Source organism: Streptomyces sp. NPDC091280 (assembly GCF_044768565.1).
GTDB lineage: Bacteria > Actinomycetota > Actinomycetes > Streptomycetales > Streptomycetaceae > Streptomyces.
The window spans coordinates 1-57113 of the sequence record NZ_JBIVUZ010000021.1; the positions used below are offsets into that span (position 1 = coordinate 1).

Annotated in this window: 52 protein-coding genes and 1 pseudogene (1 of these 53 running past the window's edge); 31 read left to right on the top strand and 22 right to left on the bottom strand. The window is 69.0% G+C overall.

The window, feature by feature from the left end; genetic code table 11:
* Positions 1 to 1201 (top strand): pentapeptide repeat-containing protein (locus tag ACIQPR_RS44070; protein WP_403661629.1); only part of this gene is annotated, 1201 nt, incomplete at its 5' end.
* A gap of 73 nt (positions 1202 to 1274) precedes the next feature.
* On the opposite strand, the gene ACIQPR_RS44075 is transcribed toward ACIQPR_RS44070, so the two are convergent.
* The 4 genes from ACIQPR_RS44075 to ACIQPR_RS44090 all read right to left on the bottom strand — a co-directional run bounded on the left by ACIQPR_RS44075 (position 1275) and on the right by ACIQPR_RS44090 (position 4960).
* Entirely contained in the window at positions 1275 to 2804 is a 1530-nt protein-coding gene (locus tag ACIQPR_RS44075; protein ID WP_403661632.1) for a hypothetical protein, read from the bottom strand.
* Positions 2805 to 2934: 130 nt separating this feature from the next.
* Entirely contained in the window at positions 2935 to 4059 is a 1125-nt protein-coding gene (locus ACIQPR_RS44080; RefSeq protein WP_403661635.1) for a hypothetical protein, read from the bottom strand.
* A complete protein-coding gene (locus ACIQPR_RS44085; protein WP_403661638.1) occupies positions 4056 to 4412 on the bottom strand; it encodes a hypothetical protein in 357 nt (118 codons plus the stop codon). Before ACIQPR_RS44085 ends, ACIQPR_RS44080 begins: the two co-directional genes overlap by 4 nt.
* Positions 4409 to 4960 carry a hypothetical protein gene (locus tag ACIQPR_RS44090; protein WP_403661641.1) on the bottom strand — a complete coding sequence of 184 codons (552 nt, stop codon included), beginning with the start codon at positions 4958 to 4960 and terminating at the stop codon, positions 4409 to 4411. Before ACIQPR_RS44090 ends, ACIQPR_RS44085 begins: the two co-directional genes overlap by 4 nt.
* A gap of 929 nt (positions 4961 to 5889) precedes the next feature.
* On the opposite strand from ACIQPR_RS44090, the gene ACIQPR_RS44095 reads away from it, so the two are divergent.
* The 3 genes from ACIQPR_RS44095 (at position 5890) to ACIQPR_RS44105 (ending at position 8388) form a co-directional block, all read left to right on the top strand.
* A complete protein-coding gene (locus ACIQPR_RS44095; RefSeq protein WP_403661644.1) occupies positions 5890 to 6579 on the top strand; it encodes an HNH endonuclease family protein in 690 nt (229 codons plus the stop codon).
* A 308-nt stretch (positions 6580 to 6887) separates the two neighbouring features.
* Positions 6888 to 7802: a DUF4231 domain-containing protein gene (locus ACIQPR_RS44100; protein WP_403661647.1), complete on the top strand. Its 915-nt coding sequence runs from the start codon at positions 6888 to 6890 to the stop codon at positions 7800 to 7802.
* Positions 7803 to 8187: 385 nt separating this feature from the next.
* The gene (locus ACIQPR_RS44105) at positions 8188 to 8388 is read left to right on the top strand and encodes a hypothetical protein (protein ID WP_403661650.1); all 201 of its coding nucleotides are present in this window, start codon (positions 8188 to 8190) and stop codon (positions 8386 to 8388) included.
* A 231-nt stretch (positions 8389 to 8619) separates the two neighbouring features.
* Here ACIQPR_RS44105 and ACIQPR_RS44110 read toward each other — a convergent pair whose 3' ends face one another.
* From ACIQPR_RS44110 to ACIQPR_RS44150, 9 genes are all read right to left on the bottom strand, one after another.
* A complete protein-coding gene (locus ACIQPR_RS44110) occupies positions 8620 to 9090 on the bottom strand; it encodes an SLATT domain-containing protein (protein WP_403661653.1) in 471 nt (156 codons plus the stop codon).
* A complete protein-coding gene (locus ACIQPR_RS44115; RefSeq protein WP_403661656.1) occupies positions 9083 to 9772 on the bottom strand; it encodes a hypothetical protein in 690 nt (229 codons plus the stop codon). The genes ACIQPR_RS44110 and ACIQPR_RS44115 overlap by 8 nt, the downstream gene beginning before the upstream one ends.
* Positions 9769 to 10209 (bottom strand): hypothetical protein, encoded by a 441-nt coding sequence (locus tag ACIQPR_RS44120; protein ID WP_403661659.1) that lies wholly within the window; start codon positions 10207 to 10209, stop codon positions 9769 to 9771. Before ACIQPR_RS44120 ends, ACIQPR_RS44115 begins: the two co-directional genes overlap by 4 nt.
* Before the next feature lie 150 nt (positions 10210 to 10359).
* Entirely contained in the window at positions 10360 to 10608 is a 249-nt protein-coding gene (locus ACIQPR_RS44125; protein WP_403661662.1) for a hypothetical protein, read from the bottom strand.
* A 288-nt stretch (positions 10609 to 10896) separates the two neighbouring features.
* The gene (locus tag ACIQPR_RS44130; RefSeq protein ID WP_403661665.1) at positions 10897 to 11142 is read right to left on the bottom strand and encodes a DUF3761 domain-containing protein; all 246 of its coding nucleotides are present in this window, start codon (positions 11140 to 11142) and stop codon (positions 10897 to 10899) included.
* A gap of 190 nt (positions 11143 to 11332) precedes the next feature.
* Positions 11333 to 11617 carry a hypothetical protein gene (locus ACIQPR_RS44135; RefSeq protein WP_403661668.1) on the bottom strand — a complete coding sequence of 95 codons (285 nt, stop codon included), beginning with the start codon at positions 11615 to 11617 and terminating at the stop codon, positions 11333 to 11335.
* A gap of 107 nt (positions 11618 to 11724) precedes the next feature.
* On the bottom strand, positions 11725 to 12189 hold the full coding sequence (locus ACIQPR_RS44140; RefSeq protein ID WP_403661671.1) for a hypothetical protein: 465 nt from the start codon (positions 12187 to 12189) through the stop codon (positions 11725 to 11727).
* A 131-nt stretch (positions 12190 to 12320) separates the two neighbouring features.
* Positions 12321 to 13100: a hypothetical protein gene (locus ACIQPR_RS44145; protein WP_403661674.1), complete on the bottom strand. Its 780-nt coding sequence runs from the start codon at positions 13098 to 13100 to the stop codon at positions 12321 to 12323.
* A 107-nt stretch (positions 13101 to 13207) separates the two neighbouring features.
* Positions 13208 to 13873 (bottom strand): hypothetical protein, encoded by a 666-nt coding sequence (locus tag ACIQPR_RS44150; protein WP_403661677.1) that lies wholly within the window; start codon positions 13871 to 13873, stop codon positions 13208 to 13210.
* Between the two features lie 249 nt (positions 13874 to 14122).
* Between ACIQPR_RS44150 and ACIQPR_RS44155 the strand changes: the two genes are divergently transcribed.
* A complete protein-coding gene (locus tag ACIQPR_RS44155) occupies positions 14123 to 14284 on the top strand; it encodes a hypothetical protein (RefSeq protein ID WP_403661680.1) in 162 nt (53 codons plus the stop codon).
* Positions 14285 to 14724: 440 nt separating this feature from the next.
* On the opposite strand, the gene ACIQPR_RS44160 is transcribed toward ACIQPR_RS44155, so the two are convergent.
* On the bottom strand, positions 14725 to 15381 hold the full coding sequence (locus ACIQPR_RS44160) for a hypothetical protein (protein ID WP_403661683.1): 657 nt from the start codon (positions 15379 to 15381) through the stop codon (positions 14725 to 14727).
* 544 nt (positions 15382 to 15925) lie between these two features.
* Between ACIQPR_RS44160 and ACIQPR_RS44165 the strand changes: the two genes are divergently transcribed.
* The 6 genes from ACIQPR_RS44165 (at position 15926) to ACIQPR_RS44190 (ending at position 21528) form a co-directional block, all read left to right on the top strand.
* Positions 15926 to 16189 (top strand): helix-turn-helix transcriptional regulator, encoded by a 264-nt coding sequence (locus ACIQPR_RS44165; RefSeq protein WP_403661686.1) that lies wholly within the window; start codon positions 15926 to 15928, stop codon positions 16187 to 16189.
* Positions 16190 to 16348: 159 nt separating this feature from the next.
* Positions 16349 to 17233 (top strand): DUF6083 domain-containing protein, encoded by an 885-nt coding sequence (locus tag ACIQPR_RS44170; RefSeq protein ID WP_403661689.1) that lies wholly within the window; start codon positions 16349 to 16351, stop codon positions 17231 to 17233.
* Positions 17230 to 17709: a hypothetical protein gene (locus ACIQPR_RS44175; RefSeq protein WP_403661692.1), complete on the top strand. Its 480-nt coding sequence runs from the start codon at positions 17230 to 17232 to the stop codon at positions 17707 to 17709. Before ACIQPR_RS44170 ends, ACIQPR_RS44175 begins: the two co-directional genes overlap by 4 nt.
* 82 nt (positions 17710 to 17791) lie before the next feature.
* The gene (locus ACIQPR_RS44180; protein ID WP_403661694.1) at positions 17792 to 19252 is read left to right on the top strand and encodes a UvrD-helicase domain-containing protein; all 1461 of its coding nucleotides are present in this window, start codon (positions 17792 to 17794) and stop codon (positions 19250 to 19252) included.
* A 249-nt stretch (positions 19253 to 19501) separates the two neighbouring features.
* Complete coding sequence (locus ACIQPR_RS44185; RefSeq protein WP_403661697.1) at positions 19502 to 20470, top strand: hypothetical protein; 969 nt, start codon at positions 19502 to 19504, stop codon at positions 20468 to 20470.
* Positions 20467 to 21528, top strand: a complete 1062-nt coding sequence (locus ACIQPR_RS44190) for a hypothetical protein (RefSeq protein ID WP_403661700.1) — start codon at positions 20467 to 20469, stop codon at positions 21526 to 21528. The genes ACIQPR_RS44185 and ACIQPR_RS44190 overlap by 4 nt, the downstream gene beginning before the upstream one ends.
* Positions 21529 to 21628: 100 nt before the next feature.
* Here the strand turns inward: ACIQPR_RS44190 and ACIQPR_RS44195 are convergent, their stop codons facing one another.
* The 4 genes from ACIQPR_RS44195 to ACIQPR_RS44210 form a co-directional block, all read right to left on the bottom strand.
* Positions 21629 to 22813: a TniQ family protein gene (locus tag ACIQPR_RS44195; protein ID WP_403661703.1), complete on the bottom strand. Its 1185-nt coding sequence runs from the start codon at positions 22811 to 22813 to the stop codon at positions 21629 to 21631.
* 101 nt (positions 22814 to 22914) lie between these two features.
* Positions 22915 to 24057, bottom strand: a complete 1143-nt coding sequence (locus ACIQPR_RS44200) for a TniQ family protein (protein ID WP_403661706.1) — start codon at positions 24055 to 24057, stop codon at positions 22915 to 22917.
* Between the two features lie 272 nt (positions 24058 to 24329).
* Positions 24330 to 25727, bottom strand: a complete 1398-nt coding sequence (locus ACIQPR_RS44205; RefSeq protein WP_403661709.1) for a TniQ family protein — start codon at positions 25725 to 25727, stop codon at positions 24330 to 24332.
* A gap of 6 nt (positions 25728 to 25733) precedes the next feature.
* On the bottom strand, positions 25734 to 25988 hold the full coding sequence (locus ACIQPR_RS44210; protein ID WP_403661712.1) for a helix-turn-helix domain-containing protein: 255 nt from the start codon (positions 25986 to 25988) through the stop codon (positions 25734 to 25736).
* 63 nt (positions 25989 to 26051) lie between these two features.
* Between ACIQPR_RS44210 and ACIQPR_RS44215 the strand changes: the two genes are divergently transcribed.
* The 5 genes from ACIQPR_RS44215 to ACIQPR_RS44235 all read left to right on the top strand — a co-directional run bounded on the left by ACIQPR_RS44215 (position 26052) and on the right by ACIQPR_RS44235 (position 32970).
* Positions 26052 to 27848 (top strand): TniQ family protein, encoded by a 1797-nt coding sequence (locus ACIQPR_RS44215; RefSeq protein ID WP_403661715.1) that lies wholly within the window; start codon positions 26052 to 26054, stop codon positions 27846 to 27848.
* Entirely contained in the window at positions 27845 to 28615 is a 771-nt protein-coding gene (locus ACIQPR_RS44220) for a TnsA-like heteromeric transposase endonuclease subunit (protein WP_403661718.1), read from the top strand. Before ACIQPR_RS44215 ends, ACIQPR_RS44220 begins: the two co-directional genes overlap by 4 nt.
* Entirely contained in the window at positions 28615 to 30753 is a 2139-nt protein-coding gene (locus tag ACIQPR_RS44225) for a transposase (RefSeq protein WP_403661721.1), read from the top strand. Before ACIQPR_RS44220 ends, ACIQPR_RS44225 begins: the two co-directional genes overlap by 1 nt.
* A gap of 5 nt (positions 30754 to 30758) precedes the next feature.
* Positions 30759 to 31946 carry a TniB family NTP-binding protein gene (locus ACIQPR_RS44230; protein WP_403661724.1) on the top strand — a complete coding sequence of 396 codons (1188 nt, stop codon included), beginning with the start codon at positions 30759 to 30761 and terminating at the stop codon, positions 31944 to 31946.
* Between the two features lie 298 nt (positions 31947 to 32244).
* Positions 32245 to 32970, top strand: coding sequence for a hypothetical protein (locus ACIQPR_RS44235; RefSeq protein WP_403661727.1), 726 nt, complete (start codon positions 32245 to 32247; stop codon positions 32968 to 32970).
* 539 nt (positions 32971 to 33509) lie between these two features.
* On the opposite strand, the gene ACIQPR_RS44240 is transcribed toward ACIQPR_RS44235, so the two are convergent.
* The 3 genes from ACIQPR_RS44240 to ACIQPR_RS44250 all read right to left on the bottom strand — a co-directional run bounded on the left by ACIQPR_RS44240 (position 33510) and on the right by ACIQPR_RS44250 (position 35069).
* Positions 33510 to 34130, bottom strand: a complete 621-nt coding sequence (locus tag ACIQPR_RS44240) for an RES family NAD+ phosphorylase (RefSeq protein WP_403661729.1) — start codon at positions 34128 to 34130, stop codon at positions 33510 to 33512.
* Entirely contained in the window at positions 34127 to 34636 is a 510-nt protein-coding gene (locus ACIQPR_RS44245; RefSeq protein ID WP_403661731.1) for a hypothetical protein, read from the bottom strand. The genes ACIQPR_RS44240 and ACIQPR_RS44245 overlap by 4 nt, the downstream gene beginning before the upstream one ends.
* Positions 34637 to 34700: 64 nt before the next feature.
* On the bottom strand, positions 34701 to 35069 hold the full coding sequence (locus tag ACIQPR_RS44250; RefSeq protein WP_403661734.1) for a hypothetical protein: 369 nt from the start codon (positions 35067 to 35069) through the stop codon (positions 34701 to 34703).
* Between the two features lie 611 nt (positions 35070 to 35680).
* On the opposite strand from ACIQPR_RS44250, the pseudogene ACIQPR_RS44255 reads away from it, so the two are divergent.
* From ACIQPR_RS44255 to ACIQPR_RS44280, 6 genes and pseudogenes are all read left to right on the top strand, one after another.
* Positions 35681 to 35995 (top strand): annotated as a pseudogene (locus ACIQPR_RS44255) (ATPase, T2SS/T4P/T4SS family); the annotation flags it as partial.
* 28 nt (positions 35996 to 36023) lie between these two features.
* Positions 36024 to 36902: a type II secretion system F family protein gene (locus tag ACIQPR_RS44260; RefSeq protein WP_403661737.1), complete on the top strand. Its 879-nt coding sequence runs from the start codon at positions 36024 to 36026 to the stop codon at positions 36900 to 36902.
* Complete coding sequence (locus tag ACIQPR_RS44265) at positions 36899 to 37756, top strand: type II secretion system F family protein (RefSeq protein ID WP_403661740.1); 858 nt, start codon at positions 36899 to 36901, stop codon at positions 37754 to 37756. The genes ACIQPR_RS44260 and ACIQPR_RS44265 overlap by 4 nt, the downstream gene beginning before the upstream one ends.
* A 111-nt stretch (positions 37757 to 37867) precedes the next feature.
* Positions 37868 to 38098, top strand: coding sequence for a DUF4244 domain-containing protein (locus tag ACIQPR_RS44270; protein ID WP_403661743.1), 231 nt, complete (start codon positions 37868 to 37870; stop codon positions 38096 to 38098).
* The gene (locus ACIQPR_RS44275; RefSeq protein ID WP_403661746.1) at positions 38085 to 38483 is read left to right on the top strand and encodes a TadE family type IV pilus minor pilin; all 399 of its coding nucleotides are present in this window, start codon (positions 38085 to 38087) and stop codon (positions 38481 to 38483) included. Before ACIQPR_RS44270 ends, ACIQPR_RS44275 begins: the two co-directional genes overlap by 14 nt.
* 101 nt (positions 38484 to 38584) lie before the next feature.
* The gene (locus tag ACIQPR_RS44280; protein WP_403662033.1) at positions 38585 to 38935 is read left to right on the top strand and encodes an Rv3654c family TadE-like protein; all 351 of its coding nucleotides are present in this window, start codon (positions 38585 to 38587) and stop codon (positions 38933 to 38935) included.
* Here ACIQPR_RS44280 and ACIQPR_RS44285 read toward each other — a convergent pair.
* Entirely contained in the window at positions 38832 to 41354 is a 2523-nt protein-coding gene (locus tag ACIQPR_RS44285; RefSeq protein WP_403661749.1) for a DEAD/DEAH box helicase, read from the bottom strand. The genes ACIQPR_RS44280 and ACIQPR_RS44285 overlap by 104 nt on opposite strands.
* An 80-nt stretch (positions 41355 to 41434) precedes the next feature.
* Between ACIQPR_RS44285 and bldG the strand changes: the two genes are divergently transcribed.
* The 9 genes from bldG to tmk form a co-directional block, all read left to right on the top strand.
* The gene (gene bldG, locus ACIQPR_RS44290) at positions 41435 to 41776 is read left to right on the top strand and encodes an anti-sigma factor antagonist BldG (RefSeq protein ID WP_003975386.1); all 342 of its coding nucleotides are present in this window, start codon (positions 41435 to 41437) and stop codon (positions 41774 to 41776) included.
* 118 nt (positions 41777 to 41894) lie between these two features.
* Positions 41895 to 42332: an ATP-binding protein gene (locus ACIQPR_RS44295; protein ID WP_403661752.1), complete on the top strand. Its 438-nt coding sequence runs from the start codon at positions 41895 to 41897 to the stop codon at positions 42330 to 42332.
* A gap of 286 nt (positions 42333 to 42618) precedes the next feature.
* Positions 42619 to 45024: a sodium-translocating pyrophosphatase gene (locus ACIQPR_RS44300; protein WP_403661755.1), complete on the top strand. Its 2406-nt coding sequence runs from the start codon at positions 42619 to 42621 to the stop codon at positions 45022 to 45024.
* 218 nt (positions 45025 to 45242) lie between these two features.
* Positions 45243 to 45839, top strand: a complete 597-nt coding sequence (locus ACIQPR_RS44305) for a small secreted protein (RefSeq protein ID WP_403661758.1) — start codon at positions 45243 to 45245, stop codon at positions 45837 to 45839.
* Between the two features lie 131 nt (positions 45840 to 45970).
* Positions 45971 to 47491, top strand: a complete 1521-nt coding sequence (locus ACIQPR_RS44310; protein WP_403661761.1) for a methyltransferase — start codon at positions 45971 to 45973, stop codon at positions 47489 to 47491.
* 304 nt (positions 47492 to 47795) lie between these two features.
* Entirely contained in the window at positions 47796 to 50330 is a 2535-nt protein-coding gene (locus ACIQPR_RS44315) for a protein kinase (RefSeq protein ID WP_403661764.1), read from the top strand.
* A gap of 96 nt (positions 50331 to 50426) precedes the next feature.
* Positions 50427 to 50624, top strand: coding sequence for a hypothetical protein (locus tag ACIQPR_RS44320; protein ID WP_403661767.1), 198 nt, complete (start codon positions 50427 to 50429; stop codon positions 50622 to 50624).
* Between the two features lie 409 nt (positions 50625 to 51033).
* Positions 51034 to 53871, top strand: coding sequence for a type I DNA topoisomerase (topA, locus tag ACIQPR_RS44325; RefSeq protein WP_403661770.1), 2838 nt, complete (start codon positions 51034 to 51036; stop codon positions 53869 to 53871).
* Positions 53872 to 54017: 146 nt separating this feature from the next.
* On the top strand, positions 54018 to 57113 hold the 5' portion of the coding sequence (gene tmk / locus ACIQPR_RS44330) for a dTMP kinase (RefSeq protein WP_403661773.1). 252 nt of this gene lie beyond the right edge of the window; the window shows 3096 of its 3348 coding nt (coding positions 1-3096); its start codon is at positions 54018 to 54020; its stop codon lies beyond the right edge, outside the window.

Below are 57113 nucleotides of genomic sequence, written 5' to 3' on the forward strand. Positions count from 1 at the left end.
CAACGGCAACGGCCTCACCGGTCGCGAGACCGAACAGTTCGCCTGGTGGCTGCGGGCGGCACATCCCTGCCGCTTCTTTGTGTTAGCCGTTGTTAGCCTCGGGGCCCTGGCCGTCGCCACCGCCATCATCATTCTGTTCTGGCGGGGGCCGGAAATATTCGACGGGATCAACCCCACGCACCTGGGCAAGGACGATGGGCCGAAGGCCACCGTCGTCTCTGGGCTCCGCACCGCGCTTGCTGCTGCCCTCGTCGGCCTCGTCGGCCTCGGGACGCTGGTCCTCACTGCGGTCAACTACTTCACGAACCGTACGAAGGATCGAGAGCAGTTCGCCTTGGCGCAAGAGCAGTTCGCGCATGCACAGGAGATCCAGCGCTCGAACCGGGTGAAGGACCTGGAGCAGGCCGTGTTGGCCAAGGAGGGGCAGATCACCGACCGCTACGTGAAGGCGGTGGCGTTGCTGGACGCTGAAGGGGTGACGGCGCGTATGGCCGGCATCTATGCGTTGGAACGGATCATGCGGGACTCGGAGAAGGACCACGAGACGATCGTGCAGTTGCTGGCCGCTTTCATCCGCGAGAAAGCGCCGAAGATCGTATACCCCGATGATGTGCCGTGGGGCCGGACCACCGTGAAGAATGATGTCCAGGCTGCGTTGACGGTTCTGGGTTACCGCCCAGAACGGACGGAAGACTTCTCGATCGACCTGAGAAACACCAGCCTGCGCGGTGCCAACCTGGCCGGGGTACGAATGGAGGGGGTGGTCTTCGCCCTAGCCGACCTGATGGGCGCGAGGCTCACAGAAGCTCACCTCGGCGGGGCAAACTTCTTCAAGGCAACTCTGGGACCGGTGGCAGCGGAAGGCGTCGACCTGCGCCGAGCACACATGGACGAAGCGTTCATGGAGGGGGGCCATTTCCACAAGGCGAAGATGGGAGACGCGAGCATGCGTGAGGTCTCTCTGGCCGGGGCGGACCTTCAGGATGCAGAGTTGGGCGGCGTGAATCTGGCGTACGCGAAGCTGATCAGGGACGATGGAACCTTCTTTGCGCTGGTCGAGGCTTCGCAGCTTCTTGAGACCACGGTCATCTCGGGCACGAGGCTGCCAGACCACCTACTGGCTGATAGTGCGTTGGTCCAGCACATCGCCGACTGCGACGAGAAGTGGCCAGCTGAAGCGCCGAAGCGCCCAGAAGACTGACCGCCGCAACAGCGAGCTCCGTCCGGTTGAGTGCGTTGCTGGGGAGGCCCCGGGCTACCTGTGGCCAGCAGCTTTACGTGCACCCGGACGCGGGGGCATCGGCATCACGTATCCGCACCTTGGCCAGCGGAACCTGCAAAGTCTCTGCCCCCTCCGTCCCGGCCGCCGACGGCGCCCAGAGCACAGCCGTGCCCGCAGAGTCGCCGAGCATGAGGTAGGCGCGGCCGGGAGAGAAGATCCCGCCCACGACGGGTATGCGGGCGGGATCGTCACCGGCCAGAGGAGCGGCGCACACCCAGCTCGGGGTGATCCCGTAGAACGGAGGCGGTGTACGCCAATCCGCCGCCGCTTTCTCGGCCTGCCGGCCGTCCCTGCGGGCCGAATCCAGCAGGGAGCCGCTGAGAGTGACGTAGCCCATGAGGAGCGCGACGATGCAGGAGACCGTCATCACTCCCCGGCTCCGGAGCGGCACGTGCAGGAGTCTGAGATAGCCGAGGAAGATCGCCGGCATCAGCAGCCAGGGCGTGAGCCCTAGCAGCATGGGTGCGGAGGCCCTGAACTGCCAGTACAACGGCACTCCTACGTCGTCGGGCTCCGTCCCGAAGGCGTCCAGGTACTGGCGAACCACCGCCTCGCCCGCTCCCGGTACCAGGCCGATGATGACCGGGATTGCGAAGGGAATCAGCCAAGGGGCCAGGGTTCTCCAGCCCGATGAGTACCCGAGGAGGAATAGTCCGCCCAGCACCAGCGCGATCCGGAGGAGAAGCCAGGCGATGGCTACCAAGGTGCGGGCTTGTTCGCCGACGGGACCTGCCTCCCAGCCGCCTGGCCCCGTTCTCACCCCAAGGGCGGCCGCGAGGAGACATAGGGCGAGGGTGAGGAAGGCGCCGCCGAGTGGCTTCAGTTCGCCTGCGAACGCCCATGGTCTGCGCACGGAGAATTGCGTGAGCCAGCACCCCGCGACCACCGAGCCTATGCTGACGGCCGCTCTGGGCGCCGACACGACGCGGAGCGCGGACAGGGCAGTACTGTTCCCGTAGGCCACCAGGTTCAACGCGAACCAGATGATCGCGCCCAGCTTCACGTTCCGGCGGTTGGCCAGCGAATGGGCGTCAGCCAGCGATTCGCTGCTCACCCGCACCCCGGACGGCGTCGGCGCAGCTCCCGGCAAGGCCCGACGTGCCAGCCGCAGGGCCTCCTGCTCGTCGGCCGCCCACATCCGTCGGCCTGCCATGGGAGGTCGTGACGTACCCCCGAGCCGCCAGGAGCGGGCGGTGACCGGGCGCCACTCAAAAACCTGGGCAGGGCCATCCGTGACCATCCGGTCCGCCGTGAGCACCCGCGCGGCCAGATCGAGACGGCGTGCCGCCTCCTTCACCTGCTCGTTGGCCCCTGCTGCCGCACGCCAAGCGATTCCGAGCTGCCTCAGCTCCACCACGTACCGGACGTCCGCAGAGACGTTCCGCTGCGCTCCTGCATTCTCCTCAGGCCGTTCTAGGACGGCCCAGCCCCGGCGGTCGCACTCGTCCTCGAAACGCCGCTGGTCGGCCTGGCCGCCGGTCAACTCCACCAGCGCGACAACGCGTTGAGTGAACACAGCCACGAACGCCCCCGCTGTCACCTCGGTTGCCGCATGGCTGCGGCAACGTCTCCCCCGCCCTCAACTCCGGCCCCGTACAGCTCCCTTGTCCATCCGCCGGAAGCCAGCCGCAGAGTGGCGCTCCGTAGTCCGGTCAGGCTCCCACTGCGGCGCAGTCGGGGCAAACGCTCTCGCCTTCCCGCGGGCGGCACGGAACGAAGCAGCGGCTGCACTGCATCATCCCCGGTACGGCCCGCGCGCATGTGAAACAGAAGTACACCGGATCGTCGGGGGCTGCTGCTGTCTTGACCCCGGGGACGAGGCATTCGTCGTTGCAGTCCGGGCACACCTCGACGGCCATCATCCCGAACACGTCCGGCGACATCGGGTCGCGGCCCAGGACGAACGCGGCGTAGGCGATGGCCCCGTCGTCGGCCGGCCGTACTCCACCGCAGAACCGGCAGTGGACGCGGTTCCGCTCGCGGTCGGGGACAAGGGACCACTGGTCGCAGTCTGGGCACTGCAGGGTGCGTTCCCGAATCGGCTCCAGTTCGGCGCGGATGCGCTGCATGCGCTTGGTGACGAAGCCGCGGATCTGTGAGAGGCCGCCGCGGATGCGTTCTATGTCGGTGGTCGACTGCTCGGCCTCGTGTGGCGGCAGGGCGGGCAGCAGTTCCTCGTCGAGGAAGCGGATGAGGAAGTCCAGCACCTCCGCAGCCTGGCTCTCTACCGCACGGGCGTTGCCACTCTGTCCGAACAGCCCGTAGTGCTGAAGGGAGTTGCGGTGCTTCGCCAGCTTCCACAGGGCGCTCGTGTCCTTGTCACTGATGACGATGCCGGCGATGTCCTTCAGCCTCTGCACGGTCTCGTCCGGGCCGCAGCTCTTCAGTGTGCCGCTCTCCAGCTCCGACCGTTTGGCCTGACCCGGGTCCTTGAAGACCAACGACCAGTGCTCCAGCTGGAGCCGAGCCTTGAGGAGCACCTCGGCGCCAGCGGCCAGGTGCAGCACGGCGTACTTCAGGTCCCGGGCGCTGACCCGCTCGTCTCCGGACTCCAGGTGCTCGACCACGCTGAGCAGGTAGTCCAGGCCGTTGGGGACCGGAGGGAAGACCACCTCACTGCCCGGGTGCTCCACCTCCCGACCCGGATCGTAGATCCGGCCGTCGGCGATCCCCGGCCTGCGCCAACTGCCCGGCCGTGCCACGTGCGCCCCGTCGGCGTCTACAGACACCTCCGTGTTGACCGCCGTGGTTGCGCCGTCCGCGTTCGCCTCGGTCATGACGTTCTCGCTCGCCGGGGGGCCAGCTTGGGCTGAGCAAAGAGCGCGTCCAACTGCCGTGTCGGCCAGGTGGATTGGAAATGCGTATAGGTCTTCCCCTGCTCGGCCATCTCGTGCAGGGGCGCGACGATCGCGCGGATCCGGTTGTCCCCGTAGTCCGTGTCGGCGAGCATCTCCGCCAGCATCGCCCGGCTGCTGACCAGCGCGACGGCGACGGCGACCAGCTCGGGCGCCGCAGTCCTGGTGGGCCAGCGGCCGGCCACGGCGGTCTGCGCCTCGTCGAGCATCCGGGCCTTGACGAACGCGCCGATCACCCGCAGCTCCTCGCGGGGCGGATCGGGAATGCGGCTCATGCGTCCAGCTCCGTCCGCAGTGCGGCGGCCACGTCGGACGTCAACTTCGCGCCCTGGAAGACGAGTTCAGTGGCAGGCCCGGTGAGCTGCTCGGCTGGCCAGTCGGCCAGAGTGGCGGCGACCAGCTCACTGAACGGACGTGCTCGCTTCCGCCCGAGGAGCGCCTCGTCGACGCACACATCGAAGTCGGGGTAGCCGACGGTGCGCAAGTCGACGGTGGCCAGCAGTATGTACGCCCGCGAGTGCAGCTCCCAGTCGATCTCCTGGCGGTGCGCGGTGACGTCCTCCCGTAGTGCGAGGGCCTCGCGCAATGGCTCGGTGTCCAGGTCCAGTTGGACCATGCCGTCGGTGGTCGGCGCCTGATCGGGTGCGACGTGTTTGTCGATACCCTTCAGCAGGCGGCGGGCGAAGATGTGCGGACCGTGGTCGTGCTCGAAATCACCGGCGGCGGTGGGCTGCTCGCGGGTGTCGAGCGCGCTACGCAGGGCGGCGGCCTGGTGGGTGATCCGCACGGCGAGACCTGCGGCGTCGCGACGGGGCTCGGGCATGGCGAGGAGCCTAGCCGGGATCACCTTCTAAACGGCGGGTGATTCGCCCGGACTGGCCATCACATGGGGCCTTATTGGAGACGTCCAGGACCTGAAGCGTGCGCTGGCACTATGGCTGTTGGAGTTGGAGAGCCTGCGCATGGGCGATCTGGAGCGGGCGCGGAGGTCGGGGTATCGACGTCGGGCCGGAGGGGAGCCCGCGGCGCTCACCTTCGCGAGCAGCCGGGATCTCTCGGCCGCTCCGATCGTGGCGCCGAGGCCCCATGGGCTCACACCCGGTGCGCCGACGTATTACTCGCTATCCGGTTCCCTCTCCCGCAAGGCCCGTCGAGCCCGGTGCCAGGCATGGAAAAGATCGGGAAGCTGTTCCAAAAAGCTGCGCACGGTAACTACGACCGCGGTTGCGGCGCCTGACGCCGCCAGGATCCACAAAGTGAGCGCATCCACCGATTCGACACTTTCATAACAGCGGTCGAACCAGCGCCGGGATGTTTGCTCAGCTCGACCGGAAACGGTCAGAACTGAGTTCCACGCCGACAGTAAAGCTCAGGTACAGCAGGCGAAAGGGTCGGGCGGCAAGCCGAAGCTCCCACAAACGAGCGGTGGAGGGCAGGAGTCCGGGTCGTGGTTCACGGATCACGCAGAGACTGACGACATGTCGGCTCGCCGGACTCCGCGCCTGCAGGGTTGACCTTAGTGCCCCCGCTTCGGCGAGCGTCCAATTGCGAGATTCCACTCACCATTCGGCACGAGATCCGATAAGGGCACGATGCACATGGGGAGCCCTGTTCATCCTTGAGGTGCTGTGGCCACCTCTGGTGTGACTTACCGTCCGCTCGGGTGACGCGGCGAAGGATCGGCGGGCGTGGCGGATGCAGCCCCAGTACGAAGATCACGACTGTCTGCGATCTTCGAAGGGGAATCCCACCGTGCGCTTCACCCCCGCCGCCCGTAAAGCCGCCGCCGCGCTGTCCGTGCTCACCGCTCTGCTCACCCCGACCACCGCCCAAGCGGCCACACTTGAGCATTCCGCCGCCCCCGGCGACACCTTGGCCCTGCCCGTCCGTGACGCCCTGGCCGCGCTCTTCGTCCAGAGCGAGAACCGCACCGGCTACGAACGCTCGAAGTTCCGCCACTGGATCGACGCGGACCGGGACGGTTGCAACACGAGGGCGGAGGTCCTCAAGGCCGAGGCCGTCACCGCCCCGACCCAGGGGCCCAACTGCGTTCTGACCGGAGGTAGTTGGTACTCCCCCTACGGCGACCGCTATCTCGACAGCGCGAGCAAGCTCGATGTTGACCACCTCGTCCCTCTCGCCGAGGCCTGGGACTCCGGTGCCTCCGCCTGGACGGCGAAGGAGCGTGAGGACTACGCCAACGACCTCGGTGATGCGCGTGACCTGATCGCGGTGTCCGCGGCGAGCAACCGGTCCAAGGCGGACAAGGACCCCAGTGAATGGTTGCCCCCGTACGCGGGCTACCAGTGCCAGTACGACACCGACTGGATCGCCGACAAGACCCGGTGGGGCCTCAGCATCGACGCCACCGAGCGCAACGCTCTCACCCAGCAGCTCGCCGACTGCCCCGACCGGCCGATCACCGTCACCCTCGCCCGCTGAACGCGGCTCCGGCCCGCCACTACGGGGGAAGCGGAACTCCTGGTGCCCCAGATAGAAGCCCTCGAAGTCGAGCGGCGGGTCGGGAGGTGCCTGGATGGGCTGGCCGTGGCCGCCGTCCTGGGGCGATACACCGGTGTCGACGTCGCCGTTCCCGCCGGGACGTGGCCGAGCCCGTGTCCTCGTGCCGTCTCGTCGGTACCGAGTCGTTCATGGCAAGGTCATCGTAATCGCCAACAGGCAGGCAAAGACGGGGAGTTCACTGAGCGCCTCGCCTCTGACGGAATTTCGGAGAAGGAGGGGCACACCAGGTGACCCGCCATATCGACGACGATTACCCACGCCGGATAGCGAGCGCGCAGGCCGCGCTCGCGGACGACGGGGCCGAAGACGAGCCGCCGCAGGAACGGGACGTGCTGTACCTGACGGCGGCACTGCTCGACATGGAACGCGCCACCGCGAAGGTGCGCTTCAGCGCCCGGACTCAACGCGCGTGTGTCGTCGTCGGCGCGATGGCATTCCTGGCCGGGACAGTAGGCACCATCCTGGCCTGGGGGACCTCCTTTCCGTACGTGAAGCCTGCCGTCGGATGCGGGCTGGTCCTGCTGTTGTCCGCCGCGCTGTGGTTCGGTGTGTGGGACAGGCCCCGGGACCTCGGCGACGGTGTGCGCACTGTGTTCAAACCCCTGCCAGAGCTGGAAGCGCTGGCGGAGGCGCTCCGTACCGAACTGGCGATGGCCCGGGCTGATCAGTACCCAGAACTCGGCGACCGGCGCCGCCGCTACCGCGACGACGTCCACGGGATCATCCAGCAGTACCAGCGGGAAAGCCGCCGCTACCGACGCGTCCACAACTCGCTGCAGACCCTCATCATGGTGGGCTCCGCCCTGGTCACCACCGTGTCCTCCCTGGACACCGAGCCGATGACCTGGCAGCGGATCCTCACGATTGCCGTCAGCTTCACCATCACCGTGTCCGCAGCCATCACCGGCTACTACAAGTACCGGGAGCGGGCCTACTTCCTCCAGCAGACCGCGGACGCCATCGAGGAACAGCTCAATGGCTACGAGTACGGCGTCGCCGTCTACAAGGACGAGGACCCGGATAGCGCCCTCGCTCTGCTCACGAAGAACGTGGAAGACCTGCGCAACGAGCAGCGGCGCCGACAGCAGCAGCTGGACCAGCCCACCGAGCAGTCCTCGCCCGGCAGCGCGCAGTCGGCCTGAACACGTGTGCGTGTCGCGGGCGTTGACACCTGCCCCTTCGGTTACAGCGCGGGCACGACCGACGTGTGCAAGCCCGGGAACTCCGACATGTCCTGGGTCGGCCGACACCAAGGCGCCCCGAAGCGGGCTTGAGCCTCATCGTGCCCGTCCTGGAGCGTGTGGGTATAGGCAATTCCGGCGGCTGAGCCTCTGGGCCTTTGGTGAGACCACGACCAAGCGGACACCGAGCAGACCGGGACGGACAGCCACAGGACGGCTTTGGCACGGCAGCGAGACCAGTGAACGTCGGCACGGCCTCAGCAAGATCCCACGTACACAAAACGTGGTGGTCGGGCTAAGTGCCGCTGCACCCCAGGTCCGGCCACCGGAAAGGTCAACCGGACCGATGCCCGACCCGACGTTCCGCGACAAGGCGCTGCTGGTGGTGATCTGCGCCCTGGTCTCCATGATCGTGGCCACCGACGCTGCCATCCTCACCCGCACCACCGGTGCCTCCACAGCCGAGGCCATCCTCTCCGCTGGAGGTGCCTTCGCCGTCTCCATGGGACTCTCCCTGACCACGCTGGATGCACTCGGCCTCGTCTGACGCCCGGCCCGAGCGGCGCGCCCCAACCGGTGCTCCGTGGCATGGTAGTTGGGGCGCCACCAAGGATCGGTGACGCCCCAACTACCCACCACTTGCCGTGTGTTCATCTCGGCAGCGGTTTGTGGAGGAAGCGTGCTGCGGGGTTGCGCGGGCATGCTGCTTGGCCTGGACGGCCGTCGGCGGGAGAGCCTTTCGGACTGTCTGACAGGTGAGCCTCGTCGGGTCCAACGATCACTGGGTTTGGCTGAGCCGGTTTTGTTCCCATTGGCTGTTGGCGTCATTCAGGATGCGTTGGTACTCGGCGTAGTACTGGGCCGCTCTGTCTGTCTCGGAAGCACGGTCCCGGAGTGTTGACTCGAACGCGATGCGGGACCGGAGTTCATACAGCCGGTTCAGGGCCCTCTGGTTGGTCACCCACCCCTCTCGTGCGCCGTACCAGCCGGTCCATGCGGCGGAGACTGTTGCCAGTGAGGAGGATGCGAGCGACAGCGCGTTCAGCCAGGCGTGCTCGTACACCTGAGCCAGGCCGATGAGCAAGGTTGTCGTCGCGGCGAGCGTGGCGGTGCTCACTGTCTGGATGAGGGACATACGACGGAAGAACCGCTTCGCTGAGGAAAACGCGCGGATGTGTCGGGCGAGCTGATTCTCGACAAGTTCCAGCGTCTGGCCGGCGTCGGTCCGCGCTGATGGCTCATCACTCACCTCGGCCTCCTCTTCTCCACCGTCGGCGCCCGCGACGAGCCACGAGATAGGTGTCCACCGTCTCCTGCAGGTCGGTGTCGCGGCGAACGGAGACGTCGCCTTCTTGGATGGCGCGAACCCAGTCGAGCACCAAGGCCCTGCTCGGTGGGCTGTCATCACTTCCACCGACGTTGGCTTCAGTCATGATCTTGAGGAAGCGGGCGATGGTGAACTGCCTGTCGAGCGGGCCACGCAGTATGAGGACACCGAGCCAGGGAAGGCTGGTGGTGTTGCTCAGGAATGGCATCAGGAAACAGTTGAGCATGAGCCTGTAGGCGGCGGCATCTCCGCGGGCATCCAACAGCGCGGCGTCGGCACCGAAGTAGCGTTGAGGATCACTCAAGTACCTGCTGGGACTGCCGATTACGTCGGCGTATCGCAGAGGGGTGCGGAAACCAAAGGGGTAGTCCGCTGAGCCGCCCAAGGACCAGTACGTCTGCGCGTCCCCAAAGTCTTGATCACTTGTGGTCTCCAGATGGAAGGCGTTCTTGGCGGCAACGCGGACCCGATCAGCAAACCCGCTGGAAGGAGCCGCCGACCGCCTCGTCACGGCATCTGAAATGTCCGCCAAGGCCGGAAGGTTCTCGAAGGCCCAGGCGAAGTAGCCGATGCGTTCATCCAGCCCTGCCGTAGAAGCCCTCACGGGAACACCACCTCCGAGGGCTGGCCGTGGGACTGCACGCGGTGCACCGTGACCACCTGGAAGTTCTCTCCCAGTGCTTCGGGGATCCCGAACTCGGCGAGGTGGTCTACAGCGTCACCGAACATCTGATGCCTCGCGCGGACGGCAGAAATGTCAAGGCCCGGCCCTTCTCCCTCGATCGTGAGTACGTATCCAGGTGTGTCCCCGTACGTCGCGAAGCCCTGTGCAACCGACCAGTAGCGGCTGCAGGAGACGAAGGGGTTGGTATACCGGGTGCTCTGGAGGTGTAGGAGCTCTGACTCCAGATCATCGCGTGCCTGCAGATCGCCCTTGTCTGCTTTCGACAACATCCGCATCAGGCGGGCGACTTGCTGCTTGGCAAACTGTTCCGCATCCGGATCGTATCCCGACCGCACCGAAGGCGCAGTGACTGACATGCCCGCCCACCAGTCCTTTTGACCTCGATATAGCCGCACAACGCTCGTTATACCTGGCTTCGGAACACGGTGTCTCCAGATCTACGTGGATCAGCCCGTTGCTAGCGCGGGCGGGTTCACATCGTGGTCCACAGCCCAGACTGCTGCACGTCAGGGTCCGGCTCCTCCCGCCCGGGCCCAGCGCAGCGCGCGGGTACCGGAGGCGTCGGCCTCACGACGGCGCTGAGTGCGGGCCGCATCGATCGACTCTGATTCCCACTCCGGCTCGGGGAAAGCACGTTGGCTGAGCTCGCGCATCGCGACGGTCTGCCGTTCGACCGCCTCCGAGATGTCCGGGTCGACTGGGCGGGCCGGTGCGGCCTGCCCAGTGGGCGGCGAGAGCACGGTGGTAGCCGGCACTGGCCAACTCCCGTGTCCTCACTGGACCCTTGGGCGCCTCCGGCGCCTGGATGCGCAGTTGTCAGGCCCTGGTGCGGGCACGGAGCCGGGCGCGAGGTTCCGCAGCCGGGTGCCGTGCCTGGCTCCGTCCGCTTCGTCGCGCATGTCCTGGGCTCCGCGATCTTTCCCGTCGCTGTCAGCCACGGCATGATCGTCCGCGCCGCCAGCGGGGGCTGGCGAAGCCTGGGCTGGGCGGACACCTTGGCAGCCGCTGCCCGGAGTGCCCCGGACAGCGGTGCCGTTTGTCGGCTACCGGTACCAGTACTTGACGCCTCGGTGGTGCGAGCACGTCCCGCGGGCGTGGGCACTGTAGGAGTACGAGTCGTCCTTGCACTTCGCGGTTGCGCCGCGCGGATGCGGCGAGTTCGCCTTGCAGACGCCCGTCGTGTGCCGCGCGCAGGACGCGGCGGCCGCATCGGTCGCCACGGCTACGGGCACCAGGAGCGCCCCCGCCATCATTGCTGCCGCGATTGCGCCCCGGACTTTCGTAAGCATGGTCTGCCCCTTCTGGTCGTTCGGAGAGGCGAGCATGCATCCGTGGGCTGCGGCACCCGGGCAGATCCGACGGACCGTCACGCAGCAGTGACGCTCGTAGCAGGGCCGTCGCACCGGGTTCGAAGTGTGCGAACAAGCGGGCGGGTCAGGTCGCTTCCAACTCTTCTCGAGTGCGCGCACCCGTTCCCCTTCACCGTTCATTGCCACGACAACGCTGAGCACGGGCTGCGTCGATCGAGTCCGTTTCCGGCTCGGCTTCGGGGAATGCGCGGGCGCTTAGCGCGCGCATCGCCCGGGCCTGCCGCTCCACCGCCTCAGTGATGTCCGCGTCGATGTGCCATTCGGGCCGTGCCGCTTGGTGCGCGGCGAGTTCCTGACAGAGGCCCACGGACGCCGGCTCACGGGTCTTCACCGGTGTCCCGGTGGCCGCCTGCGACAGCGGGACCGGCTGCGTCGTACGGAGCTCGAGTGCCACGCCGGGGGCAGGGCTCTGGCACCGGGTAAGTGCCATGGCCCAGCACCCGAGGAGCAGCACTCATCCCAACTCGTCCTGCCATTACCAGAGTTGGCCCCCCGGTCAGCTCACGTCACCGTTTCCGCCCCGCGGCGCTGGGGCTGCGGAGGAGTCACAGCACGGGGATGGAAAGCCGTGCAACGTCTGCCGCCGATCCGTGCGCCGGAGCGAGTCAGAGGACCGGAAGCTCCCAACCGCCGACCCTGGCCGGCCTGCGCCGCTGTGAGCGCCGCGAGTTCGCCGACGGCTGTGAAGCAGGGACCACTCCAGGCGTCCGGGGCGGCGACCGCCTGAACGCGCACCTCGGTCCCGAACCGCCGCGCGGCCTCGTACAGGCGCTGAAGGATCTCCAGCGCACGGATATCGAGCACGCCGATGTACGTCCACCACGTCCGTGAGGCGGAGTCGAACTGGGCGACGGAGCGCAGGAGTTGCCGCTGTTCTTCGAAGGTGGTCGGGTCGGCGGGAGCTGCGGCTGCGGTGACCTCCAGCAGCCACCGCGCCGTGTCGGAGTGAGTCGCCGTCGACGTCATGGTGCGGACCGTATCCGTTCCCACTGACAACGCCCCTGTGTCGTGGTCGGCACCTGGTGCCGACCACACGTACCGCTGCGGCCCATGGGATGTGCGGTGGCCGAAGAAGATTTCTGGATGTCGCTCGTCGGCTACTTCAGGTTGAGGGTGTCTCCGGCCGATGCCTTCAGCGAGGTGGTCGTGGTGCCGGGGAAGTACCAGCGCCAGCTGCCCGCCGAGGTGACGGTCACCTTGGTGCTCAGTTGCCCGATGTTGCCCGTCGTGACGGTCTTGACCGTGGCGTAGTGGGCGGCGCCCTTCTTCCTGAACTGGAGCCTGACCTGCTGCCCAGGGAAGCCGTGGTACTTGCGGTCCTCCCAGTTGGCCCGCGACAGCTTGCCGGTGACGGTCACCTTGGCGTTCTTGGCGACCTTCGTGGGCGTGATCACGGTGGTGAGCTGGGCTGCCCGCTTGACCTTGTACTCGGCGATGTGGTCCGAGATCCAGTAGTCGCCGTCGTTCGCCTTGACCGTGGCGTTGATCTGCCAGACACCAGCGACCTTGTTGGTGTCGATGTCGTCGCTGTCTGCGATCCAGGCGGGGTCGATGGTCAGCGTGGCCCGGCACACCGAGGTGGTCGCGCTCTTCTTCGTGCAGGAGGAGTCGTCGTTCCAGGTCGCGAAGGTGTAGGCGCTCGACTTGTTGAAGGTGCTGACGTGCGTGAGCCCCTTCACCCCCGAGTTGTCCTTCACGGTGATGTCGACCGGGTAGCGGATCGTCTTCGCCGTACCCACGATGACGTTGCCACCGCCGTTGACGACGGTCTTCACCACTCGGACATCGCCCCGCCCCTCCGCGTGCGCCCCGGTCGCCGCCGTCAGCACCAGGACCGCCGCCCCACCGGCTGCGGCCCAGGCCGTTCTGCCTCTCATGACTCTCCCCTTGTCGTGTGTATGCCAGGAGAGGCTATGTGATCAGAGACCATCCACCGACTTCGGTTTCCGACCGCTGGCTGAAGCGCTCCCTCCTTCTGTCGTCTTTATCCGCCGAGGTGAAGGTTGCTGAGGGCGGTGGTCCAGTCGGTGACGATGGCCTTCTGGGCGGCGGCGAGGGTGACGGTGCCCTTGCAGACCGCGGTGTGCAGCTTCGTTTCCACCGGGTCCTTCTTGTTGTTGACCCCGGAGCCCTTCTTGTGGCCGGGGTCGGCCGGTTCCACCCACAGGTTGCGGTAGTCGTTGGGGTCCCCGCCGAGCTGCAGGCTGATGAGGTGGTCGTATTCGGCGTCGCTCATGCGGCCGGTGAAGCCGTAGGAGGCGGCGTTGAGCTTCTTCTCCTTGCCGGTGACCGAGGTGGAGGGGCGGATGCCGGAGGTGTAGCCGCCCTTGCGGCAGATCGTCGACTTCAGGTTCGACTGGGTGACCGCCGGGGAGATGGCACCGGGCGTGCACTTGGGGTCCTCCAGCGGCTCGCCCTTGAGGTACCGGTAGTGGCAGGTGCCTGCGGCCGGCTGCTGTTGGACCGTGTATGTCTTCTGCGGGCCCGCCCCCACCGCGATCGCCCGCCCCGGCCCGCCAGCGCCCGACGGCTCCCTCGCACCGCTCGCGCTTCCGGATGGGGCGGAGCCGCCCAGCGCAGTGGGGGAACAGCCCGAGAGCATCAGGCAGGCGAGCAGGACGGATGAAGCGGCACGGTGGATGGAAGGCATGACGACCCCTCACGGACAGGCGATGGCTGAGCAGATGCTGCCCCACCCGACTGCCGCCCTACCGCGCAGGGTGCCGCGCGAAGACGTACGCCCGTCGCGCGACGCAGCACTGGCGGCGTGCAACCCGCAATCCCCGCCCCGCATAAGGAGGGGACAGGGTCGGACGCAGGCCGGTTTACCAGCCTGGTGTGCAGGTTGTCTCCGATGCGTACACCCTGTTCGCTCCAAGGCCGACACGGACCTCAGCGAGTGGAGCCCCCGCACACGGGCTACTGGCGCCAGTACGCCACCGATTGGGTCGCCGACAAGACCTGGTGGAGCTTGAGCATCGACGCCACCGAGCGTGACGCGCTCACCCAGCAGTTCGTCGACTGCCCCGACGAGCCGATCACCGTCATCCTCGCCGGCTGAACGGGCGGCCGGGGCCGTCGCTACGGGGGAAAGTGGCGGCCTCGGCCAGTTCCCACCGTTGCACACCCGCCCTCCCGTCCGCAGGAAGTCACAATGCCGCTCTGTGAGGACTCCGGCTCCGCGGGCGTTGGCCGGTTGGCACGGGTTAAAGGGGAGCGCATCAGCAAAGGCAAGGAACACTCTTCCTTGCCGTGCGCCGCAGTCCGGCCGTGAGGGCGATCAAGGTGGCGACCGCGTTCGTCGCGGCGGCTGTGCTGCCGAACTGGCTCACCGCGAGACCGCGCCGAAATCTCCGCGCGGGTATCACGGCCCGTGCGATGGGCTGTGCGCCTGATCCGGTACGGATCTGCCGTGCCGGTCGGTGCGCGCTCTACTGTTGCTCGCACCTGACCTGGACGAGCCCGCGCAAGGTGAGCGGCGAGTGGACGTGCGGCCGGTTGCTACGGCTCACGCTGATGTTCCGGACGGGGCTTCCAGTGGACTTCACCGGCGTCGCCGTCGCAGTTCCACGCTTCCAGGACGTTCGCACGCAGCAACTGGTCGAAGAGGTCGTCCAGTTGGGCCTGCGACAGTCCGCACAGGCGGGTGAGGTTCTCGGCGTCGGCCCGTCCGGTGTCAGCCGCCGTGTGCGCGGCCAGCACGAGAGCGGTCAGCTGTATCGCGGGCGGTGCGGCTCGGGCCACGGTCAGCGGGGCCGGGTGCAGTGCCCAGTGCGCGGCTCGTGCCCGGCCTGTCCGCCCGGGCGACGGCGTGAGGGCATCGGCACCGAGCAGTTGTGCTTCCACACCGCCCTGCCGCTTGTTCGCGTCCGTCGGCAGGTAGCGCAGCCAGCCAGCGTGTTCCAGCTCCTGCCAGGGCATGGCGTGACCGCCCAGGCGCATGGCGCGCAGGAGCCCGCCCGGCAGGTGCACCTGGCCGTGGCCGTCCGCGCGCAGCGCGCACTGCAGCGCGAGCAGCCGGGCGATCGGAGAAGAGAAGCGGGGCAGGACCGTCGCGAGATGGGTGAGCGTCTCCCGGACGCGCCGTCGTTCGTCGTGCCCGTGCGGCCGGCTCCCCCGACGTCGGGCACGGGCCGGGCCGGATCTGCAGGACGTCATAGTGTCAGGAACGGCTGCGGCATGCGGAACCGCTCCCGCGCACGCGGCACACATGTCGGCCAGGCGCCAGATCCGGCCGCCGTGCTCGCGCATGAGCACCAGCAGTACGGCGCCGGCGCACCCGTGATGACGCGGATGCCACCGACAACCGCGTTCCCGGCACTGACAGGTGCGGAAATGGGGAGCGAGCACGTCACGGCGGGCATGCACGGCGAGATGGGCAAGAACCGCCGACCGCGCGGAGGATGCCTCCAGAGGCTGGACCGCAGGGGTGCACAGAGGACAGACGAGCACCGGTCCGCCGTGCTGTGGCCGCAGTTCGACGGCCCAGACGCGCCGCACTGCCGCATGTGTTGTACAGAGCCTCATCGGGCACGTGCTCCTCCCGCCCATCCGCGCCGTTGCCGGCCTCATGCGGGCGGCCGGACGCGGCTGACGGCCGCACGATAGTGCAGACCTCTGCCCGCCCGTCCGGGCGCCCGACCGGAAAGTAGGGCAGAGGTCTGCACTGACAGGGCAGGGTGCTGCACCGTCGGATTGACGAGTGACGATCTTCCCGCCCGATCCGAATCTCGACGCGCTGCGCATGGAGCTCGCGCGTCTGCGGGCGGCGCGGGGTTGGAGCTATGACGAGCTCGCCGCCCGCAGTGGCCTGGCCAGGCGCACTCTCATCGAGATCGAGCAGGGCCGCACCATCGGCACGCTGAAGACCTGGCACGCCCTCGCCCATGCGTTGAGCACGCCGGTCGAGGACCTCTTCGGCCTTCTGTGTCAGGGGCACGATTCGGCGGGAGCGGACGACGCCTGACAGCCCCGCAGGGCCCGCCATTGATCACCTGAACCGGTGACCCGGGAGCGAACGCGTGAACGTGCGCTCGCACACCTGTTGTCATGGATGCGGCCGGACGGGGGACTGCTACGGCGCCGATGAGATCTTCCCGGCGTGTCGTCCGCCATTTTTGCGCCCATGCGCTCCACACCCCCACCTTCACGTCAGCACTGGGACGGCAGCCCCGTCACCGTTCATGCACGGCGTTTCCTTCGCGTGGCTCCCGACGGTCCCAGCCGGCTCCTGCGCTGCGGCCAGAGCGATCGTTGCCGTGACTGCGGCAACCGGATCGAGTGGTATCAGGGCGTCGATCAGCGGCCCGTGCGCCTGCATCCCCCTGAACTGCCGGTCGCCGAGGTGCCCGACTCCTGCCGGTGGCACGTCAGTTCCGGCGTCGCCCACCCCGCGGGCGACGGCAGCAGCTGGTGCCGGGTGGCGCACGCCGTGCTCTGCCCCGCGCGGGACACGCCGCCGGCTCCGCCCGAACTGGCGGGGCTGCGCCGCCGTCTGGCGGTCAACACCCGCCGCCTGATCGATGCCGGGGCCTTCGCACCCTGTGCACCGCCGGAGGCTGAGGCGGCGACGCTTGCCGTATGTCGTCCGGCCCGGCCCGTGGTGCGGCTCCTGTACGTCCACTACCTCGCTCTCCGTCCCGTGGACGAGATCCGGTGCGTCGCGCAGACTCGACTCCGCCACCGCTGCACCAGCGCGCTGCTCACCCCCGACGCCCCAGCGGGTACCTGGCGCCTGATGCCGGCCACTACCGCGACCGGTCAACTGGCCCTGCCCGCCTCGGTGATGGCCGTCTACGATCTCACCCGCCTGCCCTACGCCGAGCAGCTGCGCTGGCGCGCTCAGCGCTGCCCGCAGCACGCCGCCGCTCCCTCGGCCCCGGACCTGGCGGTCGCCGACTGGGAACTCTTCGACCCGCTCCTCCATCACAAGCACGTCCACACCCGGCTGCCCAACCTCACCCGGCGCCCCAACCCGTCGGAGCGCGGACGGGGGGCGGGCTGCCGGTGACACCGCACCACGCCATCGAGGTCACCCTGACCCGGCCCGCCACCGCCGCCGAACTCCACCGCGCCCGCCGCGCCGTGCCGCTGGCCGCCAACGCGGAGCTCACCCGGCTGATGGCCGTGCAGCAGGCCAGGAGTCCCGGCCGCGCACTGCATCGGCTGCGACGCCAGCTCGGCGCGCTGTTGCCCATCGATGTCCTGACCACCCACTACCCCGACCATCGAGGCCAGGTCCGGCTCAATGTGGCGCTCAGCCGCACCGCCCTCACGGCCGTCCGCCGGGCCGCGGACGCCGAGGGACAGCGGCCCCAGGACTTCCTCAGCCGGAGCGTGACCGCAGCCGTCGCCCGGCACGAACGAGCGCGTGCCCGGCGCCTGACGGCACAACTCGAAAGGCTGCTCGCCCACCACACCGCCGAGGAAGTGCTGGTCTGCGCGGCCAGCACCCTTCTCGCCCGTCGCGTACCAGCGGACCAGTAGGGCCTCGGCGGCCCTCCACGGAGCCGGCCACCGACACGATCCTCTTCCTCCCCGCCACCCTGCCTCTTCAGCGGAGCCCGTCTTGCCCACCCCGACCGACGAACAGACCGAAGCAGCCGACACCTTCCGCGCCGGCCACCACCTCGTCCTGCAAGCAGGCGCCGGCACCGGAAAGACCAGCACCCTGATCCAACTCGCTGCCGACACCACGCGCCGCGGCCGCTACCTCGCCTTCAACAAGGCCATCGCCCACGACGCCTCATCGCGTTTCCCCCGCACGGTGCTCTGCAAGACCGCCCACGCCACGGCCTACGCCGCCCTCGGCCACCGCTACACCCACCGTCTCAACAGCCCCCGCCGGCCCGCCTGGAAGACTGGCCAGGCCCTCGGCCTTACCCGCGCCATCCGTATCGGCGACCACGACATCAGCCACCGGACCCTGTCCCACACCGTGCTGCGCACCGTGACCCGCTACTGCCACTCCGCCGACCGCACCCTGGACCGCCGCCACGTACCGCACCTGAGGGGCCTGGGAACCCCGGCCGAACAAGCACAACTCGCCACCGAGGTCCTGCCATTCGCCGTCAAAGCCTGGGCCGACCTTCAAAATCCTGAGCAGGGGGCCGTCCGCTTCGAACACGACCACTACCTGAAAATGTGGGCCCTGACCGAACCGAAGATCAACGCGGACTTCCTCTTCCTCGACGAGGCCCAGGACACCAACCCGGTGCTGGAGCAGGTCTTCGCGGCCCAGCGCGACCACGCCCAGCTGGTCATGGTCGGCGACTCCGCTCAGGCCATCTACGGCTGGCGCGGCGCCCGCGACGTGATGACCGGCTTCGACGCCACTCACCTCACCCTGACCCGCTCCTTCCGCTTCGGCCCCCGACTGGCCAAGCAGGCCAACCGCTGGCTGCAACTGGCCGACGCGCCCATCCGCCTGACCGGCACCGACACCATCCCCACCGAAGTCGGCATCCTCGCCCGCCCCGACGCGGTGCTGTGCCGCACCAACATCGGCGCCATGACCGAAGTCCTGCGCCTGCTCGCCGACGGCCACCGCGTCGCCCTGGCCCGTGGCGGAAACACGTTGACCGCACTGGCGCTCGCGGCCCAGGACCTCAAGCAAGGCAGCCGCACGAACCATCCGGAACTGGTCCTGTTCGCCTCCTGGAGCGAACTCCAGGACTACGCCGCCTACGATCCCGCCGGCGGCGATCTCCAGCCCTTCGTGGATCTCGTCGACACGCACGGACCCGACGCCATCCTCGCCGCCGTCGACGCACTCACCGACGAGCAGCACGCCGACGTCACTGTCTCCACCGCGCACAAGGCCAAGGGACGCGAATGGGCCGCCGTCAAAATCGCCGACGACTTCCCCCCGCCCAAAGACACCGACCAGCACGACGCCCACGGCCGCCCGATCCCGGAGCCGGTTAGCGAGACCGACGCGCGCCTCGCCTACGTCGCGGTCACTCGCGCCCGCCGCCACCTCGATCTCGGCGGTCTGTCATGGATCGACAGCCACCCCGACGTTGTCTAGTCCACCCCATGTCATTGCCCGGTTGTGTGCCGCTCCTGCGAACCACGATCTTCGGTCAGTGCGGTGAGGCCCGCCCGATTAGGCCAGCGGATCGCACAGCCGGCGACTTTTGCCGCAGACGGCCACCATGGGCACGCACGTTCTAGTTAGGAACATCGGATCATATTAGATCTTCCGGACTTCCGGGAGTAGCCGCTAGCATCACCCACAAACACATTCGCCAGGGGGGCGTCGTTGGAAGAGCGCTTGATGCCGGTCAACGCCCTCTTGGGCCTATGTGCGCCGAACGACATCAACCCCGCCGTGCTGAATCGTGCCGGATTCAGGATCGTGGGCCTTGAGATCACCGTGGCCTGCTCCGCGGGCGGCAAAGTGACAATTGATGTCGTCCTGCTCAATGAGGCCGAGTCTCATCTCGTTTTCTGTGAGTGCAAGTCAGGAAACAACATTGAGAACGAGCAGGCCGAACGCTATGGAATGATCGACCCGAAATCCGTCGTCACTGCTGCGGCTATTACACTCAGCAACAGGAAGCCTTTGACATCGGAGGTGCTGTATGTCTGCCTCGCCGATAAGTCTGAGCGAGTCATTCAGGGGCTCGACAGCGTTTTAGCCGACTATGCACTGCTGACCGTCAGCGATTCCGAGGTCAGCTTAAGACGGGCGGACAAGGCCTCGAAGATTCTCCGGGATGCTTTCCCCGGAGGTTCGGTCAAGCTGCCTGCACCGCCGACGCGAATTATTGACTTTGATCACGACTCGCCCGTTTCGGTCTTCGTTGACAAGCTGCGTCCATACCTCATTAAGGCTGCGGCCCGAAGGATCGAAGAAGTCTCGGTACCCCGGATAGCTGAAGATCTGTGCGTTCACTATCGAAGATACCAACAGGCGATCAGGCAGCAGATCGCCAAGCGATTCCAAGCGGCTCTGCGTCAACTGAGCACCGAAGAACCCGACACGTATCGTTACGAGCGAGTGCCCGGCGGTGGGCCTGAAGGTGTGGTAAGGCTACTTCGTACCCCTGAGGAGTTTGACCACCGAGGCCGCACCATCGCGTATCAGTCACTGGCGCGGGTATCTAGACGACGCAGGGGAAGGCCGGTCGATCCTAACCAGCTCGATCTGCTCGCCGATGTCGAAGGATCTTCCGAGCTGGGAGACCCCTCCGAACCGTCCGACGATGAAGAAGAGGGCCCGGAAGGAGAGGAGGCATCATGACCACGCGCGCGGACATGATCGATCGCTTGGGGTGCGACGTGTCCTCTCCCACCAGGACCATCGTGGTGGAGGCCCACGACCCGAGTGGCTCCTCCTCGCCGGACGACATCATGGCGACCATCTTCGGCTCCTCGAATTTCATTGAGACGGACGACGCCTACATCAAACGGGCATACGTCAATGACGGCGAGGTGTGGATTGACCAGCTTCAGGGCCGCTTCTGGTCCCTCCACACGAAAATTCCTATGGGCGGAATCCTCCCCATCCTGAAGGAAAAGATCGAGAGTCGCCGAGAGCTGGACTGGCTCTGGCTGCCGTCGAATCATCTGCAGAACCTTTGGCCGGGTGCCAGTTCGAACCGAGTCAAAACGAAATTCCAAGGACATGACTTCCTGCCCGCCAGTGATCCGGCGCAAGACCTGAGCATCAACCTCTCGGGTGGTGGTGCCGAGCGGCTGCTCGCCTATATCTCACAGGAAGACAACTACCGGTCTGCGGTCTCCTTCGACAGCGTGCAGGTCTCTGTCCGGGATTCCATCGGCAGGCTCGACGAAGCGGTTCACCGTATGGGGAGATTCGCAGTCACGGGAGACTTTGAATATCACCTTCAGTTCGTGAACATCATCGTGGGCAGATATCGAAAGCTTGTGGAGCTGTGTGAACAGTCTTCATTGGCGTGGAGCCCGCTCGACGGCAGTGCTGATGACGGGTTCACGTTCAGTGGCGGCCCGATCGCCATTCGATTCAGCCGTGAGATCCCGGACATGGAGCAGTTTGCTGCGAGCTTGTTTGCGGCCAGACAGCCATTCCGATTGTGGGGAATCCCGCAGTTCAAGGATGATGTGATCTACGTCGACGCGGTCGATTTGCACGTCGGTCAGCAGGTCAGAATGGAAATTGGCCGTCAGTGGATGCGGGTCCACCTGGAGTCCGGCGGATGCGGAAATGCAATTGCCCGACTGGTCAGTAATCTTCAGCATCGTTTTGACAGCAGACTTGAATTCGTGGATCCGTCACTCCAAAGTGCGCTTTCCTTGCGTGCTCCTGCCGGTGTCTGAGCTTTCGCTCAGCCGGAATTGAGGGGAAGCGGCCCGCAGGTTGACGCTGTCCAGACAGCGGGAGCGGCTGAGACCGGCGGCAGTAGCGGTCATCGGCCGGTCACGTTTCGGGGAGTCGGGCCGCTGCCTGCGGGTCGAGGGCCCGGGCGAGGAGTTCGCGGAGGCCGGGGCTGGCCCGGTACATGTATGAGGGCAGGTGGTCGTCGAAGTCGCGGAGCCGGGCGGGGTGGGTGACGGCGAAGACGCCCCGGGCCGCGGCGGCGGGATCCTGGCTGTCGAGGACCGAGGCGATGACCGTGAGCTTGGCGGCGGCGCTGATGGGGTCGCGCAGCCCGGTCCATGTGTTCGGTGACGTGCGCCGCATCGGGTAGAGGAAGCCGGAATCGGAGCGCCGCCACCTGATGAGGAGGGCGGGGTCCTCCCAGGGGGAGGGGCCCTCCTCGGCGGTGAAGCGTTCCTGGAGAACGAGGTCGGTGCTGGTGAAGGCCCGCACGCGTAGGGGGTGAGGGTCCGCGAGGAGGACCTTCAGGGTCCGCAGGTCGTCGTACCACTGCTGGAGATCCTTGCTCGGTGTCTCCTCGTCGTGGAACTGGAGCAGACGGTGGAAGACGGCGTGCACGGCGGGATCGGTGGCGGGGGGTGTCTCGATCTCCCACAAGGGGCGGCCGCAGCGTTGGCGTTTGGAGAGGCGCTTGCCCGGTGGGGGGAGAGCGACGGGGTTGTCGGCGCGGGGCAGGAACCCGGGGCATCTGCCCGGCGCGTCGCTGCGCAGGATGGACGGGGAGAACGGTGAGCCGCAGTCCGGGCACGAGGAAGCGGTGTAGCAGCGGTGCGTCGGGCACACCACCGCCCAGGAGTGGTACCACCACAGAGGCCAGCGCGCGGGGGGTGCGAGGCACTGGGGGCAGAAGGCCCAGGTTTCTTCCGGGGCCCAGCGGTAGTCGGGATGGCGGTCGAGTCTGCCGGTGCTCTGCCTGACGATGCCGAACAAGGTCATGTCGCGGAGCTGTTTGGGGTCGATTGCGGTGGCGGCGTGCAGGGGGCGGGCACAGGCGAGGGGGAGTTCGGCGGTGTGGCGGGCGAGGCGGGCGGCGTGTGCGGTCGCGGGCTTCAGCCCGAGCCGGTTCATGATCTGGGTGCGGTCCACGTCGTAGTGGGCGGCCAGGTGATCGATCCAACTGAACAGCGACTCGCCGGACTGAGGCAGCGGCACGGCGGGCAGCCGTCGTGGCAGCGTCCTGGCCGCATCCGCTGCGGGCTCGTCCGGGGCGGGTGACGCCGGCATCGGGATCCTCCTTGGATGGCGCTTGCGGCGGGAGAGCCTGCCGGTGGCTGTGGGCGGAGGGGGAGTGCCGGGCAGGAGGGGCGTCGCCTTGTCGTGAGCTGTCAGGTGACGGGTGGCCTGCGCGGCGGGGGCGGCTGCGGTGTGCGGTGCTCGGAGGAGTAGGGGGCGCCCTGGTCGAAGACGGCCCGGAGGAAACCGTCGAGGTCGGGCCTGGCTGGTTGCGCGCCCTGGTACTGCGGGATGAAACTGGTGTTCGCGTTCGTGGAGCGGAGGATCTCCAGGAGGTCATGAGCGGTGGCACTCATGTTGTCGGAGGTCAGGATCCGGCCGATGACACTGAGGCGGCAGGCCCTGGAGATGGGGTCACGGAGAGAGTCGTCGATGCCGTCAGCGGTCATGTTGCGGGGGTCCAGGAAACCGCTGAAGTTATCGCCCCGGCCCCGGGCGGCACTCCGCTGCGAGGCAAAGCGGCGCCGCAGCAGGGGGTCTGGGCTGTGGAACGAACGGACCCTGACGACCTGCCGGTCGAGGAGCGTGTCGAGCACGCGATAGGTGCTCAGGCACGAGCCGAGGGTGTGCAGAGCAGGGGGTGTGACGCTGTCGCGCAGGCGCTCGACGGCATGGAGCACGGCCGGGTCCCTGACCGGCTTGGTGTCGATCTCCCACAGGCGTGTGCCGCAGTGTTTGCGCAGGGCAGCCGGTGGGCGCCCTGACGCGGGGGCGTCGCCAAACCCCCAGCACCGGCCGGACTCGCCCCGGTGCGAGGCCGTTCGCTCCGGCGTGAATGGGGTGCCGCAGTGGGGACAGCGGGAGATCAGGTAACAGCGGTGCACCGGGCACGCCGCGGCCCACCGCTCGTACCACCACAGCGGCCACCGGCCTTCCGGCGCCAGACACTGCGGGCAGAACGCCCAGGTCTCCTTCGGCCTTCTGGAGGAGCGACGGCCGTAGCCGTAGCACATGTCCAGGTAGGGGAGCGTCATGAAGAAGAGGTCGCTGCCCGCCAGCCCGGTCGCTGCCCTCACGGCTCGGCCAGCGTCCTCGGACATCCGCATCGTGTACCGGATAAGGTCCCGTGCGGGCGCCGGTCTATTGCGCTGTGCCAGGCCCAGGGCGCGCATCATCGAGGCACGGTCCACCTCGTAGGAGTGGCCGAGGTGGTCGACCCAGCTGAAGAAGGACTCCACGGCTGCGGGCTGGGGGACGGCCGGTAGCCGCCTGGGCAGCGGAGGGGAGACGAGCATGCTGGGCCCTTCTGCTCCTTGCCGTGATTCTGGAGCCGCTCTTGGCCGCGGCGGGCAGGGAACGGGAATCGGAACGATCGGAACGGTCCGCGGACGGGCACCAGCTCTCGCGGGTGTCGAATCTCTCGCCCGGTGCTGCTTTACGCACCGCGGTGGTGTTCAGCTGGCAGACGCCTCTTTCACGTCGGTCCACGCCAGGGAGCAGGTGCATCAGCAGGGCTCCAGCGCGGGTTGAGAGGGCACAGCGTCTGACGATGTCGGGCTTGGGCTGTTCAGGTGGCCTGCTCCGAGACGGGACGGCCGGCAGGCGGCGTCGTTGCGAGCGGTGCTCTTCCTGGGAAGCCGTGCCTCTCCGCGTCTGCCGGGGATGCTCCAGCGCTTCGCCGAGCAGGGTGAGGTTCTTCACCACGGTGTTGAGGACGGGTGGCTCCACGGGAGCTGCCATGGGAGTGCGGCTGATCTCTGCTCCGGGCCTCTGGGTGCAGTCGGTAGGGGGACAGGGCGTTGACGTAGGCGGGGCCCTGGTAAGGCAGGGACACCAGGTCGGTGCGTAGGGCCTCGCGCAGGTGCGCGGTGTCGTGGCAGAACGGCCCGAAAACCAGGGAGGTTCCGTGCAACTGCTGCCCGTAACCCATGAGATGGGCGAACGGATCTCCGAAGCGCGGCTGCTTGACCTTGAGCCACTGTACCGACCGTTGTGGGCGGAACTCGTGCGTCGACAGACGCTGGGCCACGCGTGCGGCGCCGGCCATGCGCAGAGGGTCGGTCCACAGCGGCGACAGCTCCGGCTCCACCTCAGGCCAGGCGGTACCCGTGTCGTCGAAGAACCGTACAGGCCGCAGTGGTTCCTGGGCCCTGGACAGCATGTCGGGGGTGAGACGCTGGGCGGCGAGGGCGGTCAGCGAGGCGAACTCCGTCTCCCGGGCGGACTCTTCAGGCGTGCCGTAAAGCCAGCGCAGCAGCCGCTTCTGCCCTTCAAGAACTCGCGCATCGGCGACCGGGACCGCCACGTCCTGGTCCAGGCGACCACGGCACACGGTGGTTGAGCCGTCTTCAGGATGCCGGGCGAGGTTCAGGAGCCGGGCGTTCGGTGCCAGCCGCCGTAGTCGGCACACGCGGCTGTCCCAGCTCCAGCACAGCCCACTCTGGACCCGTTTGCACCGCGGGCAGCAGGTGCGCAGGCACACCCTGTGGTCCAGGCAGGCGAAGCTCCACGGCAGCTTCCACTCCAGCCGCCACTGACCGTCCTGGGCAAGGCGCTTGGGGCAGAAGTTGGAGTGGCGGCGAAGAACCCAGGCCCCGGCGGACCACGCGGTCAGCTCTCCCGGACGGCGGTAGGGCGCGGACGGGAGATTGGGCAGAGCGGTGGCGGCGAAACGCGACAGCAGCATGCCGCTGATCGTTTCCGCGAGTATGCCTGTCGCCGCGCCGAGCGCGTCCGCGGACGCGGGAGCAAGGCCCAGGCCCGCCGTGGTCGGGCGCATCTCTCCTCGCGCCGCAAGTCCCAGGGCGGCCAGGATGTCCGGCTGGCGTGTCCCGTAGAGCAGGCCGATCCGGTTAATCCAGCTGGGCAGCGACTCCCTGGTGCCGGGCAGGGGAACGGCAGGCAGCCGGCGTGGCGCCCCGGCCTGCGGGGCAGGCGGGCGGACGCCTGGGTCCGGTATGAACATGGTCCGTTACTGCCGGTCCGGACCCATGTCCTGGAACAGCTCGGAGGGGGTCACGCCCAGAGCCCTGGCCAGTGCGGGGATGCGGTCGACGGAGATGCTGTGGACCGAGGCCTCGACCTCCGCGTAAAACGACCGGTCCATCCCCGCCGCGGCCGCCGTCGCGGTCTGGGTCATTCCCGCCCGCATACGCAGAACCCGAAGACGGCGCCCGAAGGCCAGCCGCTGAGCCGGGACGCCTGCATCGGGATTGCTGTTCGCCACAGACCAGACCGTAGTACAGTCCCACGCTTGTAGGAGATCTCCTACAAGATCATATTAGGGTGGGTGCTGGTGAACAACGGAGGGCTGCCGCGTCGGCTTCCGTCGTTGCCGGTTCCCGTCGAGGGTGAGTCGTTCCCGTCCTGGCTCAGCCGCGCCGCAGCCGACTGGCAGATCGCCCCGGGGCGGGCCGCGCAGGCGCTGGGTCTGGAATGCCACCCGGGCTACGCGGGGGTACGGCCGCTGTGGTTCGGTACCGCGCTCACGCGGCGAGGCCTCCAGGGCGTCGGGGCGGCCACCGGCCTGGACGAGCATGTGATCGAGGCGATGCAGCTGTCGCGGTATGCGGGCACCGTGCTGGATTTCACCAGGCACGACCAGCCGGCACAGCGGGAGGAGAGCCATACCAGGCTCCGCAACCGGGAGTGGGCGCTGTTCACGTCCAGCCGCGCGTGCCCGCAATGCCTGGCTTTCGCTCCGGTGTGGCCGCTGTGGTGGCGCCTGGGCGTGGCCGCTGTGTGCCCCGAGCACCATGTCCTGCTGGTGGATACCTGCCGGCAGTGCCATGCGCGTCTCGGCTCCGGTTACGCCGGCCAGCCCCGCGGCCTGACCACCCGGTACGAAATATCCGACCTGGACCGGTGCAACAACCGACGCCCCGCGAGCAGGAGGCGCAAGGCCGGGTTGTGCAGCCAGAAGCTGGCCGCACTGCCCACCGTGCCCGTCCCGGCCGAGCTCGCCGACTTACAGCAGCGCATCCTCGACATCGCCGACGGCGGTCCCGCCCGGGTGGCAGGCAGCCCTGTGACCGCGGCGGAGTTCTTCGCCGCCTTGCGGTTCACCGCCGCCGTGGTGCGGCTGGTGGCCACCACCGACGAGATCGACGCGTGTGCCACCCTGCCCGATACGGCCGCTGCCGCGTTCACGGCCGACCAGCAAGAGCGGGAGCGCGCCAGCCGGGGCGGCGCGGGCAGTCAGCTGCAGGCCAGCCCGCCCAGTGCCGCGCACGCCGCAGCCGTACTCGCCCTGAGTGCACCAGCACTCCTCGCCCCCGACCCCGGCACCTGCCAGAGTTTCCTGGCCCCGTGGATGGATAGGGCTGTCGCCCTGCGCCGCACGCCCGGCAAGAGTGACCCGCTACGGCCCATACCCCGCCCTGTCTGCCTAGATCCCCTGCTACGTGCCGCTGCCCTGCCCGCCTCCCGTGTCGCCGGAGTCCTCGCCAGGCGCCCCCAGTCCCTGCCCTCGTTCACCGCGGACCACCTGCCCCACCTCGCGGACGCCGACGACTACACGGAACTGCTCGCCCGGCATCTGCCCGGCACCGCCGCCACGAGTGGAAGGCGCCTGGCCGCTCTCGCCCTGGCCCGGCTCGCGGGCGCCGTCAGCTGGCAGCAGGCCGCCACCGAGCTGGCCATGGACCCTGCCAAGGCCGCCCGCGTGACGAACACGCTCGTCCAGCGCATCAGCGACGCGGGAGCTTTCTGGCAGGACATCGAACGACTCGGTGCCCGCACCGTCGAGCGCAGCCTGACCGACTACGCTGCCCGCCGCCGGATGCTGGCTGCACTGACCACGGTCCCGCACGCCGTGCTGTTCGAGGTGTGCCACCCACTGGGGCACGACGTCACCGTGCAGCGCCGCCGCCATGCTGCCGCCTGGATCTGGCAGTACTTCACCGGCGGCGATGTCCGTGAAGCCCCCGCCTACGCCCCTGACCTGTGGATACCTGCCAGCAGGTCTTCCGTCCGCGAGGGCGGGCGGCGCTTCGCCACCTGGCTGCCTGAGGCCGTCGCCCGCCGCCTGACCGCCTATGGGCAGGCCCTGCTCGATTCCCCCACCTCAGGAAAGACAGCGGCATGAGCCCGAGGAAGACACAGACCCTGCGGCCCGTACGGCACGCGTCCCGCCAGCTGTACCTCCACTACTACGACGCCGGCGGCATCGAGCGCCTCCTTCCCGCAGACCAGGCCCGCGAGGTGCGCTTCGAGACCTGCCAGCCGGCCCGCGACTTCCCCACCTACCCAGGGCAGGAGCACACCCCCGGCTCCTACTGGGCGGCCAGCAGCGACACCGTCCTGGACTACGAGAGCTTCCTGGAAGCCCGCTGGATGAAAATCCTCGACTTCGACGAGAAGGTCGACTGCTTCGCGGCCCAGCCGTTCATCTTCGAGGGCGTCGACGCCGACGGGACCTGGACCCACTACCCGGACCTCTTCGTGCGGCGCACCGACGGTTCCGTGCTGCTGCTGGACGTCAAGAACCCCGAACAGATCGGCAAACCCAAAGTCCGTCTCCAGGCCGCCCGCACGGCCTCCGCCTGCCGGCAGCTCGGCTGGGACTACACGATGGTGGGCGAGCCGGATGCGCAGCTATGGGCGACTGTCGAATGGCTCGCCGGCTACCGCAGACCCCTGAACGCCGCGGCCCCTGTCGCTCACGTCCTGCTCTTCCGCGCCCAGCAGCCCCTCAGCATCGCCGAGTTGCTCTCCCTGTGGCCCGAACCGGACATCGAACGAGCCGTCACCTACCACCTCATGTGGCACCACCGCCTGCTGTTCGACCTCACCCGCCCGCTCCGCGACCACACCCAGGTGTGGGCCGCGCCCGCTCCGGAGCACGCCGCCTGATGGACCAGCGCTACCGCATCGCAGCCGAAGACTGGATCGAATTCGAGGAAGAACAGCACCAGGTCACCGGCCTCACCGGCGCCCTGGTCCGGCTCCGCTCGATCTCCGGACACCACCAGACGATCATGCTCACCATCCTGCTGACCGACGCCTCCTTCCGCGCCCTGGCCGCACCGCCGGAGCAGGCCGGCAAAGACACCGTGGGTCTCGATCCCGGCGGCGTTCTGGAGACCCTGAAGAACAAACAGGCCCGCGAGAACGCCCTGGAACTCGAAGCCCACCTGCACGAGGCCACCACCGGCTACCGCTCCGGCTCCCCCTTCGAGGCCGAACCCGGCGAGCCCCGCCCGGACTATCACCCCGACCTCCTGCTCACACACCGCGTCGCGGCCAAGGCGGCGGAACTGGACCTGACGGAGCGCCGTGTCTGGCAACTGCTCGGCGCGTGGGAGGAGAAGGGCCTGTGGGGTCTGGTCGACGGCCGTAAAGCCCGGCTGAAGAACCCGCTGCGCAACATCGACGAACGGGTGATCACCGCGATCCGCGAGCAGGCCGCCGCCGAGCGCCTCGACAGCTCCTCCAGCGTCTCCACCCGCTTCAGGCGCCGCTGCCAAAACCGCCTGGACGAGGACTACGGCCCCGGCACCGTCCCCCTGCCCAAGCCGGACACCTTCCGCCGCGCGGTCAAACTCCTCCTCCACCGCGGTCCCTCCGACCCCGCCTACCAGCGGATCTCGGACGCCAACCAGCCCGACCGCACCTTCGGCAACGTCATCGCCCACCGGCCCGGCCAGGTCGTCATGCTCGACACCACTCCGCTCGACGTCCTGGCCTACGACCCCGCGATGAACGACACCTACAATGTCGAACTCACCATCGCCATCGACATCGCCACCCGCTGCATCCTCGCCTGGCGCCTCACGCCGCTGGGAACCAAGGCCATCGACATCGGCCTGCTCCTCGCGGACGTCATGACGCCCGAGCCGATGCGCCCCGAATGGGCCGACGCCCTGCGCTACCAGATGCTCCGCGTCCCCTACGAACGTCACCTCAGCGTCGACGAACGCCTCGCCGAAGCGGCCGCCCGGCCCGTCATCTACCCGGAGACCCTGCTCTACGACCACGGCAAGCCCTACAAGTCCGACGTCGTCAAGCGCGCCTGCCGCACATGGAGGATCGACCTGCAGGACGCCCGCAAGCTGAAGCCCACCGACAAACCCCACGTGGAACGCCTGTTCGGGACGATCCGGGAACAGTTCTCCATGCACGTCGCCGGCTACAAGGGCTTCAACGTTGCCCACCGCGGCAAGAACGTCGAACAGCAAGCCCGCTGGACCCTGGACGAGATCGCCGAGTTCTTCGCCGAATACGTCGTCACCGTCTACCAGAACCAACACCACTCCGGGCTGCACCTGCACGGCTTCCCCGACCTGCACGTCTCACCCAACGAGGCGTACGCCATGGCACTCGGCTCGGCCGGCTACGTCGACTGCCCCCGCGACCCCAAGATCTACTACGAACTGCTGCCCATCGCCGACAACGGCCGCACCATCAACTCCTACGGCGTCGAGCTCAACTACCTGGTCTACAACGCGGACGTGCTCTACCAGTTTCGCCGGGCCAAGTCCCCCTACGACAACGGGCAGTGGCCCATCCGCTACGACCCGCGCAACCTGCTGCACGCCTACTTCCACAACCCCCGCGACGACACCTGGTACACGCTGCGGTGGACCAAAGCACTCAGCGACCTGCAGCCCTTCACCGATATCACCCTGCGCGAGGCCAAACGCCTGGTCGAACTCCGCGGCGGCGACCCGAAGGACAAGGACTACCAGGAGCAGATCGCCACAGCCCTGTGGGACCTGCAAAACCGCACCGACGCCCCCGAGACGTGGACCAAGACCGACCGCACACGCCACACCCGCGACCGGCACCGCGCCCAGGCCCAGGCCCAGGACGAAGCACGCTCCACCCCGGCCGTCCCCGCCGCACCGCCGCTCCCTGCGGCCGACACCGCGAGGCCGACCGTCCCTGCCTTGCACGCCGTCCCCGACCTGAGCGGCGAAGACGACGACTTCGACCCGTTCACCGTCCAGCCCGCCGAGGTCTGGAACCCCCACACCAGCCAGGAGGGCTGACCGCCATGCTCACCCCCGACCCTTTCGACGACCAGCCCGAAGAGGCCTTCGGATCAGGCGACTTCAGACACCCCGGCCTGTCCGAACCGCGCACCAAGGAGGAATGGCGCGAATACCTCGATTACGTCCTCCCGCCCAAGCCGGTCCTGCTGCCCCTGGCCGTCTACGAACAGCTCAACGACGAGGAACGCCGCCTGCACAACGCGGCCCGAGCCGCCCACCACAGCGCCCTGGTCATCGTCCGCACCAGCCAGATGCAGACCATCCACCACCAGATCCGCCGCCGGATGATGACCAACGCCTTCCAGCCCGCCGGTGCCCGGCGCAGCATCGTTCTCGACGGCCCCGCCACCCTCGGCAAATCCACCCTGGTCAAGACGTTCGCCTACGACTTCGAGCACGGACTGCGCCGCAACCACCCCGACCGCTTCGACAAGCGCTACGTCCTCGACGGCCGGCTGATCGACTACACGCCCGTCGTCTACATCAACATCCCCTCCCAGGCCACCCCGAAGGACTTGTCGATCGCGCTCGCCCAGTACCTCGCCCAGCCCTACCGCTCCGGCGCCACCAAAAGCGACATCACCCGCCTCGTCCTCGAAAACATGCGCCGCGTCGGCGTGGAACTCGTGATCATCGACGACGCCCACTTCATGGACCTCTCCCTCAAGGAGGGCAAGGTCGTCAACGACCATCTGAAGCACATCGCGAACCACACCGCAGCCACCTTCATCTACACCGGCGTCGACCTCAAGCAATCCGGCCTCTTTCTCGAAGGCACCGGCGACGCCCGCGCCACCCAGACCGCCGGCCGTAACACCCTCCTCCACATGACCCCCTACAACATCCGGACCAGGGAAGAGAAAGGCGACTGGGTCTCCGTCATCACCGCGATGGAAGAGGCCCTCGTCCTGTACAAGCATCGGCCTAACACGCTCGTCGGCGAGTGGAAGTATCTGTACCGCCGTACCGGAGGCAACATCAGCTCTCTGGCGGAACTCATCCGCGAGGCGGCCGCCGACGCGCTGCTCACCGGCGCGGAGCGGATCGACCGCCCCCTCCTCGACACCATCGTGATCAACGAGCACGCGCAGAGCACGTACGACACGAAGTGGCACGAGAACCCTTTGCCTCCCCCAAGAGACCAATGCCCCAACCCTGAGGAGGAAGACGGCCAGGCCGCAGCTGGCTAAAACCCCGGCACGCCGTGATGCGACGATCCAGCAGTTGGATGCGGCCCTGTTGTCGTATGGCTACGGCGAACAGACATGTAGCTCTCGCTCTCCGTAACTATCTTGCGACGGTCCCGATCTCCTGACGCGCGACGGCGCCGCCGTCCGCTGTGAGGGTAAAGGGTGCAAACAGTGCACCGTCCCCCTCGGCCACCTGACTAGAACCTGCTGAAGCAACTCTCTGCGACACCATGTCACCTGACGTCACAAAGTGGTTGGATGGGAGCCGGGATATTGGCGCTCATGATTGGGGAGGCAGATGGCCCCGTCTGTCCTTGAGGAGTTCGAGAACTATGCGTACTTCTCGGTTCGCGTCGACAGGTTCTTCCATGCGGCCAACATCTATGGTTCTAACCACGATAAACTGAAACAGGCCCATCGGGAGATTCCTGAACATGACGTGGTGCGTGAGGCCCTGCGAGACGAGCGGACCGACGAGCAGTTTAGGAGATTTTGCGTCGTTGCTGTCAATAGCCTCAACTGGATGGCCACGACTGGCATATTCTCCGACCAGGATGACGCGGCACCGAGGCGGGTCCCCGATGATATGCAAAATTTTGCATACTACACGTGCTATTGCTTCCAGTGGACTCTCTTTGAGAATTTTGTCAAGAAGATTGTGCGACGCGCCATGGCGGCAGAGGTGCTGCCGCCTGATATCTGCGACGAACTGAATTCTAAGTGGTACAAGACTAAACAGTTCCTGGACTGCATCGAATCTGGAAGGGTATTCGGGAGCAGTCCGTTCGTCACGGTCCTTCCTGTCACGGGATGGGTCCCCGGTATGGAAACTTGCACCTATGCCGACCTGAATAAGATTCGAGAGTTACGTAATCTCTTCATTCACGGAGTGGATGATCCGGAGATCACTCCTGAAAGTATCCTGTCTCAGGAGAAAGTGTATCGTAGGAGCATGATGATCCTCCGATGTTTTGCTTCAAATGTTCAGCAAGATGTCGGGAGATTGTTGGGCGATGTCAATTGAGTTGTTCATGGGTGGTATCTTTGCGCTTCAATTGGTCAGATCGTTCTGTCGCTGCGCGATACAAACGGTCAAGATCACCTGCCGGAGGATACTCCCTGTCCATTCTCTAAGCCTTGTGGATCACTAATATCAAACAGGTGCATGCTGGGGAGAAACATGCACCTGCGACTGCCATCAGGTATCAACCGTCTGTAACGCACATCCAGAAACACGCGGGGCCCAGTCGCTCCTTGGTCCTGTCAATAAATCGGTGGCGCCCATCGGCTCACTGGGTGGCCACGGTGATTGGGGATGGCGAGGTATGCCAGGATCTGCATCGCGGTCGCCGCCGGGAGACTGTGTCCGCTCGGGATGTGTCTCACGGAGCCGCCCAGGATTCCCCAACTCCTGCGATGATGCGGGATTTCTTTGATACCCGGGACACGCAATCAACGGCAGGTCAGCGGAAGCGTGGATGCGAGCAGCATCCGACGATATTTTCCGCTCCAGGGGCACGCCGTCGCGACGGCTTGCCGATCATAAAACCTCCATCTGCAAGCTCAGTCGAAGAGCGGAGCTGGAGGGAAGCATTGGATGCCGTACTTTCGCTCGACTTCCCTGAGCAGAGTCCATCCAATGGGCAAGGGCCGTTGGCAGCTGAGGAGGTCATCGCGCTCGCCGGGCAGCCCGAAGAAGGCAACGCAGCTAGGGTCGGTGGCGTTCGCCTGCCGCGATCTATGTCGGATGCCCTCGAAGCCAGCCTTCCTGAAGGCCCGGCCCCAGCTTTGCGTTTGCCGCCGATTTGTCCCGACCTGGATTTCTGCACCGATGCCCCAGGCGCCAAGGTGAGTATCAGAAATGTCTGCAATTTGGTGCGGCCTCCTCGCTGTGACCTCTGAAATTCTTCGATCGGCAGCCCAAGTCGTGGAGACGGTTTTTGTTCCGGCGAGATGCTCTAACAAGGCAACTTCAGGGGTGTCAGCGGTGCAGCAGCAGCCGTACTCGGTCCTCATATTCTTGGGCGGATCAAACCGGCAGTAACCGCAAGTGCAGTAGTGCAAGGCCCCAAAGCAAGAGCGGTGCGACCGGAAGAGAGTCCGTGAGGAGTCGATCTGGAGCGAGGGAAAACGGTCTCCGAGCTCTGTGATCTTCTTCTTGCTTTGAGGGGCGCGTGACATCATTGAGCCCACCTCTTTGCGACAACTCTCACTAGCTCGAAAAGCTCTTCAACCCTCCCTTCATCTTTAAGCAGATCAGATGGCCTTGCGTCTTCGAGCTCGGCGCAGGGCTCGTTCATCCAGGCGGCAATCATGTAGGGGTCGAATTCGCCGTTCGAGCGAAAGACTCGGAGCACGCGCTCCGCGGCAGGGAGGATCTCGCCTCGCATGAAGTCAAACTGCCACTGTGGATAGTGGGTGGTCTGCTTCCCGGGCAACCCGATCAAGGTGTGGTTCCGGACCCGCTTCTGCAAAGCCTGACGGGATAGGCCAAGCATCTCCGTGAGCTCGGTGGTCTGGACCCGGTCTCCGACCGCCCGCGCCCAGGCGATCGGTGCCAGAGCCGCGCGGCCGGCTTCGTAACCGACGTCGTAGGCGTCAACGTCATCCGGAAGCTCTTCCGCCAGCTCCGGCATATGGTTCACGGCATCCCGGAACCCTTCGATTAGGCGATCCATTCGGTCGCTCATGTACTCATAGTGCGTCCACCCGTCAACCTCGGCAATCGGGGGTTATATCCGGTCTCGCTCGGGCCTACTTGAACAGTGGAAGCGGAGTGAGGGTGCCGTTGGGGTGGTGCTGATTTCGCAACATCTGGTTGTCGCGGTGGAGCGAGGCGATGATCGTGGCCGCAGCGATTTGTGCCAGCTGCGGAGCAAGGTCACGGTTGGGGTGCCGCTGGCGCTGGTTGAGCAGGATCCACATGTTCGCCGCGAAGGTCCCGGGACGAGTCGACCCACGCGGCCACTGGGTCGACAGCGACTTCGTCCAGGCCAGCAGCATCTTGAACAGATCCGGATCCGCCCTGATCAGGAACGTCTCCGGCCCCCGGCCAGCCAGCTGTTCGTCGACAAACACGCGGATCAGCCGCAGCCTCTGGAGGCGGCTGCTGGCCGTGTCCATCCTGCGCCCCGTCAGGTCGACGTATCAGACCCGCTCATCTTTAATCTCGGCCGCGAGCGTCTGGCAGGCGAACTGCAACGGGTCGAGTTGCAGGACCCGTTTCTCCCCGGGAGTCTGGCGTGACGACCTGCCGGATGCCGATCCTCTCTGGCCTCGTAACGGGCTCCTCGTGCCGGAAGTCCCGGCGCCGTTCACCGCGTCGCGGCATGCCCGGCCTCCCGGTTCGAGCGCTGCCGCTGAATGAGACATGGCGCAAAGGCTGCCACAGGATACGGCGACAACTCCTGGCTGGAATCGTAGAGTTGGCGCGGGTAATGCGCCCTCCGTGAGGAGGCGCGACAGTCGGGTTCTGCGGTAGGGACCCGGCTTGTTGCGCCGACGATCAGGCCAGTGCCCCACCCCGTCGAACGCGCCGTGCTACGTCGATGCTTCAGATACGTCGAACCTTGCTGGCCCGCTCCTTTGACGGTGAGTGACGAACCTGCGATGTCTACCCTGCGCTCGGATCGGGCACTGAAATCTATCGTGCGGTGAATGTGTTGCAGGTCACCTCGCAAAAGGTTTCAGCGCCCTGGTCAGCAATGTGCCGACTGAAATCTTTCCTGCTATCCGACAGCGGCTGCGGAACCGTGCACGCGAACGCCGCGGCCGACGTCCCCGCCCGCCTGGAGGCACTGGGTACGGCCGCGGGCCTCGACCGGGCCGCGCTGCACAGCCAGTTGGCGGCGGCGCTGTCGGTGGTCCTGCATCTCGTACGGGACCGGGCCGGGCGCCGCCGGATCGCCGAGGTCCATGTCCTGGAGCGGGATTCCTCCGGGCTGGTGCGGACGGTGCCGGCGCTGCGCTGGGGCGAGGAGGCGTTCGCGTACGAGCGGGGATGGGAGCGGCTGCGGGAGTTGATCCGGGGCGCGGGCGAAGGGAGTTGACGGTGGTCGGATGCGAAGGGGAGCGGTGATGGGTGTGGGAACGGGTGGGATTCCGGTCGGGCTGGCCGCGGTGTGTGCCGGAGCTCTGGTCTGGCTGGCGAGCGGGCGGCAGTCCGGGGCGCGGCGGGCGCGGTTGCTGTTCGCGGGCGGCGGGGCGGTGGGCGCGGACCCGCCCTCGTGGGAGCGGGCCGCCGACGAACTGCGCCGGATCCGGGGCCGGTTGCGGGCCGAGTGGTGGTCACTGGGCCTCGGACTGGCGGTGGCGGTACTGGGCGCTTCAGTGGTCCCGGCCGTCGCGGGGGCGGTCGGAGTGCCGTTGCTACGGCGGCTGCGGCTGGCCGGCGAGGACCGGCGGGCGCGGGAGTCGCGCGGGGACGCGGTGATCGCGCTGTGCTCCGCGCTGGCCGGCGAGGTGCGAGCGGGGCGGCAGCCGGGGGAGGCGCTGCTGCGGGCCGCGCTCGACAGCGGCGGGCTCGGGCAGGCGCAGGCCGCGGTGCTGGCGGCGGCGCGGTTCGGCGGCGACGTACCGGGCGCGCTCGCCTCGGCGGCCCGACAGCCGGGCGCGGACGGTCTCTTGGGGCTCGCCGCGTGCTGGCGGGTCGCCGTGGACCAAGGAGCGGGGCTCGCGGCGGGACTCGACCGGCTCGAAGCGGCGTTGCGCGCGGACCGGGACCAACGGGCCGACCTCCGAGCCCAGTTGGCCGGGGCGCGAGCCACCGCCGCGATGCTCGCCGGACTGCCGGTGCTCGGGCTGCTGCTCGGCGCGGCGATGGGCGCCGATCCGTTGCGGGTGCTGCTGCACAGCGCGGCGGGGGTGGGGTGCCTGGTGGTCGGGGGGTTGCTGGAGGGACTGGGGATGTGGTGGGCGTTGCGGATCGTGGGCGGGGTGGAGGTGGAGGCGGAGTGAGCGTGGAAGTTGTCCACAGGCTGGGGGTCGTCCTGGGGGCTGCGCTGGTCGTGGCGTGGCTGGTGCGGCGGCTGGACGGGCTGCGGCGGGAGCGGAGGGCTCGGCGGCGACTGGCCGGCTTGTTGCTTCGGGACGCCCGGGAGGGCTGGGACGGCCGGGAGAGCTGGGCTGGCCGGGAGGGCCAGGGCCTTCAGGGGTTTCGGGAAGTGCCGCTCGCCGGGCGGCGGTTCGAGGTCCGGGATCTCGCGCGGCGGTGGTTGCCCGTGGTGGGTGTCGTGGGTGCCGGGTGGGTGTTGGTCGGTGGGGGCGCCGGAGTCGTGGTGGGCGTGGCTGTCGCGTGCGGGCTGTGGTGGTGGCGCCGTAGGCAACTGGCCGGTGGCGCCGTCGATCAGCGCGACGCGGCCGGTGCCGCACGCCAACTCCCCCTCGCCGCCGATCTGCTGGCCGCCTGCATCGCCGCCGGGGCCTCGCCGGTGATCGCCGCCCAGGCCGTGGGCGAGGCACTGGCGGGACCCTTGGGGGAACGGCTGGCGCGCGCGGCGGCGGAGGTCCGGCTCGGCGGTGAACCGTCCGACGCCTGGCGGAGGTTGGCCGCGCTCCCGGGGGTCGGCCCGTTGGCCCGCCTGCTCGAACGGGCGGATGAGTCGGGGCTCCCCGCCGCCGGACCGGTCGCACGGCTCGCGGCGGAGGCCCGCGCGGACTGGACCCGCACCGCGACGGCACGGGCCCGGAGAGCGGCCGTCCTGATCACCGCGCCGGTCGGGCTGTGCTTCCTGCCCGCGTTCATCGCGGTCGGAGTGCTGCCCGTGGTGATCGGGCTCGCTGGCGGGGCGACGCGGGGAGGTGGTGGCTGAGCCGACGACCGAGCGACCGGGCAATGAAGCGATCGAGCGAGCAATGAAGCGGTCGACCGCGCGATGAAGCGATCAAGCGACTGAACCAACAGGAACCTCACGGGGGTTGAGATGTACAAGGCAGTGCGGGGAGTACGGGAAGCGGCGGTACGGGCGGTCCGAGCGGTGCGGGTACGGGTACGGGCGCACCGGGGCGACGCCGGTATGGCAACGGCTGAATACGCGATGGGGCTTGTCGCGGCGGTTGCGTTCGCCGTGGTGCTCTACAAGGTGGTGACCAGCGGAGCGGTCAGTACGGAGCTCCAGGACATCGTGAAGCGGGCTCTCGATGCCAAGGTGTGAACGCCGGGGCGGGGACCGGGGGTTCGTGACGGCCGAGGCGGCCGTGGTCCTGCCCGTGCTGGTGATGTTCGCGATGGCGCTGGTGTGGGGGCTGCTGGTGGTGGCCGCGCAGATCCGGTGCGTGGACGCGGCACGCTCCGGCGCCCGCGCGGCGGCCCGGCAGGATCCCGCCGACGCGGTCGTCCAGGTCACACGGGACACGGCACCGCGCGACGCGCGGATCACCGTCTCCCGGGACGGCGACCAGGTCCATGTGGTCGTGGTCGCGAAGCCACCGATGCTCGGCGGGCTGCCGTTCGAGGTGCGGGAGGAGGCCGTGGCGGTGGCGGAGGAGACGGTGGCGGTGGCGGAGGAGACGGTGGGGGACGGGAGGGCGGGGCCATGAGGCGTCGTGTGCCCGCACTGGGACGCACGAGATTCGGCCACTTGGGCCGGGACGGGGACCGTGGGTCCGCCACCGTGTGGAGCCTGGGCGCGATGGCCGTGATGTGCGTCGTGTTCGGGGTCGTGCTCGCCCTGGGGCAGGCCGTCGTGGCCCGGCATCGCGCGGCCGGCGGTGCGGATCTCGCGGCCCTAGCGGCGGCCGACCACTGGGCGGAGGGCGGTACGGGGGCCTGCGCCCGGGCGGAGCGGGTGGCGCTGGCGCAGGGGACCCGGCTGGTGCGGTGCGCGGTCGTGGGAGAGACGTCGGACGTGACGGCGACGGCCGGCCTGGGACCGTTCGCGGCGGAGGTCAGGGCACGGGCGGGACCTGCGGGGCCGGTACCGACGACGGCCCCCGCTCTGCCTCCTGCGGGGCCGGTGCCGGTGTCGGCGCCTCCCGCAGCAGCTCCGTGAGCAGCCGTACCGCCCCCCGCTTGTGCAGCGGATCGTTGCCGTTGCCGCACTTGGGGGACTGGATGCAGGACGGGCAGCCGGCCTCGCACTCGCAGGAGGCGATGGCCTGGCGGGTGGCGGTGAGCCAGGCGCGGGCGGTGTGGAAGGCGCGCTCGGCGAAGCCCGCGCCGCCGGGGTGGCCGTCGTAGACGAAGACCGTGGGGAGCAGCGTGTCGGGGTGCAGGGGGATCGAGACGCCGCCGATGTCCCAGCGGTCGCAGGTGGCGAAGAGGGGGAGCATGCCGATCGAGGCGTGTTCGGCGGCGTGCAGGGCGCCGCCGAGGATCTCGGGGTTGACGCGGGCGGCGTCGAGCTGGTCCTCGGTGACCGTCCACCACACCGCGCGGGTGCGGAGCGTACGAGGAGGGAGGTCGAGTTTCGACTCGCCGAGGACTTCACCGGTGATGACACGTCTGCGGAGGAAGGAGACGACCTGGTTGGTGACTTCGACCGAGCCGTAGCACAACCTGCCTTGGCCCCAAGGGAGTTCGACGTCCGTCTCCAGGACGGAGATCGTCGTCGTGTCGCGGGCGACCGTCGAGTAGGGCGGGTTCGCCTCCTCCACCAGGGCCACCGAGTCGTCCAGGTCCAGGGAGCGCACCAGGTACGTGCGGCCCTGGTGGAGGTGGACCGCGCCCTCGTGGACGGTCGTGTGGGCGGCGGCCTCGTCGACCGTGCCCAGCAGGCGGCCGGTGCCGTGCTCGACGATCTGGACCGGGCTTCCGCCGCCGCCGCGGATGTCGGTGAGGTCGGCGGCGCGTTCGCGGCGCGTCCAGTGCCAGGCCTTCGCCCGGCGGCGGAGCAGCTTCGCGGCCTCAAGCTGCGGGAGCAGGTCCGCCGTGGCCGGGCCGAAGAGGTCCAGGTCGTCGTCGGTGAGCGGGAGTTCGGCCGCCGCCGCGCACAGGTGGGGGGCGAGGACGTACGGGTTGTCGGGGTCCAGGACCGTGGACTCCACCGGCTGGTCGAACAGGGCCTCCGGGTGGTGGACGAGGAAGGTGTCCAGGGGGTCGTCGCGGGCCACCAGGACGGCCAGGGCGCCCCGGCCGGAGCGTCCGGCGCGGCCGGCCTGCTGCCACAGGGAGGCGCGGGTGCCGGGGTAGCCGGCGATCAGGACGGCGTCCAGCCCGGAGACGTCGATGCCGAGTTCGAGGGCGGTGGTGGCGGCGAGGCCGAGCAACTCGCCGGAGTGCAGGGCGCGTTCGAGGGCGCGGCGTTCCTCGGGGAGGTAGCCGCCGCGATAGGCGGCGACCCGGCGGGCCAGGGAGCGGTCTACCTCGGCGAGGCGTTCCTGGGCGATCAGGGCGATCAGCTCGGCGCCCCGCCGGGACCGTACGAAGGCCACTGAGCGCACTCCCTGGACGGCGAGGTCGGTCAGCAGGTCGGCGGTCTCGGCGGTGGCCGTGCGGCGGACCGGGGCGCCCTTCTCGCCGTGCAGCTCGGTGAGCGGGGGCTCCCAGAGGGCGAACACCAGCTCACCGCGCGGGGAGGCGTCGTCGGCGACCTCGACCACCGGGAGGCCGGTGAGGCGGCGTCCGGCGACCGAGGGCTCGGCGGCCGTCGCGGAGGCCAGCAGGAAGACGGGGGAGGAGCCGTAGCGGGCGCAGAGGCGGCGCAGTCGGCGCAGTACCTGGGCGACGTGGGAGCCGAAGACGCCCCGGTAGGTGTGGCACTCGTCGATGACGACGTACTTCAGGGACTTCAGGAAGGAGGACCAGCGCGGGTGCGAGGGCAATATGCCCCGGTGGAGCATGTCGGGGTTGGTCAGGACGTAGTTGGCGTACTGGCGGACCCACTCGCGTTCCTCGAACGGAGTGTCGCCGTCGTACACGGCCGGGCGAACGGCATTGCCCAGAGGTTGTGAAAGTTCCTTCACGGAGCGCAGCTGGTCGGCGGCCAGGGCTTTCGTGGGGGCCAGGTAGAGGGCGGTGGTGCCGCGGCCGTTCGGGGCCTCGGAGCCGTCCAGGAGCGCGGAGAGGACGGGTACCAGATAAGCCAGCGACTTGCCCGAGGCGGTGCCTGTGGCGACGATCACTGACTCGCCGTCGAGGGCGTGCTCGGCGGCCTGTGCCTGGTGGGCCCAGGGGTGTTCGATACCGGCTTCCTGGACGGTGGCGATCACCTCCGCGCGAATCCGGTCAGGCCAGACGGCATGGCGGCCCTCACGTGGGGGCAAGTGCTCCGTATGAGTGATGCGCGAAGCCCGGCTCGGTCCGGATGCGAGCCGGTCCAGAACCGTGCCCGGCGAGAGCCCGGACACGGGGTTCGCCGAGGGTCGATCGGATCGCTGATTCTTGGCCATCGGCACCGAGTGTGTCACTGGCGTGACGGACAATGGAGCCAAGGCGTCGTGCACGCCCTGCGGTAAGTGATTGAATGCCATCGCGGCTGGCGAACCGTCCTGGGGGCTCTGCCGAGGTGTCCCATGGGATGACCGCTCGATAGCAAGGTGCTGGAGGATCCGTGGACCTGTCCCTGTCGACCCGTACCGTCGGCGATCGTACGGTCGTCGAGGTCGGTGGCGAAATCGACGTATATACCGCGCCCAAGTTGCGCGAACAGCTGGTCGAGCTGGTGAACGACGGGAGTTTCCACCTCGTCGTCGACATGGAGGGCGTCGACTTTCTCGACTCCACCGGGCTCGGTGTGCTGGTCGGCGGCCTGAAGCGGGTGCGTGCCCACGAGGGCTCGCTGCGCCTGGTCTGCAACCAGGAGCGCATTCTGAAGATCTTCCGTATCACCGGCCTCACCAAGGTGTTCCCGATTCACACCTCGGTCGAGGAAGCGGTGGCGGCCACCGACTGACCGACCGTTCAGGGAGCGGTGAACGACCGCTCCCCGATCGGCCGTATAGACGACCGGTGGACCGGGCTTTCGGCAGCCCGGCCCTCCGACAGCACGCCCGTAGTCCCGAGGGGGATGCATGGCCACCGTTGAACTCCGCTTCAGCGCGCTGCCCGAGCACGTCAGGACCGCCCGACTGGTGGCGGCAGCGGTGGCGCGCAGGGCCGGAGTGGACGAGGCGGTACTCGACGAGGTGAGACTCGCCGTGGGTGAGGCCTGCACCCGCGCCGTCGGGCTGCACCAGAGCAGTGGGATCACCGCCCCGGTGAAGGTGCTGCTGATCGAGGAGGAGAAGCAGTTCTCCATCGAGGTCGGCGACGAGGCACCACGTTCGGCTCCCGGCGACAAGGCGCCCGGGACGTCGGGCGGGGATCCGGACGCGGAGGCCGAGGAGGACGAGATGGGTCTCGCCGTCATCAGCGGGCTCGTCGACGACGTCGAGGTCACCGCCGGAGAGCACGGCGGATCGATCCGTATGACCTGGCCGACGACTCCGCCGGCCACGCAGCTTTCCTGAAACCGCCGCACACCACAGCCGAAGGGCCCTGCTGAGCAGGGCCCTTCGGCATTTCCGGGAGAGTTCCGTGGGCATGCGGAGACAGGGCTTCCCCGGTATCCTGGAATTCGTGAATCAATTCACGATCAATGCCCCGCGCGACACCCGATAATTTGATCAAGCACCAATGCTTTTAAGGCATTACTATGCGAAGGCCAATTCCGTTTGCCGCGCACTGTTTTGATCAGGTTCCGGTACCTACAATCCGTCCACATCTTGAGCTCAGCACAGGCGTCAAGGAGGACGAATGGCGGGGCTTTCTACCCCTCAGCAGTTTGACCACCCCACAACCTTCGCAGCCGCAGTCCTGACCCACGACAACCGCATCCTCGTGATGGTGATCGGCCTCGTGGCACTGGCGGCACTCGTGGTCGCGGGCATCCTGGTCCGCCAGGTGCTCGCGGCGGGCGAGGGCACGGACAGCATGAAGAAGATCGCGGCAGCGGTCCAGGAGGGCGCGAACGCCTATCTGGGACGGCAGTTGCGCACGGTCGGCGTATTCGCCGTGATCGTTTTCTTCCTGCTTCTGCTGCTGCCCGCGGACGACTGGAATCAGCGCGCCGGACGATCGATCTTCTTCCTGATCGGTGCGGTGTTCTCGGCGACCACCGGCTATATCGGCATGTGGCTCGCCGTACGCAGTAATGTCCGTGTCGCCGCGGCGGCCCGGGAAGCGACCCCGGCGGAAGGTGAGCCCGAAAAGGATCTCACCGCCGTCTCGCACAAAGCCATGAAGATCGCTTTCCGCACGGGCGGCGTCGTCGGCATGTTCACGGTGGGGCTCGGTCTGCTCGGCGCCTCCTGCGTGGTGCTGGTGTACGCGGCCGACGCGCCGAAGGTGCTGGAGGGATTCGGCCTCGGCGCCGCCCTCATCGCCATGTTCATGAGGGTCGGCGGCGGCATCTTCACCAAGGCCGCCGACGTCGGCGCCGACCTGGTCGGCAAGGTCGAGCAGGGCATCCCGGAGGACGACCCGCGCAACGCCGCGACCATCGCCGACAACGTGGGCGACAACGTCGGCGACTGCGCGGGCATGGCGGCCGACCTCTTCGAGTCGTACGCCGTGACGCTGGTCGCCGCGCTGATCCTCGGCAAGGCGGCCTTCGGCGACTCCGGACTGGCCTTCCCGCTGCTCGTGCCGGCGATCGGTGTGATCACCGCCATGATCGGCATCTTCGCGGTGGCGCCACGCCGGGCCGACCGCAGCGGCATGTCCGCGATCAACCGGGGCTTCTTCATCTCCGCGGTGATCTCGCTCGTGCTGGTGGCGGTCGCGGTCTTCGTCTACCTGCCGTCGTCGTACGCCGACCTCGACGGCGTCACCGACGCGGCGATCAAGGTCAAGGACGGCGATCCGCGGATCCTCGCGCTCGTCGCCGTGGCCATCGGCATCGTGCTCGCCGCACTGATCCAGCAGCTGACCGGCTACTTCACGGAGACGAACCGCCGTCCCGTGAAGGACATCGGCAAGACCTCGCTCACCGGCCCGGCCACCGTCATCCTCGCGGGCATCTCGCTGGGCCTCGAATCGGCCGTCTACACCGCGTTGTTGATCGGTCTTGCGGTCTACGGCGCGTTCCTGCTGGGCGGCGCCTCGATCATGCTGGCGCTGTTCGCGGTGGCGCTGGCCGGCACCGGGCTGCTCACCACGGTCGGTGTGATCGTCGCCATGGACACCTTCGGGCCGGTCTCCGACAACGCGCAGGGCATCGCCGAGATGTCCGGCGACGTCGAGGGCGCGGGCGCGCAGGTGCTCACCAACCTGGACGCGGTCGGCAACACCACCAAGGCCATCACGAAGGGCATCGCCATCGCCACCGCCGTCCTGGCCGCGTCGGCGCTCTTCGGGTCGTACCGGGACGCGATCGTCACCGCCGCGAGCGACGTCGGCGAGAAGGTCTCCGGGGCGGGCGCGCCACTGAACCTGATGATGGACATCTCCCAGCCCAACAACCTGGTGGGCCTCGTCGTCGGCGCCGCGGTCGTCTTCCTCTTCTCGGGGCTCGCGATCAACGCGGTCTCGCGGTCCGCCGGTTCGGTGGTCTACGAGGTGCGGCGGCAGTTCCGCGAGCACCCCGGGATCATGGACTACAGCGAGACACCGGAGTACGGCCGCGTCGTCGACATCTGCACCAAGGACGCGCTGCGCGAACTCGCCACGCCCGGCCTGCTCGCCGTGCTCACCCCGATCGCCGTCGGGTTCACGCTCGGCGTCGGCGCGCTCGGCTCGTTCCTCGCCGGCGCGATCGGCACCGGCACGCTGATGGCGGTCTTCCTCGCGAACTCGGGCGGCGCCTGGGACAACGCGAAGAAACTCGTCGAGGACGGCAACCACGGCGGTAAGGGCAGCGAGGCCCATGCCGCCACGGTGATCGGCGACACGGTCGGCGACCCGTTCAAGGACACCGCGGGACCGGCCATCAACCCGCTGCTGAAGGTGATGAACCTCGTCGCGCTGCTCATCGCGCCCGCGGTCATCAAGTTCAGCTACGGCGACGACAAGAACATCGGGGCGCGCATCACGATCGCGGTGCTCGCGTTCCTGGTGATCGCCGCCTCGGTGTACATCTCCAAGCGGCGCGGAATCGCCGTGGGCGACGAGGACGACGCCGGGCGGGTGGCCAAGAAGGCGGACCCCGCGGTGGTTTCGTAGACGGTCCTACGGGCCCGGTTCGGGGGGCCTTGCGAGGTCCCGGCCAACAGGCGGGCGGGTGGCGCGAGTTGTGGGCGCCGCCCGCCCGTTCTGGGTGTGTTCAGTCCCTCGCCGTGAGCCTTCTCTCGCTTGGTGCAAATGGCCCCAAAAGCTCTTCTGTCGGTCATCCGGCCCGGGGATGCGGCCTGTGCGGCGTGTATGTTCCGGGGCCGAGAGCCATGGAAGGGACCAAACCGGTGAACAAGAAGCTCGCGGTCGCACTGTCCGGCGGTGCGGTACTGGTACTGGCGCTGTCGGGATGCGGTGGCGGCGGCGACGACAGCAGCGCCAAGCTGGACGCCTGGGCCAAGCAGGTCTGCCTCGGGGTGCAGCCGCAGGCGAAGAAGATCGAGGCCGCCAACACGGCGATCCAGAAGGAGACCTCGGACAACAGCACCCCCGAGCAGGTCCGGCAGACCGACTCGCAGGCCTTCCAGGACATGTCCGACGCCTACAAGGCGATCGGGGCCGCCGTGAACAGCGCCGGGGCGCCCGACGTCGACAACGGCGCGAAGAAGCAGCAGGACGCGGTCACCGAGCTCAACGGCATCTCCGCGTCGTACGCCGCCCTGAAGAAGCAGGTCGACGGACTCGACGTCAAGGACCAGGCGAAGTTCGCGGACGGCCTCAAGGGCATCGCGACCTCGCTGGACAAGCTCAGCAGCAGCGGGAACGACGCCCTGAAGACCCTCGAAGAGGGCGATGTCGGCAAGGCGATGACCAAGCAGGCGGCCTGCAAGTCGGCGTCCGCGTCGGCCTCGACCGGGACCACCTGATCTCGTCCGGCGAACCGCGCCTCCTGTAGGCAGCGATCTTTCAGTGGCTGAAAGATGCCCCGGTACGCGTGCGTGCCGGGGCGTTCGCACGCGCGGGCACGGTGTCGGCCGGAGCGGCCACAATGGGGGGCGTGAGTAACTCCACCCCGCCCCCGCTGCCCGCATCCGACCGCCCGGAGGTCGCCGCCCGGCTCCGGGACGCCCTCCTCGGCGCCTCCTTCACCGCGGACGGACTGCTCGACCTGCTCGGCGCCCCCGCCTACGCGGCACTGGCCCGCAGCGAGACGGTGCCGGCCCTGAGGGCGACCCGGGGCGACACCCCACTGGAGACCCTGGTCCGCCTGTTCCTCCTCCAGCAGCCCGTGCCGCACGCGCGCGTGGCGGACGTCCTGCCCGTCGCCGCATGCCTGGAGAGCGGCTGGCTGACGTCCGCGGGCGCCGACGAGGTCGCCGCGACCGTGGACGTACGGCCCTACGGCGGGCCCGGCGGCGAGGACTGGTTCATCGTGTCCGACCTGGGATGCGCGGTCGGCGGGGCGGGCGGCATCGGCAGCCGGGACGAAGGTGTCGTCCTCGGGGTCGGCGGCGCGTCCACCACCCTCGCGGGCATCACCGTACGGACGCCGGTGGCCGCCGCGCTCGACCTCGGCACCGGATCCGGCATCCAGGCGCTGCACGCGGCCCAGCACGCCACGCGCGTGACGGCCACCGACGTCAACCCGCGCGCCCTGCACATCACCGCGCTCACCCTGGCGCTCTCCGGGGCCCCGGCGGCCGACCTGCGCGAGGGATCCCTCTTCGACCCGGTCCGCGACGACGAGACGTACGACCTGATCGTCTCGAACCCGCCCTTCGTGATCTCGCCGGGTGCCCGGCTCACCTACCGCGACGGCGGGATGGGCGGGGACGATCTGTGCCGGTCGCTCGTTCAGCAGGCGGGGGACCGGCTGCGCGAGGGCGGATTCGCGCAGTTCCTCGCCAACTGGCAGCACGTGGAGGGGGAGGACTGGCAGGACCGGCTCAGGTCGTGGGTGCCGCGCGGCTGCGACGCGTGGATCGTGCAGCGCGAGGTCCAGGACGTCACGCAGTACGCCGAGCTGTGGCTCAGGGACGCCGGCGACCACCGGGGCGACCCGGCCGCCTACGAGGCGCTCTACGACGCGTGGCTCGACGAGTTCGAGGCCCGCAAGGTCAAGGGCGTCGGCTTCGGCTGGATCACGCTGCGCAGGACGGATTCCGACACCCCCTCGATCACCGTCGAGGAGTGGCCGCACCCGGTCGAGCAGCCGCTCGGCGACACCGTGCGCGCGCACTTCGACCGCGTCGACCATCTGCGCGCCCACGACGACGCGGCCCTGCTCGCCGCCCACTTCAGGCTCGCCGCCGAGATCGTCCAGGAACAGGTCGGGCTGCCCGGCGCCGAGGACCCCGAGCACGTCGTGCTGCGCCAGCACCGAGGCATGCGCCGGGCGACCAAGGTCGACACGGTCGGCGCGGGCTTCGCCGGCGTGTGCGACGGCAGCCTGAGCGCGGGCCGCATCCTCGACGCCATCGCCCAACTCGTGGGCGAGGACCCGGTCCTGCTCCGCGACCGGACGCCCGCGCAGATCCGGCTGCTGGTGGAGCAGGGGTTCCTGGAGCCCGCCGACTGACGGCGTTTGGCGGGTGCGCCGCCTCGTGCTCCGTCGACCGCTCTGCCTCGCGCCGGGTGCGGGCTCGCGTGGGGTGCGGGCTCGCGCCGGAGCGCGGGTGTGCGCCCGAGCGCGGCCTCGCGTCGGGTCCCGCGCCCGTCACGCCTGAGGCCCGCTCGCGCCACTGAGCCGCCTGTGGTCCCGCCCGGCGGGATCGGTGGGATTGGTACGGAAAAGCCCTCTTGTCAGTGGCGGGTGCGAGGCTACCTTCGGAGACAGGTTCCACGCGTCCTCGGGGGAGGCGCGCCGTCTCGGGGGAGGCGTGATGGCCGGGGATACGCCGGAGCAGGGTGAAGGCAGGGTCGTCAACGGGCGCTACCGGCTGCTGCGCACGCTCGGCGCGGGCGGCATGGGCCGCGTATGGCTCGCGTACGACGAGGAGTTGGCCTGCGAGGTCGCCATCAAGGAGATCTCCCTGCCGGACGTCCCGAGGGACGCGAGCGAGCCCGCGCACCGCATCGCGCGGGCCCGCAGCGAGGCCCGGCACGCGGCCCGGCTGCGCGGCCACCCGCACGTGGCGACGGTGCACGACGTGGTGATCCACGAGGGCCTGCCCTGGATCGTCATGGAGTACGTCCCCGACGGCGTCGACCTCCAGGCGGTCGTCCGCCGCTCCGGGCCGCTGCCGCCCGCGCAGGTCGCCCGTATCGGCCTCGCCGTCCTCGACGCGCTCACCGCCGGACACCGCATCGGCATCCTGCACCGGGACGTGAAACCGGCCAACATCCTTCTGGCGCCGAACGCTTCGGGCGATCCGTACGCGCGCGTGCTGCTCACCGACTACGGCATTGCCCTCCAGCCCGAGTCCCGCGAGCCTCGCCTCACCGCCACCGCCGGCATCCTCGGTACGCCCGGATACCTCGCCCCGGAGCGCGCCCGCGGCGAGCCGCCCACCCCGGCCGCCGACCTGTTCTCCCTGGGCGCCACGCTGTACACGGCCGTCGAGGGCCGCGGCCCCTTCGACCGGCACGGCGACTACGCGACCCTCACCGCCCTGCTCGGTGAGGAGCCCACGCCCGCGGTCCGCGCGGGCGAACTGGCGCCCGTGCTACAGGGGTTGCTGGTCAAGGACCCGGTGCTGAGGTCGACACCCGAGACGGCGGCGCACGGCCTGGAGCGGGTCGCGCTGTCGGCCGGTCCGGTACCGGGGCACACACCGACGCCGGAGGGCTTCGGACCGGCGCCGGGGGGTTGGGCCACCCCTGAACGGCCGCCGGGGAACGGTGACTTCGGCGCTCCGGGCAACGCCGACTTCGGGCCTGCGGGCCAGGTCCCCGCCGGATCTCAGGGGCACGCCCCTGCCGGACCTCAGGGTCAGGTCCAGGGGGGATATCCGGGTCAAGTCCCGGGCGGGCCGCCCGGATACGTCATGGGCGGCGGTCCCTACGGCCCCCGGACGCCGGGAGGCAGTGGCCCCGGGGCAACGCACCAGAGCCCCGCGCCGTACGGTGACCGACCCGCAGCCGGCCTCGGTGGGTTCACGCCCGCGGGCCGACCCACTCCGGGCACCCCGAACACCCCGGGCACCCCAGGTGTCCCGCAGAACCCGGGCGTCCCCCGGTTCCCGGGAGCCCAGCAGCCCCTGGGGTCCCCGCAACCGCAGGGCCCCGCGCACACCCCCGGCGCTCCGCCGACCCCCAACACACCGAACGCTCCCAGCACGCCGAACACACCGGGCGCCGCCGCGTCGCCGTACGCCCCGCAGGGGCAGGGCGGTTCGGGTGGGGCGTACGGCCAGTGGAATCCGTATGCGAACAGCCCCACGATGTCCTACCAGGGGGCCTACCCGGGCGCCCGGCAGGAGCCCTACCAGGGCGGGGCGGTCCCGCCGCCGTACTCGGGCGGTCAGGGGCCGACGTATCCGGGCGGCGGCCCGGGAGTCGCCGGCGGGCCGCCCGGTGGGGGCAGGCGCCGGAAGCCGGTCGCCGCGATTGTCGCCCTGGTGGTGGCCGTCGCGCTGGTGGTCGCCGGCGGGGTGTGGGCGGTGACCACGCTGACCGGCTCCAAGGACTCGGCGGCGACGAAGAAGGCGTCCCCGTCCGCGTCGTCCTCCGTGTCGTCGGCGGCGGGCTCCGAGTATCCCTACGGCGTCGACGTCGGTCTCAAGAAGGCGTTGCAGACCGGCGATTGCGTGCACGCGGTGTGGACCGGCCCGGCGTTCCGGTCGCGGCCCAACCTCGGGGTCGTGAGCTGCGCGCACGACGTCCCGGACGGTCAGGTGATGGCGGTCGACACGGCGAGCGACTTCGCCGACGCCCGCGACCACGGGGCCGAGCGGTGCGCGGGCAAGGCGAAGGCCGCGGCCGACTCCCTGGCCGACGCGGACGTCTACGCCCTCACACCGACCCAGGCGGGCTTCGGGGCCGCCGGGGGCGGTACGGCGTGTCTCGTGCTCGGCCGCCATGTGCCGATCGGCGGCGAGATAGGGCGCTTCCGGGACACCGGTTCGAACGTGTGGACCACCGAGATGAGCGTCGGTGACTGCTGGCTGTACGTCGACCACAAGACCTACTTCACCGCGACCCTGGCCGACTGCGCCGACGAGCACACCGACCAGGTGATCGGTTTCGTGACCGCTCCGAAGACGATGGCGTTCGCGGACGCGCTGCAACAGGGGAACAAGCTGTGCGGCAACAAGTTCGAGTCGACTTGGGCGCCCGGATCCGACCGCTCCGTCTACGGGTATCTGTCCGACGAGAACAACTGGAAGGCCGGATTCGACTCGGTCGTGTGCACGGTGGGCCGGACGGACCACTCCACGACGACCGGGGCGATATCGTCCTCGGGCACGGCCGCCTGAGGACTGTGCGCCGGGAGTTCACCGGGGGTTGGCCTGCCGGTCGCCCACGGCTGCCAGCCTCCCGGACCGGGGTATCCGGGTCGGGAGGGGACACGCATGGAGAGCGGGCCGGCGATCTTCGCGGGGTTGGTGTTCGCCCTGTTCGGAGGCGCGCTGCTGCTGTGGACCGCGGTCAGGGTGCGACACCGCGAACCCGTCGCCCAGGGTGTGAACCCGGTCGCATCGGCGACCCTCGCGGGCGTCGTCGCGCTCGCCGCGCTCTTCGTCGGAACCTGGTGCTTCCTGCACGTCTGAGCCCCGTGGCCGGGTCGGCGCGCGGGTGACCGGGGGATCACCCTCCGGGTCGTCCCGTAAAGCCCGGTGGGGACTCCGGGCGGCAGGAATGGCGGTAGTCGGGTTACCGTTCGAGTGGCCGTTGCGGGCTTTTCCCGTTTGACACGGGGGCGGGATGTACCGTCACACTCCGCAGCGTCACCATGACCCGACCCCGGGACCAAGCGACCCCGGGGAGATGCAGGCACGTCCGCGCGCCGCCCGGCAAGCACTCTCGCCGCACCGGTCGAAGGCCCTGGTAGCTCCGCTACGAGGACCTCCCACCGGCACTGCGGGAGCACGCGCCGAGGGACGCGGACACGTACCTGCTCCTCCCCGGAGCCGTTTGCCCCGGGGGAGGCCCCAGCGTCGACCGGAGAGAAGAGCGAAGTTGTCCCCGACCAGCGAGACCGCACACGGCGGCCGCCGACTCGTCATCGTCGAGTCCCCTGCCAAGGCGAAGACGATCAAGGGCTACCTCGGCCCCGGATATGTCGTCGAGGCGAGCGTCGGGCACATCCGTGACCTTCCCAACGGCGCCGCCGAGGTGCCCGAGAAGTACACCGGCGAGGTGCGCCGCCTCGGTGTGGACGTCGAACACGACTTCCAGCCCATCTATGTGGTCAACGCCGACAAGCGGGCCCAGGTCAAGAAGCTCAAAGATCTCCTCAAGGACTCCGACGAACTCTTCCTGGCCACCGATGAGGACCGCGAGGGCGAGGCCATCGCGTGGCACCTCCTGGAGGTCCTGAAGCCCAAGGTCCCGGTCAAGCGCATGGTGTTCCACGAGATCACCAAGGACGCGATCCGCGCCGCCGTGGCCAACCCGCGCGACCTCAACCAGCTGATGGTCGACGCCCAGGAGACCCGCCGCATCCTCGACCGCCTCTACGGCTACGAGGTCTCGCCGGTCCTGTGGAAGAAGGTCATGCCGCGCCTGTCGGCCGGCCGGGTCCAGTCCGTCGCGACCCGGCTCGTGGTCGAGCGGGAACGCGAGCGCATCGCTTTCCGTTCCGCTGAGTACTGGGACCTGACGGGCACCTTCGCGACCGGCCGCGCGGGGGACGCGTCGGACCCGTCGTCGCTGGTCGCCCGACTCCAGGCCGTCGACGGCAGGCGGGTCGCGCAGGGCCGCGACTTCGACTCCCTGGGACAACTCAAGAGCGAGAACACCCTCCACCTGGACGAGGCGAACGCCCGCGCGCTGGCCGCCGCCCTGGAGCACACCGACTTCGCCGTCCGCTCCGTCGAGTCGAAGCCGTACCGACGCTCGCCGTACGCCCCGTTCCGTACGACGACGCTCCAGCAGGAGGCCAGCCGCAAGCTCGGCTTCGGCGCGAAGGCCACCATGCAGGTCGCGCAGAAGCTGTACGAGAACGGCTACATCACCTACATGCGTACGGACTCCACGACCCTGAGCGAGACGGCCGTCACCGCCGCCCGCGCCCAGGTGACGCAGCTGTACGGCGCCGACTACCTGCCGGCGCAACCGCGCGTGTACGCCGGGAAGGTCAAGAACGCCCAGGAGGCGCACGAGGCGATCCGCCCCTCGGGTGATCGTTTCCGCACCCCGGCCGAGACCGGCCTGACCGGCGACCAGTTCAAGCTCTACGAGCTGATCTGGAAGCGGACCGTCGCCTCCCAGATGAAGGACGCGGTCGGCAACTCCGTCACCGTGAAGATCGCGGGCACCTCCGCCGACGGCCGGGACGCCGAGTTCAGCGCCTCCGGCAAGACGATCACCTTCCACGGCTTCCTGAAGGCCTACGTCGAGGGCGCCGACGACCCGAACGCCGAGCTGGACGACCGCGAGCGCCGGCTGCCCCAGGTCGCCGAGGGCGACGCGCTGTCCGCCGAGGAGATCACGGTCGACGGGCACGCCACCAAGCCCCCGGCCCGCTACACCGAGGCCAGCCTCGTCAAGGAGCTCGAAGAGCGCGAGATCGGCCGCCCGTCGACGTACGCGTCGATCATCGGCACGATCCTCGACCGCGGCTACGTCTTCAAGAAGGGCACCGCCCTGGTGCCGTCCTTCCTGTCCTTCGCCGTGGTCAACCTCCTGGAGAAGCACTTCGGGCGGCTCGTCGACTACGACTTCACCGCCAAGATGGAGGACGACCTCGACCGCATCGCCAGCGGCGAGGCCCAGGCCGTGCCGTGGCTGCGCCGCTTCTACTTCGGCGAGGGCGAGGCCACGGGCGCCGCCGAAGCGGGCAACGGCGACGGTGACCACCTCGGCGGCCTCAAGGAACTCGTCACCGACCTGGGCGCGATCGACGCCCGCGAGGTGTCGTCCTTCCCGGTCGGCAACGACATCATGCTGCGCGTCGGCCGCTACGGCCCCTACGTGGAGCGCGGCGAGAAGGACTCCGAGAACCACCAGCGCGCCGACGTCCCCGAGGACCTGGCACCGGACGAGCTGAGCGTCGAGCACGCCGAGGAACTGCTCGCCAAGCCGAGCGGCGACTTCGAGCTGGGCGCCGACCCCGAGTCGGGCCACCAGATCATCGCCCGCGACGGCCGCTACGGCCCGTACGTCACCGAGGTGCTCCCCGAGGGCACCCCCAAGACTGGCAAGAACGCCGTGAAGCCGCGGACGGCCTCACTGTTCAAGTCGATGTCCCTGGACACGGTGACGCTCGCCGACGCCCTCAAGCTGATGTCGCTGCCCCGCGTCGTCGGCACGGACGCCGAGGGCGTGGAGATCACCGCGCAGAACGGGCGCTACGGGCCGTACCTGAAGAAGGGCACGGACTCGCGCTCGTTGCAGACCGAGGACCAGCTCTTCACGATCACCCTCGAAGAGGCGCTGGAGATCTACTCCCAGCCCAAGCAGCGCGGCCGGGCCGCCGCAAAGCCGCCGCTGAAGGAACTGGGCACCGACCCGGTCAGCGAGAAGCCCGTCGTCGTCAAGGACGGCCGCTTCGGACCGTACGTCACCGACGGCGAGACCAACGCGACCCTCCGGTCGGGCGACAGCGTCGAGGAGATCACCCCGGAGCGCGGCTACGAGCTGCTCGCCGAGAAGCGGGCCAAGGCGCCCGCCAAGAAGACGGCGAAGAAGGCCCCGGCGAAGAAGACGGCGGCCAAGAAGGCGCCCGCGAAGAAGACCACAACGGCCAAGAAGGCCGTCGCGAAGACGACGACGGCCGCCAAGAAGACGACCACGGCGGCGAAGACGGCGACGGCCAAGAAGACGGCCACCTCCAAGGTGACGTCCGAGGACTGACGGCCTGTTGTCCGAGACGCGGGACGCACACGCTTCCTGCACCACAAGGTCTCGAAACGAACGCCCCGGCATCACTTTGGTGTCGGGGCGTGCGCAGGTCCGGGCGGGCGCGGCTCGATGTCGGTGGCTGCCGATAGGCTGAAAGCATGACGCCAGCCGAGCAGCCAACGGCCCACCAGCCGGCCCCCGACGACGCCCTTGTCGCGGACTCCCGCGAGCGCGCCGTCCGTGCCCTGCTGCGCCAGCCGCAGCTCAAGCGGTTGTGGAGCGCGCAGTTCGTGACGGGGGTCGGTGACACCCTCGCCCTGCTGGTCCTGGTCGTGCTTGCCCTCCAATCGGCGATCGCCCAGGGCTCGTTCGGCGGTGGCTACCGGGGCGTGGCCTTCGCGGTGGCGGCCGTCTTCGGGGCGCGCATCCTGGCGACACTGCTCTTCGGGGCGGTGCTGCTCGGTCCGCTCACCTCGCTCACCTCCCAGGAGGGGCCCCTCGACCGGCGCTGGACCATGGTCGGCGCGGACGGCCTGCGGGCCGCGCTGCTGATCGTCGCCCCGCTGTGGATCGACTGGACTCCGGACAACGCGTTGGCCGTGCTCCTGGTGACCGCCTTCGTCATCGGAGTCGCCGAGCGCTTCTGGACGGTGTGCCGCGAGAGCGCGGCCCCCGCCCTGCTCCCGGCCCCGCCCCTGGAAGGCGCCACGGTCCGGCCGCTGCCCGACCACATGGACGCCCTGCGACGCCTGTCGCTGCGCACCGGCTTCGTGGCGATCCCGCTCGCCGCCGCCACCCTCGTGATGGCCGCGCTGCTCAACAACCTGCTGGGCACGGGCATCGCCTGGTTCGCCCAGCACCAGGCCGCGCTCGGCTCGTACGTCGCCGCCGGACTCTTCGCCGCGTCCCTCTCCGTGCTGACCGCCCTGGAGCTGCCCGGAACCCGCACCCCGCGCGCGCGGTCGCCGCTGGAGGGACTGCGCCGCCCCCGGACGGGCACCGGCGTCGACAAGGGCCGTACGGGCGCGATCGCGCTGCTCGTGGTCGCCTGCGCGGCCGTCGCCGGGGCGATCTCCGCCGCCGTCGCCGTGTCCGTCCTCCAGGCCATGGACCTCCACGGCGGCCCGGTGACCTTCGGACTGCTGGTCCTCGGACTGACCGGCGGGGTCGTGGTCGGCATCCGTACGGCCCCCGCACTGCTGCCCGCGCTGTCCCGGCGCCGCCTGCTGACCCTGGCGATCGCCTTCACCGGCATCGCGCTGCTCGCCGCCGGCCTGGTCCCGGACCTCACCACCGTCCTGCTGATCGTCGCGCTGGCCGGCATCGGCGCGGGCGTGGCCGCCAACACCGGGCACACCCTCCTCGACCAGGAGGCCGAGGACTACCGCAAGGCCCGTACGACCGAGCACCTGCACGCGGTCGTCCGGGTCTCCGTGGCGCTCGGCGCGCTCATCGCCCCCCTGGTGGCCGCGCTGATCGGCCCGCACCGCCTGGAGAACGGCAAGTTCGTGTTCGCGCACGGCGGTGCCGCGTTCACGCTGATGCTGGTCGGCGCGCTGCTGCTGCCGGTCGCCGCGCTGGTGCTGGCCAAGGTCGACGACCGCTCCGGAGTACCGCTGCGGCACGACCTGCGGGACGCGCTGCTCGGCGGCGACGACCCCGACACCCTGCCCGCGACCACCGGCTTCTTCATCGCCCTGGAGGGCGGCGACGGCGCCGGCAAGTCCACCCAGGCCGAGGCCCTCGCCGAGTGGATAAGGGGCAAGGGCCACGAGGTCGTCCTGACCCGCGAGCCCGGCGCGACCCCGGTCGGCAAGCGGCTGCGGTCGATCCTGCTCGACGTGTCGTCGGCGGGACTGTCCCACCGCGCGGAGGCCCTGCTGTACGCCGCCGACCGCGCGGAGCACGTCGACACCGTCGTACGGCCCGCCCTGGAGCGCGGCGCCGTCGTCATCTCCGACCGCTACATCGACTCGTCCGTCGCCTACCAGGGCGCCGGCCGGGACCTCTCGCCGACCGAGATCGCCCGTATCAACCGGTGGGCGACCGACGGACTCGTCCCGCACATGACCGTCCTGCTGGACGTCGCCCCGGAGACCGCCCGCGAGCGGTTCACGGAGGCGCCCGACCGACTGGAGTCGGAGCCCGCCGAGTTCCACGCGCGCGTACGGTCCGGTTTCCTCACGCTGGCCGCCGCCGACCCCGGCCGCTACCTGGTGGTCGACGCCGGGCAGGAGCCCGAGGCCGTCACCACCGTGATCCGGCACCGCCTCGACACGGTTCTGCCGCTCTCCGAGGCCGAGATCAAGGCCCAGGAGGAAGCACGCAAGGCCGCCGAGGAGGAGGCCCGCCGCAAGGCCGAGGAAGAGGCCGCCCGCAAGGCCGAGGAGGAGCGCCTGGAGCGCGAGCGCCAGGAGCGGCTCGCCCAGCTGCGCGCCGAGGAGGAGGAGCGCAAGCGGCGCGAGCTGGAGGAGGCCCAGCGCCGCGAGGCCGAACGCCAGGCGGAAGAGGCCCGGCAGCGCGCCGAGGACGCCCGCAGGCGCGCCGAGGAGGAGAAGGCCCGACTCCTCGCCGAAGAGGAGGCCCGCGCCGCCGAGGAGGCCCGCCGCAGGGCCGAGGCCGACCGGCTGCGCCAGCAGGCCGAGGAGGAGGCCCGGCTGCGCGCCGAGGCCGAGGAGCGGCGCCGCGAGAAGCAGCGCAAGGCCGAGGCGGCACTCCTCGCGGCCGAGGAGGCACGCCGGCTCGCGGTGGAGGCGGCGGCTGCCGCGGAGGTGGCCGCACGGCAGCCGACGGCTCCGGTGATCCCCGCCGCCCCGGAGGCCGTCAGGTCCGAGGCGTCGACCGTGCAGACTCCGTTGGTGAAGGCGCCGGGGGCGGGGAACGCGGGTTCCGGTTCCGGTTCTGGTACCGGTACTGGTGGGCGGTCCGGGGACGAGACGGCTGTTCTGCGGCCGGTGACTTCCGGGTCCGCGTCCGCGTCCGATTCCGGTTCGGGCTCCGATTCCGGTTCCCGGGACGAGACGGCCGTGCTGCGGTCGGTGTCCGGGGACTCCGAGGCGCGCGACTCCGAGGCGACGGCGGAGCTGCCGCAGCCGCCCGTGCCCGAGGGGGCCGCCGACGAGACGGCCGTACTGCCGCCGGTGTCCGCCGCCGAGGAGACCGCCGTACTTCCCCCGATCCCGTCCGGTGCCGCCGACGAGACCGCGGTGCTGCCGCCGGTGCGCGGGGAGGATCCGTCGGACCGGGTACCCGAG

Bases quoted from the DNA above. Each gene is read 5' to 3' on its own strand.
- ACIQPR_RS44185 (WP_403661697.1), top strand. From the start codon at position 19,502: ATGCCGGTCAACGCCCTCTTGGGCCTATGTGCGCCGAACGACATCAAC.
- ACIQPR_RS44275 (WP_403661746.1), top strand. From the start codon at position 38,085: ATGCCAAGGTGTGAACGCCGGGGCGGGGACCGGGGGTTCGTGACGGCC.
- ACIQPR_RS44225 (WP_403661721.1), top strand. From the start codon at position 28,615: ATGGACCAGCGCTACCGCATCGCAGCCGAAGACTGGATCGAATTCGAG.
- ACIQPR_RS44195 (WP_403661703.1), bottom strand. From the start codon at position 22,813: ATGCCGGCGTCACCCGCCCCGGACGAGCCCGCAGCGGATGCGGCCAGG.
- ACIQPR_RS44170 (WP_403661689.1), top strand. From the start codon at position 16,349: ATGCGCTCCACACCCCCACCTTCACGTCAGCACTGGGACGGCAGCCCC.
- ACIQPR_RS44305 (WP_403661758.1), top strand. From the start codon at position 45,243: ATGGAAGGGACCAAACCGGTGAACAAGAAGCTCGCGGTCGCACTGTCC.
- ACIQPR_RS44270 (WP_403661743.1), top strand. From the start codon at position 37,868: ATGTACAAGGCAGTGCGGGGAGTACGGGAAGCGGCGGTACGGGCGGTC.
- ACIQPR_RS44260 (WP_403661737.1), top strand. From the start codon at position 36,024: ATGGGTGTGGGAACGGGTGGGATTCCGGTCGGGCTGGCCGCGGTGTGT.
- ACIQPR_RS44140 (WP_403661671.1), bottom strand. From the start codon at position 12,189: ATGACGTCGACGGCGACTCACTCCGACACGGCGCGGTGGCTGCTGGAG.
- ACIQPR_RS44220 (WP_403661718.1), top strand. From the start codon at position 27,845: ATGAGCCCGAGGAAGACACAGACCCTGCGGCCCGTACGGCACGCGTCC.
- ACIQPR_RS44250 (WP_403661734.1), bottom strand. From the start codon at position 35,069: ATGGACACGGCCAGCAGCCGCCTCCAGAGGCTGCGGCTGATCCGCGTG.
- ACIQPR_RS44205 (WP_403661709.1), bottom strand. From the start codon at position 25,727: ATGTTCATACCGGACCCAGGCGTCCGCCCGCCTGCCCCGCAGGCCGGG.
- ACIQPR_RS44320 (WP_403661767.1), top strand. From the start codon at position 50,427: ATGGAGAGCGGGCCGGCGATCTTCGCGGGGTTGGTGTTCGCCCTGTTC.
- ACIQPR_RS44085 (WP_403661638.1), bottom strand. From the start codon at position 4,412: ATGAGCCGCATTCCCGATCCGCCCCGCGAGGAGCTGCGGGTGATCGGC.
- ACIQPR_RS44190 (WP_403661700.1), top strand. From the start codon at position 20,467: ATGACCACGCGCGCGGACATGATCGATCGCTTGGGGTGCGACGTGTCC.
- ACIQPR_RS44150 (WP_403661677.1), bottom strand. From the start codon at position 13,873: ATGCCTTCCATCCACCGTGCCGCTTCATCCGTCCTGCTCGCCTGCCTG.
- ACIQPR_RS44090 (WP_403661641.1), bottom strand. From the start codon at position 4,960: ATGCCCGAGCCCCGTCGCGACGCCGCAGGTCTCGCCGTGCGGATCACC.
- ACIQPR_RS44105 (WP_403661650.1), top strand. From the start codon at position 8,188: ATGCCCGACCCGACGTTCCGCGACAAGGCGCTGCTGGTGGTGATCTGC.
- ACIQPR_RS44280 (WP_403662033.1), top strand. From the start codon at position 38,585: ATGTGCGTCGTGTTCGGGGTCGTGCTCGCCCTGGGGCAGGCCGTCGTG.
- ACIQPR_RS44240 (WP_403661729.1), bottom strand. From the start codon at position 34,130: ATGATGTCACGCGCCCCTCAAAGCAAGAAGAAGATCACAGAGCTCGGA.
- ACIQPR_RS44300 (WP_403661755.1), top strand. From the start codon at position 42,619: ATGGCGGGGCTTTCTACCCCTCAGCAGTTTGACCACCCCACAACCTTC.
- ACIQPR_RS44200 (WP_403661706.1), bottom strand. From the start codon at position 24,057: ATGCTCGTCTCCCCTCCGCTGCCCAGGCGGCTACCGGCCGTCCCCCAG.
- ACIQPR_RS44315 (WP_403661764.1), top strand. From the start codon at position 47,796: ATGGCCGGGGATACGCCGGAGCAGGGTGAAGGCAGGGTCGTCAACGGG.
- ACIQPR_RS44245 (WP_403661731.1), bottom strand. From the start codon at position 34,636: ATGAGCGACCGAATGGATCGCCTAATCGAAGGGTTCCGGGATGCCGTG.
- ACIQPR_RS44295 (WP_403661752.1), top strand. From the start codon at position 41,895: ATGGCCACCGTTGAACTCCGCTTCAGCGCGCTGCCCGAGCACGTCAGG.
- ACIQPR_RS44145 (WP_403661674.1), bottom strand. From the start codon at position 13,100: ATGAGAGGCAGAACGGCCTGGGCCGCAGCCGGTGGGGCGGCGGTCCTG.
- ACIQPR_RS44080 (WP_403661635.1), bottom strand. From the start codon at position 4,059: ATGACCGAGGCGAACGCGGACGGCGCAACCACGGCGGTCAACACGGAG.
- ACIQPR_RS44285 (WP_403661749.1), bottom strand. From the start codon at position 41,354: ATGGCATTCAATCACTTACCGCAGGGCGTGCACGACGCCTTGGCTCCA.
- ACIQPR_RS44235 (WP_403661727.1), top strand. From the start codon at position 32,245: ATGGCCCCGTCTGTCCTTGAGGAGTTCGAGAACTATGCGTACTTCTCG.
- ACIQPR_RS44120 (WP_403661659.1), bottom strand. From the start codon at position 10,209: ATGTCAGTCACTGCGCCTTCGGTGCGGTCGGGATACGATCCGGATGCG.
- ACIQPR_RS44130 (WP_403661665.1), bottom strand. From the start codon at position 11,142: ATGCTTACGAAAGTCCGGGGCGCAATCGCGGCAGCAATGATGGCGGGG.
- ACIQPR_RS44230 (WP_403661724.1), top strand. From the start codon at position 30,759: ATGCTCACCCCCGACCCTTTCGACGACCAGCCCGAAGAGGCCTTCGGA.
- ACIQPR_RS44160 (WP_403661683.1), bottom strand. From the start codon at position 15,381: ATGACGTCCTGCAGATCCGGCCCGGCCCGTGCCCGACGTCGGGGGAGC.